This is a genomic window from Mycolicibacterium llatzerense, assembly GCF_025331195.1.
Taxonomy (GTDB): domain Bacteria; phylum Actinomycetota; class Actinomycetes; order Mycobacteriales; family Mycobacteriaceae; genus Mycobacterium; species Mycobacterium llatzerense.
The window spans coordinates 1541410-1598259 of record NZ_LXOV01000001.1; the positions used below are offsets into that span (position 1 = coordinate 1541410).

A 56850-nucleotide genomic window follows, 5' to 3' on the forward strand; every position below is an offset into this window, starting at 1 on the left:
CACCGAGGCGGTCAGGGTTTGGTCGGGCAGCTCGCCCTGCTCGTCCAGGTAGCGGCGCAGGGCCGCGCCACAAACGGCGAGCGTGACGTCGTTGACGGTCGTGTCGGTGGCTTTGGCGATCGCCTTCAGGCGGGAGAGTTCGAGAATCTCGACCGCCAGTCGACGCTGCGGGGTGAGCGTCGCGTTGAACGGCGCCCGCGGCGTGCCCAGGGTGGCGCCCACGTGGCTGTTGTCGCCGCCGATCATGCCGACCAGGCTCTTCACCAACTCGGCCGAGCCGGTGACACCGTCGGCCGTCCGGTTCCAGAGTTCGTACGCGACCGACGCGAGCCGATTGCGGTCTGGCACCTCGGCCTTCGGCCCAACCTCGGACAGCGGCACGTAGCGGTCGGGTTCGGTGCTCAACCACTTCTTGATGGTGTTGATCGCGCCCATGCCGTCCACCGCACAGTGGTGGGCCTTGAAGTACATGGCGAAGCGCCCGTCGGACAGGCCCTCGATGAAGTGCGCCTCCCAGAGGGGCCGGCGCATGTCCAGGGGGTGGGCGTGCAACCGCGCAACGAGCTTGCCCAAATCGGTTTCGCTCCCTGGGTACGGCAGCGCCGAGAGCCGGACGTGATAGTCCGGATCGGGCTGGACGGTGTGCCACTCGGGGAAGATGCCGTCGACGATCTGACTGTCGAACGGGAACGGCAGGAACGAGAGTGTGGAGAACGCCTCGTACAGCTTGCGGACGTAGTCGGGGCCGGCGCCGTCGGGCAGCCGGAACGTCAGCAGGGCACCGATGTGCATGGGCGTCCGGTCGGACTCCATCCGGTAGAACATCGTGTCGACAGCGCTCAACAACCGCATGGCAGCACTATGTCAGGCGCGCCAGCTGGAACGCGACGAAATCGACCACGAAATCCACGCCGGACGCGAATTCCGCGTCCCGGTCGAAGCGCGCGAGAAAGGGCGCGCACGCAACCACTTCCGGTAATGCGGATTCGTCGAGTTCGGCTTGCCTGGCTGTGATGTCGGCGGGATCGCCGCTACCGAACGTGGGGCCGGCGGACACCTCGCGAAGCAGCATCCCGACGACACTGGCCACCAGGACGCGGGTGAGGCGCACGGCCTGCTCGGGGTTCGCGCCGCCTTGACGCAGTATCGACAGCAGGGCATCGACGGGGGTGAGTCCGGCGAGCGTCGACATCTGCCGGGTGAGCACCAGCGTCGCGGCCTCGGGATGGGCGAGGGTCACCCGACGGAACTCGTAGGCCAGAGCGCGAAGGTCGGTCCGCAGGTCGCCCGTCGGCGTCGGCGGCCGGAGCTGTCCGAGCAGATGTTCGGCCACGGCGTCGAGCAGATCGTCCTTGTCGGCGACATGGTGGTACAGGCTTTTCGCGTCGACACCGAGCAGTCGGCTGACCGATCGCATGCTCACCGCGGCGATGCCCTCGTCGTCGATCACGGTCAGCGCGGCTTCGCGAATAGTCGATCGCGTCAACTGTGCCAGCGCCTTTGGTGGTCGCCCGCGGCGCGGAGCTGGGGTGACCGCGTTCATGGCGCCATTCTTGCGCAGACCCTTGCAAATTTCCACACCGTGGGATTATCCTCGATTAATCCCACGGTGTGGAAATACTTCACGGCCCGAACAGGAGGGCGCATGACGCTCCGCTTCGCCATTCCGTCCATCGAGGTGTTGCAGGCTCGCGAAAAGCTTGTCCTCGACCACTTTCACGACGAGGTGCGCCAGGACTGGGACGACGTGCTGGCCACCTTCCCGCATCCGCACTACGAGATCATCCCGACGCTCACTGTTCACGACGGCGACGCCGACGTGCGTGGCTACTACCACGACACCCGGGTCGCGTTTCCCGACCAGGACCACGAGATCATCGCGCTGCGGCACAGTGCCGACGCGGTGATCGTCGAATTCTGGCTGCTGGGAACGCATCTGGGGCCGCTGGGCGGAATCCCGGCCACGGGCTCACGGCACCGGACGCGGATGACGGCGTACTTCGTCTTCGACGAGAACGAGAACCTGATCGCCGAACGCATCTACTTCGACACGCTGACAATGCTGAAACAGCTTGTGGGAGGCCTCAACCTGCGCGACCCACGAAACTGGCCCGTGGTCATCCGCGGGCTGCGCGGGCTGCTGGCCATGTCCAGCCAGCCTGACGCCCGACTCATCGATACCCCGCCCGCTGATCTGACCGCGTCGCCATGAAGGTCCACCACTTGAACTGCGGCACCATGCACCCGCGTTTCGTCCCCGACGGGTTGGTGTGCCACGTGCTGCTGGTGGAAACGCCGGGCGGTCTCGTGCTCGTCGACTCCGGACTGGGGCTGCGTGACGCCGAGTCGCCGGCCAGCCGCTTCGGCCCGGCGCGCTTCTACGTCCGGCCGGTCTTCGACCCGGCCGAAGCCGCCGTCAACCAAATCCGCAGGCTCGGATTTCAGCCCACCGATGTCCGGCACATCGTCCTGACCCATTTCGATGCGGACCACGTGGGCGGTCTTGCCGACTTCTCTTGGGCCCAGGTGCATCTCACCAACGCCGAAGCATTTGCGGCACTGCACCCGAAGACCCTCGTGGAGAAGCAACGGTACTTGCCCGCCGGACACGCCCACGGGCCACTGCTCGTCGAGCACTCACCCGCGGACACCGAGTCTTGGCGCGGTTTTGCCGGCGCCAAAGACCTGACCGCGATCGCCGACGGCATCGTCTTGATCAACCTGCCAGGGCACACGCGTGGGCACGCCGCGGTGGCGGTCGACGCCGGAAACCGCTGGATTCTGCACGTGGGCGACAGCTTCTACCATCACGGCCAGCTCGACGGCAGCGGTAGCGCACCACGAGCGCTGACAATGATGGAACGCTCAGTCGCCTTCGACTGGAGTAAGGTGCAGGCCAATCACCAACGGCTGAGCGAACTTTGGGCTGCGGGCCAACCGGATCTACTGCTGGTCAACGCTCATGACCCGCAGCTGCTTCGGCGCGCGGCCACCTAGCCTGGTACGGCTGTAGCGGCCGTTGCCGCACGAACGTCGGCCACCAGAACCACGGACCCAGTAGCCGCACCAGACACGGCACGATGAACGACCGCACCACCAGGGTGTCGAGCAGCAGGCCGATGCAGACGGTCGACCCCATCTGCCCGATGGTCCGCAGATCACTGGAGAGCATCGCCAGCATGGTGAACGCGAACACCAGACCGGCGGACGTCACGACGCCACCGGTGCTGCCCAGCGCACGGATGAGGCCGGTGTTCAGGCCGGCGTGGATTTCTTCTTTCAGCCGGGCAACTAGCAGCAGGTTGTAGTCCGAGCCGACGGCCACCAGCACGATGAACGTCAGCGGCAGGATCAGCCAGTGCAGATGCAGGCCGATCAGGTGCTGCCAGATGAACACCGACAACCCGAACGCTCCCGCGTAGGAGAAGGCCACGGTGCCGGGAATGACCAAGGCAGCCACCAGGGATCGGGTGATGATCATCATGATCAGGAAGATCAGCACGAAGGCCGCGATGGCCGCGATCATCAGGTCGTTCTTCGAGTACAGCTGGATGTCCTTGTTGTTGGACCCGGAACCACCGATGTAGATCTTCGACCCGGCCAGCGACGTTTCCTTCAGCGCGATCTTGATGGCGTCGGGGAACTGCTCGACGTGCTCGATGCCCTCGGGGCCCATCGCATTGCCCTCGTGGGTGACGATGAAGCGCGCGGCATGCCCGTCGGGCGACATCATCAGTGCCATACCGGTTTTGATGTCGTCGTTGTCGAACGCTTCGCGCGGGATGTAGAAGAAGTCGTCACTGCGCGACGCGTCGAAGTCGTTGCCGACGTTGATCATGTCGTCGAACGTCTGGTCGGTGTTCTTGTTCTGAATATCGGTGGGGCCGTAGTTGTTGACGATCAACGCCAGTAGCGCCTGATTGTCGGACACCGTCTGCCGGAGCAGTGAGACCATCTGCGGCATCAGGCTGTCGATAACCTGAAATGAGCCGACCGCCTTGCCGATGTCGGCGGCCAGGTTGTCGACCTTGTCGATCACGTCGAACAGCGACCGGAACGACCAGCACACCGGAATGTCGAAACAGTGTGGCTCCCAATAGAAATACGCACGCAGCGGGCGCATGAAGTCGTCGAGGTTGGATACCGCGTCACGCATGTCGTTGGTGACCTGCTCCATGTCCTCCAGGGTCAACACCGTGTTGTGCAGTTCGTCGGCGAGTCGCTGGGTCAGGTCCGCCGTCTTCTGCAGCACTTCGATGCTGTGCGCGGTGATCTTGGCCTGCTTCGCGGTGTTCTCGTTGTTGTGCTGGGTGAACGGCAACTGCTGGCCGTTGCCGCTGCCCTGCGTGGTGAAAAGGTAAGGGATGGAGGCGTGTTCGAGCGCCCGGCCCATGGGTCGGGTGATGCTCTGCACCATCGCCACGCCGGGCAGCCGGATCAGGGCCTTGGCCACCCGGTCCAGCGAGATGAAGTCCGCCGAGTTGCGCATGTCATGGTCGGCCTGGACCATCAGCATCTCGCTGAACAGCTTGCTCTTCGGGAAATGCCGGTCAGCGGCCTGAAATCCCTGATTAGCCGGGGCATCTGACGGCTGGTAGGTGCGATCGTCGAAACTGACCCGGTACGTCGGGACGAACACCGCACCCGCCGAGACGACGGCGACACTGGCCACGAGAATCGGCTTGGGCCAGCGCACCACGGCGGTGCCGATGCGGCGGTACAACTTGGCCTTGACCGCTTGCTTCGGGTCGAAGAGCCCGAAGAGGCTGCCGACGCTGAGCAGTGCGGGCCCGATGGTCAGGGCACCGGCGATGGTGATCAACATGCTGACCGCCACAGCGGGACCCATGGTGTGGAAGTAATTCAGCCGGGCGAACGTCAGGCAGGCGCAGGCGCCCGCGATGGTCAGGCCGGAGCCGACGATGACGTGCGAAACACCCTTGTAGGCGGTGTAATACGCGTCTTCACGACTCTCGCCGGCCAGGCGGGCCTCGTGATATCGGCCGATCAGGAAGATGCCGTAGTCGGTACCCGCACCGAGGGTCAGTGAGATGACCATGTTGGTGGCAAAAGACGACAACGGGATGAAGCCGTAGTGCCCGAACGCGGAGATCACGCCCTTGACCGACAGCATCAGCAGGATCACCCCGAAGAATGGCACCAGCATCGTGACGACGGAGCGGTAGACCAGCAACAGCATGAAGATGATCAGGAACATCGTCGCGATGGTGATGTTGTTCAGGCTCGAGTTCGCGATGAGGACGGTGTCGGCGGCCAGTGGCGCCGCGCCACTGACGTAAACCTTCAGTCCGGCAGGCGGATTGGAGCTGTCGACGATTTTCCTGACAGCGTTGACCGAGTTGTTGGCCTCCATCTGCCCGATGTCGCCGGCCAGGCGGAGCAGGACGTAAGCGGCTTTGCCGTCGAGGCTCTGCGCGCCGGCGGCGGTGATCGGCTTGCCCCAGGTGTCCATGACGTACTGCACGTGCGTGCTGTCCGCCTTGAGCGTGTTGACCAGGCCGGCGTAGTAGTCGCGATCCTGCTCGGTCAGGCCGCGGTCGGCCTCCAGCACCAGCATGGTCAAGCTGGTCGAGGTGGACTCGTGGAATTCCTTGCCGATGGTCAGCATCGCGACCTGGGATGGCGCGTAGGTCGGCACCATCGGCCCGGCGAGCTCCTCGGCGACGCGTTCGATCTGCGGCACAAAGGTATTCGTGATCACCGCGAGCAGCGCCCAGAAGACGATGATCGGGATGGCCAGGAACCGCACGGTTCTGGCGACGAAGGGGCGCTTCGCCGCGCTGTGTGCGGGGCGGGCGATCGGGGCGGTGTCGGTGTCGGTCACGCGGACTTCACCCGGCAGGCGACGTCGGCGTTGCCGTGGTCGTCGGATTGTTCATCGCGGACAACGTCATTCACCTTCATCCGGCAGCCGACGGTGCCGCCGTGCACCTGGATCGAGATGCTGCCGGAGACCACGGTGAGGGTGGTGGTCTCGGTGTGTGACCACGGCAGTTCGGTGAGGTCGACCTTGTGGGGGTGGCCGCTGATGTCGACGTACGACAGCAGGCCGCCGGAGCCGAGGGTGCCGAAGACCTCATAAGTGAGGGTCTTGGGGGTGAACTCCGGAGGAGCCTGCGGCGGGTTGACCGCCAGCACCGGTCCCGGCTCGGAGAATTCGTGGACCTTGACCATGCACAGCACGCCGACGGCGATCGCGATGAGGGCGACCAACGGCATCCAGGCGCGTGCGAGGAATCGTCTGCCGGTAGAGCGCTGGCTCACTCGATCACCTTTCGACATCAGAGTTCTATATCAACTAGATTGAGATGAGTCGGCGTAAAGACTATCAGTCAATCGACGCCGGAGAAGTCCCACATATTCCGCGCCATAGAAAGGCGAGGTGAGAGCGTCCAGCTAATTCCCAGAATTCACCAAGGTGACGGTCGCGAGGCGCTTTTTCAGTTTGATCACCCGGAAGATCTGCGTCGTCACATTGATGGACGAGATCATGGCGATGATCCCGAGAAAGGTGCGCTCCGAAGGGGTTGCGCCGTGTAGTTGTTCCAGGCTGCCGAGCACGTAGAAACAGCCCAGCGAAAAGATGGCGAGGGGAATTGCGAACGTCATCAGGGTCCGCTGATTGTTGACCACCTGGGTCGCATATTCCAGTTCTTCAGGGGTCATCGGCTGGCGCTTTCGGACCTTGGTGAGCACCGTCTGCTTGGCCCGCACGCCCTCGGCCATCGGCAACTGGGGTTGTTTTCGGAGGCGCTGAATGTAGAAGAACATCACCGTGGCGGCGAACAGCAGCGTCAAGAGGGCGACGTCGGCCAGCTTGCCGAACAGGTGCCAGTCGGTGCCGAGGAAGTTCCAATCCATGCGGACACTCCTTTGCGGTTCTGGATGTGTGGGACGTTACCTCAGCTAACTGGGAACATGTGGGCGGTGTCAACTCGATTGACATGGGGTCTTGATGCCCGAGGATCGATGGCACAGACTGGCGGTGATGACGAACGTGCAGACCGTCAGGGGCCCGGTGCCTGTCGACCGACTCGGGGCGACGCTCATGCATGAGCACGTGTTCATCCTGGGCGACGAGATTCGGCAGAACTTCCCCGACTATCCGTCGCCGTGGGATGAGGAGACCCGCGTCGCCGATGCGATAGAGCAACTGCGCCAATGCAAATCACGCGGCATCGATACGATCGTCGACCCCACGGTGATCGGTCTGGGCCGCTACCTGCCCCGCATCCAGCGGGTCAACGAGCAGGTCGACATCAACATCGTGGTGGCGACAGGCATCTACACCTACAACGACGTGCCGTTCCAGTTTCTGCACACCGGCCCTGGCCGGCTGTTCGACACTCCGGAGCCGATGGTCGAACTGTTCGTCCGAGATATCCGCGAGGGCATCGCCGGCACCGGGGTCAAGGCGGCGTTCCTGAAATGCGCCATCGAGCACCAGGGGCTGACGCCGGGCGTCGAGCGGGTGATGCGCGCCGTCGGCCAGGCCCAGGTGCAGACCGGCGCCCCCATCACCGTGCACACCGACGCGCACAGCCGCTCCGGCCTCGTCGCGCAGCAGGTGTTCGCCGAGGAAGGTGTCGACCTGACCAAGGTCGTCATCGGGCACTCCGGCGACAGCACTGACCTCGACTACCTGTGCGCACTCGCCGACGCCGGGTCGTACCTCGGTATGGACCGCTTCGGGCTCGACATCCTGCTGCCGTTCGAGCAGCGGGTCGACACCGTGGCGGCGCTGGCCAAACGCGGCTATGCCGAGAAGATGGTGCTGGCGCATGACACCTCGTGCTTCATCGACTGGTTCTCGCATGAGGGCAAACTCGCCGCGGTGCCCAACTGGAAGCTGACCCACATCAGCGACGACGTGCTGCCCGCACTGCGGGAGCGTGGCGTCACCGACGAACAGCTCACCACCATGCTGGTGGACAACCCGCGCCGGTATTTCAGCGGCGAGATCGCCTGAGCGGCAGCGGGATGCGTCTACTGCTGATCTCCGACACCCACGTGCCCAAGCGGGCCCGGGACATGCCCGCGCAGGTCTGGGACGAAGTGGCGCGCGCCGACGTGGTGCTGCATGCCGGCGACTGGGTGGACGTGGCATTGCTCGACGAACTCGAGCAGCGGGCAGCGCGTCTGGTCGCCTGCTGGGGCAACAACGACAGCGACGATCTGCGCGCGCGGCTGCCCGAGCGGGCCGACGTCACGCTCGACGGCGTGCGGTTCACCATCACACATGAGACCGGCGCGTCCGCCGGACGCGATGCCCGCATGGCCCGGCTGTACCCCGACACCGACGTGTTGGTGTTCGGGCACAGTCACATTCCCTGGGACAGCACCGCGGCCACCGGACTGCGGTTGCTCAACCCCGGCTCACCCACCGACCGCCGGCGCCAGCCGCACTGCACGTACATGACAGCGACGATCGACCAGGGTGTTCTCGCGGAAGTGGTGTTGCACGAGCTGTGAGATGGAAAGGTGGTCGGTATGGAGCAGAAGCCGCCAACCGATGCCATCGCCGCCGCCAACCGCGCACACACCGCGTCGCTCCCGTTCGCGGACACCCGGGACTTCGACGACGCCGACCGCGGGTTCATCGCCGCGCTGGAACCGTGTGTCGTCACCGCCGCTGACGGAAGAGTGGTGTGGGACAACGACTCCTACAACTTTCTGAACGGCGACGCGCCGGACAGTGTGCACCCGAGCCTGTGGCGGCAGTCCCAGCTGTGCACCAAACAGGGCCTGTACGAAGTGGTGCCGGGCATCTATCAGGTCCGCGGTCTGGACCTGTCGAACATCAGCTTCATCGAGGGCGACACCGGTGTCATCGTCATCGACCCGCTGATCTCCACCGAGACCGCCGCCGCGGCGCTCGCGCTGTATCGCGCCCAGCGCGGTGATCGTGAAGTCCGGGCGGTCATCTACACGCACAGCCACGTCGACCATTTCGGTGGCGTGCTCGGCGTGACCTCACAGGCCGAGGTCGACGCCGGTGCCGTCGCGATCATCGCTCCCGAGGGCTTCACCGAACATGCTGTGCAGGAAAACGTCTACGCCGGAACGGCGATGGCCCGCCGCGCGGGCTACATGTACGGCGCGGCACTCGATCGCGGTCCGCAGGGGCAGGTCGGCTGCGGTCTGGGGCAGGTCGGGTCGACGGGTGAGGTGGCACTGATCGTGCCGACCCTCGACATCAAGGCGACGGGCGAGACGCACACCATCGACGGCGTCGAGATCGAGTTCCAGATGGCGCCCGGCACCGAGGCCCCCGCCGAAATGCATTTCTATTTCCCGAAATTCCGGGCGTTGTGTATGGCCGAGAACGCCACCCACAACCTGCACAACCTACTGACGCTGCGTGGCGCACTGGTGCGCGACCCCCACGGCTGGGCCGGTTACCTGACCGAGGCCATCGACACCTTCGCCGGCCGGGCCGACGTCGTCTTCGCATCCCATCACTGGCCGACCTGGGGCCAGGACAACATCGTCGAATACCTTTCGGTGCAACGGGATCTGTACGCCTACCTGCACGACCAGACGCTGCGGCAGCTCAATCAGGGCTACACCGGCATCGAGATCGCCGAAACCTTCCAGATGCCACCGGCTTTGGAGCAGGCCTGGCACACCCACGGCTACTACGGGTCGGTCAGCCACAACGTGAAAGCGGTCTACCAGCGCTACATGGGCTGGTTCGACGGCAACCCGGGCCGGCTCTGGCAGCATCCGCCGGCCGCGGCAGCGCCCCGCTACGTGGCGGCCATGGGCGGCATCGACCGGGTCGTCGAGCTGGCGCAGGCCGCGTTCGACGAGGGTGACTTCCGTTGGGCGGTAACCCTGTTGGATCACGCAATCTTCACCGACGAGCACCACGCCGCCGCCCGGGAGCTGTACGCGGACACCCTGGAGCAGCTGGCCTACGGCGCCGAGAACGCGGTGTGGCGCAACTTCTTCCTGTCCGGCGCCACCGAACTGCGCGTCGGCAACTTCGGCACCCCGACGCAGTCGGCATCACCGACGATGCTGGCGCAGTTGACGCCTGAGCAGATGTTCGACACTTTCGCGATCAACGTCAACGGCCCGCGCGCGTGGGACCTGAACCTCGCGATCGACGTGACGTTCCAGGACGTCGCCACCAACTACCGGCTGGCGCTGCGCAATGGAGTTCTGGTGCACCGCAAGGTCACGGCTGACCCGGGCACCGCGCAGGCCACCGTCACCCTGGCGAACAAGTTGCGGCTCTTGGCATTTGCCGCCGGAGACACCAGCTCGCCAGGCGTGGAGGTGGCCGGTGACACCACCGCGCTCCCGACACTGCTGAGCGTCGTCGACCGGCCCGACCCGGCGTTCAACATCATCACCCCCTGACGCCGAGTGGCCAGTTGCAGCACGCGATTTCGTGAAAAGCGTGCTGCAACTGGCCTTTCGGCGATCAGGCGGTCGGTACCCAGTTGCCGTGGAATCCAGCCGGTACCCGGTGCGGAATCTTGATGCTCGCGACGTCCTCCAACGTCTGTGCGTCGAGGATCGCCAGCTCGCTGCGGTCGGTCGCCTCGTCGTAGACGTAGCCCATCAGCACCCCGTCGTCTTCGGCCGCGGTCGGCGATGACGGGTGGAAGACGAACTCGCCCAGCATCTTCCCGGCGCCGAAGAAGCGCGTCGCGGTGCTGCCGGCGATCAGGTCGTGCTTGAGCAGGGTGTCGCTGCCGCCCGCGCCTTCGCTGACGGTGGGTGCGTAGCCGTAGCGGTGGCGCTTGCCGACCAGGCGCTCGTCGAGGCGGGGGAACTCCTGCGGATGATCGTCGAAGCGTTCCTCGCGGACCTTGCCGTCGCCCAGGTCGACGGTCCAGCGCTCGAGGGTGGGCGACCCCTCGTTCGGCCCCAGCTGGTCGGTGTCGAACATCTTCGGGTGCCGTACGACATCCAGGATGATCGTGTTGTCGTCGGGGGAGTCGTACGCGTTCAGCGGGTGGAAGACGTAGCACGGCTCGACGTCGAACCAGCGGACGTCGGCGTTGCCGCCATCGCGCGGCATGACGCCGACACGTGCCGGATATTTCGGGTTCCACGAGTACGGCATCCGGCGGTCCCGCTGGTTGAGGTTCGGCTGCCGGGCGGTGACGGGGTCGGGGATCTTGACCCGACCGATCAACGAGGACAACAGAAGTCGCGCGGGCACCCGCAGTGCCTTGGGCACTGCCATCTCCGCGACGATCCGGGCGTCGAACGTCACGGGCAGGTCGTAGAAGATCACGTGCCGCTCGGTCAGCGAGAAGTCGTGCATCATCGGGCTGCCGTGCACTTCGATGTCGACGGTGCGCTTGGCGCGGCCGTCGGTGCCGATCACCGAGTACTGCACGGTGTTACCCCGCGCGAAGCTGTACGAAACAGCATGCAGCTCACCGGTTTCCGGGTCGCGTTTCGGGTGTGCGGTGTAGCCGCCGCTGAGGGTGCCGTCGAAATCGCAGACGCCGACGGTGTCCAGCTCCTCGCTCAGTTCGTAGTTGGCCAGGCCGCCTTCGACCAGCGCCAGCGTCTTGCCGGCGTGGCCGAGCACGTTGGTGTTGGCGCCGATGCCGGACGGGCCGAAATGTCCTTCGGGGGCCGGCTCGCCCAACGTGTGGGCGGTCATCGGGCCGCGGACCCACCGGTTGCGGTACCACTCGGCCTTGCCGTCGCGGATGCGGACGCCATGGACCATGCCGTCGCCGATGAACCAGTGGTAGAGCTCCGGATCGATCTCGCCGATCGGGTTCGGGCCGTTGCGCAGATAGCGACCGTCCAGATAGTCCGGGATCGTGCCGGTGACGGTCAGGTCGGTCAGGGTGAATTCGTCGTGCAGTGGCGCGAACGCGCCTTCCAGGTAGCGGTTGGTCATCCCAGAACCTCCATAACAGTGTTATTGGCTGTGGTTACTGGTATAACACTGTTATGAGAGGTGCGCAAGAGTGAGCGATGAAATTCGTCGGCAATTGATCGAAGCCGGTATCGCGATTCTGGAGCGCGACGGTATCCAGGCGCTGAGCGTACGCAAGCTCGCCGCCGAGGTCGGCACGTCAACCATGGTGGTGTACACACACTTCGGTTCGATGACGGGCGTGGTCGACGCCATCGCGAGCGAGGCGTTCGACCGGTTCGCCCAGGTGCTGGCCGGGGTGCCGGAGACCGACGATCCGGTGGCCGACTTCATCTCGATGGGGTCCGTGTATCACCGCTTCGCGATGGACAAACCCCAGCGTTACCAGCTGATGTTCGGCACTGTCGCGCCGGCGGCACTGCTGACTCAGCGCAATGATCTGACCGTCACCGGCCACGCCGGAAGCTCGGACGCGTCGTTCCAGACGCTGCGTCGTTCGGTTCGCCGGATGATCGAGGCCGGACGTGTTCGCGACGGCGATGACGCGGCGATCGCGGGCCGTATCTGGAGCGTCATCCACGGCGGCGTAATGCTGGAGATGGCAGGGTTTTTCGGCCATGAAGGGCACGGCTTGATGGAAATCCTGACGCCGCTCATCGTGGACGTTCTGGTCGGGATGGGTGACGAGCGCACGCGGGTGGAGGCATCGCTGGCCGCCGCCATCAGTGCCTTGGTGGCGGCCAGATCCAGCTAGGCGAAACCGCCGTCGGCCCTCAAGATCGAACCGGTGGTGAAGCTCGATGCGTCGGACATCAAAAACAGTGCGGCGCCGACGATTTCGCGCGGGTTGCCGGCGCGCTGCAGGGGCAGTGAGCGGAAGGCGTTCGACGTATCCTCGCCCCAGGCCTTGCTGATGTCGGTGAGGAACGGCCCGGCCATCAGGGTGTTGACCCGCACCGTCGGGCCGAATGCCTTCGCGAAACCCTCTGTGAGCGTGTTCAATCCGGCCTTGGCGGCGGCGTACGGCAGCATGTAGGCGTCCGGACGCAGCGAGCCCGACGAACTGATGTTGATGATCGACCCGCCGCCGTCGGCCACCATGCGCTCGCCGACCAATGCCGACAATCGGAACGGCCCCTTGAAGTTCAGGTTCACCACCGCGTCGAAGAGCTTCTCCGGCACCGAGCCCAACGACTCGTACAGTGGTGACATCCCGGCGTTGTTGACCAGCACGTCGACCTTGCCGAACCGGGCATACGCGGCATCGACCAGCCCGTCGAGTTCGTCCCAGCGTCCGACGTGCACCTGGTGGGCAAGCGCGGCGCGTCCCGTCGTCTCGACGATCTCGTCGGCGGTGGTCTGACACGACTCGAAGTTCCGGCTGGCGATGATGACGTCGGCGCCGCAGTGCGCCGCCGCGAACGCCATCTCGCGGCCGAGTCCGCGACTGCCCCCGGTGATCAGGACCACCCGGTCAGTGAGGTCGAAGAGTTCGTCGGCATACCCCATGGCTTTATGGTGACACGGTGCAATTGCTTCTGATCCGTCATGCCCTGCCGCTGCGCAATGAGCCCGGCGAAGGTGCCGACCCCGACCTGTCCGAGGAAGGCATCGCCCAGGCCGGCCGGCTGCCCGACGCGCTCAAGCGGTACCCGATCACCCGGCTGATCAGCAGCCCACAGAAGCGCGCCATCCAGACGGGCCAGCCGGTGGCGGACGCGCTCGGGCTGCCCATCGAGATCGACGACCGGCTCGCCGAGTACGACCGCGATATGGAGCAGTACATCCCGATCGAGCAGATCGCGGCCGAGCACCCCGAGGAGATGGCCCGGCTGATGTCCGGCCACCTGCCCAGCAGCGTCGACGAAGACGCGTTCCTGGCCCGCATCGCCGAGGCCATCGCAGATATCGCGAGCGAAGCCGAGGCCGACGACACCGTCGCGATCTTCAGCCACGGCGGCGTCATCAACGGGCTGCTGCACGACATCCTGCCGACCGAGCGCATCCTGTCGTTCCAGGTCGACTACACCGGCATCACCCGGCTGCTGTCCTCGCGCAGTGGCCGGCTCGCGGTCGCCGGAGTCAACAGCGTCGAACACGTGTGGGACCTGCTGCCGAGAAATCAGCGGTGGTAGACAGATCGGGTGACCAGTCTCGACGGTTTGGATCTGACTGCCCTCGACGCGCACCTGCGTGAGATCGGGGTGGCCCGCAGTGGTGAGTTGCGTGCTGAGCTGATTGCCGGGGGCCGGTCGAATCTGACGTTCCTGGTGTTCGACGATGCTGCCAAGTGGGTGTTGCGCCGGCCGCCGCTGCACGGTCTGACGCCGTCGGCGCATGACATGGCTCGCGAGTACAAAGTTGTTGCGGCGCTTGAGGGTACGACGGTGCCGGTGGCGCATCCGGTGACGATGCGCAATGACGATTCGGTGCTGGGTGCGCCGTTTCAGATGGTTGATTTCGTGCCTGGCCGGGTGGTGCGGTATTCGGCGGAGCTCGACGCGCTGGGGGACCAGCAGGCCATCGACGCTTGCGTGGACGCTTTGATCACGGTGCTGGCCGATCTGCATGCCCTGGATCCGGAAGCTGTCGGGCTGGGGGACTTCGGTAAGGCCAACGGGTATCTGGAGCGGCAGGTGCGGCGTTGGGGTTCGCAGTGGGATCTGGTGCGGCTGCCCGACGATCCGCGCGATGCCGATGTGCGTCGGCTGCATGGCTTGCTGGCTGAGAAGCTGCCGCCGCAGAGCCGGGCGGCGATCGTGCACGGGGACTACCGGATCGACAACACGATGCTCGACGCGGTCGATGCCACCAAGGTGCGGGCGGTGCTGGACTGGGAGATGTCGACCTTGGGGGATCCGCTGTCGGATGCGGCGTTGATGTGCGTCTACCGGCACCCGATGTTCTCCATGGTGCATTCCGACGCGGCCTGGTCCTCGGACAAGATCCCGCCGATGGACCAGCTGGCCCAGAAGTACTCGGTTGCGGCTGGGCAGCCTTTGGATCATTGGGAGTTCTATCTGGCGCTGGCGTACTTCAAGCTGGCGATCATCGCGGCCGGTATCGACTTCCGGGCCCGGATGGCCGCCGGCGGGGCGGGCCACGACGATCCCGTCGGTGAGGCCGTCGCGCCGCTGATCGCCGCCGGCCTCGCTGTCCTCTAGAGCCCGGCCTTCAGGTTCTTCTTCGCGGCCAGCCGCAGTTGCAGGATCCGGGTGGTGGCGACCGCGAAGGTCAGCAGGCCGCCGGCGATCGCCGCGAGCAGGATGGTCACGCCCAGTTGCACCTGGTGCAGCTTCCAGCCGAGCAGGACGATGTCGACCGGGGTGTCGTTCTGGATGACGAACACCAGCAGCAGGATCAGGATCAGGAAACCGAGAACCAGCGCTGACCACAGGGCCGCCGTGCGGGTGAACTTCACCGCCGACTCGGGAGTCTTGGGCGACTTCGACGATTTGGGCGACTTTGGCGCCGCAGGTTCGGCGTGGGTGGGCGCGGCCTCGGGCGTCGGCTCGGTCGGCTCGGGGGTCGACGCGTGATCGCTACTCATAGGCACCATCTTGACTGTTCTGCGGGCAGGATGCCGGGAACTGCGGCACCAATTTTCGAATAACGCTAGGGTCGGCCTGAGTGCACGACGCCGAAAGGACGTTCGGATGGACTTTGGGGGAGCCGGGGCGCGCACTGCCGCACCTCGCAGACTTCTCGCCGCTCTGGTCCTGCTGCTCGCTGTCCTGCTGACCGGATGCGGCAGCGCCAATCCCCTCGGCGGGGGCAGTATCTCGGGTGATCTCAAGTCGATCGTGGTGGGGTCCGCCGACTTCCCCGAGTCGAAGATCATCGCCGAGATCTATGCGCAGGCATTGGCCGCCAACGGCTTTACCGTCGGTCGGCAATTCGGCATCGGCAGCCGCGAGACGTACGTCCCTGCAGTGAAGGATCATTCGATCGACCTCATCCCCGAATACACCGGCAATCTGCTGCAATACTTCGATCCGAAGACCACGGCCACGGCCGCCGATGACGTCGAATTGGCACTGGCGCGAGCGCTTCCCGGTGATCTGTCGATCCTGACCCCCTCCCCGGCCGCCGACACCGACACCGTGGCCGTTTCGTCGGAGACCGCCAAGAAGTGGAACCTGAAAACCATCGGTGACCTGGCGCAGCATTCGGCGCAGGTGAAATTCGGTGCGCCGTCGGAATTTCTGCAGCGGACCGAGGGGCTGCCAGGGCTGAAGGCCAAGTACGGCCTCGACATCGCGCCGGTCAACTTCATCGCCATCAGCGACGGCGGGGGACCGGCCACGGTCCGGGCGCTGGTCGACGGAACCGTCACCGCGGCAGATATTTTCAGTACCTCACCCGCCATCGTCCAGAACAACCTGGTGGTGCTCGACGATCCGAAGCACAACTTCCTGGCCGCCAACGTGGTGCCACTGGTGGCATCGCAGAAGAAGTCCGATCTGCTCAAGACGGTGCTGGACGCCGTCAGCGCGAAACTCACCACGAAGGCGCTCATCGAGATGAACACCTCGGTGTCCGGTAACAGCGGTGTCGACGCGGACCAGGCCGCGAGAAAATGGGTGCAGGACAACGGGTTCGACAAGCCGGTGAGCCGATGATCACATTCGACAAGGTCACCAAGAGCTACGGCAGCGCCGTCGCTGTCGACGAGCTGAGCCTCGAGATCGCCGAGGGCACACTGTCGGTGTTCGTCGGGCCGTCCGGCTGCGGCAAGACCACCTCCATGCGGATGATCAACCGGATGATCGACCCGACATCCGGCACCTTGACCGTCGACGGTGCCAACGTCGCCACCGTCGACCCGGTGCGGCTGCGCCTCGGCATCGGGTACGTGCTGCAGAGCGCCGGGCTCATGCCGCACCTGAAAGTGGTGGACAACGTCGCCACCGTGCCGGTGCTGAAAGGCGAATCACGCCGCAGCGCAAGGAAAAAGGCGCTGGGCGTGTTGGAGCGCGTCGGACTCGACGTCAAGCTCGCCGACCGCTACCCGGCCCAGTTGTCGGGCGGGCAGCAGCAGCGGGTCGGGGTGGCCCGGGCGCTGGCCGCCGACCCGCCCATCCTGCTGATGGACGAGCCGTTCAGTGCGGTGGACCCCGTGGTCCGCGAAGACCTGCAGGCCGAAATCCTGCGGCTGCAAAGCGATCTATGCAAGACCATCGTGTTCGTCACGCACGACATCGATGAGGCCGTCAAACTCGGCGACCGTGTCGCGGTGTTCGGACCTGGCGGCACGCTGCAGCAGTACGACGCACCGCAGCGGCTGTTGTCCAACCCGGCCAACGCATTCGTCGCCGGATTCGTCGGTGCCGACCGCGGCTACCGGGGCCTGCAGTTCCGCGACACGACCGGACTTCAGCTGCGCGACATTCGTACCGTCGCCGAACCGGCCGTCGACGCACTGGAACTCGGCGACGGCCAATGGGCGCTGGTGGTCAACGCCGACGGCACCCCGTACGCGTGGATCAACGCCGACGGAGTGCGCCTGCATCGCCTCGGAAAGTCCTTGTACGACAGCACCATCGCCGGTGGCTCACTGTTCCGACCCGACGGCACCCTGCGACTGGCGCTGGACTCGGCGTTGTCGTCCCCGTCCGGGCTGGGGGTGGCGGTCGATGAGCAGGGCCACGTGATCGGTGGCGTGGGCCTCGATGATGTGATGGCTCTCATCAAGAGCCGTAAAGGCCCCCAATGCGATACCTGCTGACCCACCTCGAGACCGCTTGGGTGCTCACGCAGATTCACCTGCGGCTGGCACTGCTGCCGTTGCTGATCGGGGTGCTCATCGCGGTACCGCTGGGTGCCTATGTCCGGCAGCGGCCACGGCTGCGGCGAGTCAGCACCATCACCGCCAGCATCATCTTCACCATCCCGTCGCTGGCACTGTTCGTGGTGCTGCCGTTGATCATCCCGACGCGAATTCTCGACGAAGCCAACGTCCTGGTCGCCCTGACGCTGTACACCGTGGCGCTGCTGATGCGGACGGTGCCCGAAGCGCTCGATGCCGTCCCGGCGGAGACACGGGAGGCGGCCACCGCCATCGGCTACCGGCCACGCACCCGCTTCTTGAGAATCGAACTGCCCCTGGCGATTCCGGTCCTCACGGCCGGGATGCGCGTGGTCGCCGTCACCAACATCTCGATGGTGTCGGTCGGTTCGGTGATCGGCATCGGCGGGCTCGGCACCTGGTTCACCGAGGGCTATCAGGCCGACAAGAGCGACCAGATCATCGCCGGCATCATCGCGATCTTCGTGCTGGCAGTGGTCGTCGACCTGCTCATCCTGGCCGCCGGCCGCCTGGCCACACCATGGACCCGGGCGAAGGCACCGGCATGAACTTCCTGCACCAGGCCCTCGCCTACATCTTCACCGCGGCCAACTGGACCGGCCCGGCGGGCCTCGGCATGCGGATGCTGGAACACCTGGAATACACCGGCATCGCGGTGCTCTGCAGTGCCCTCGTGGCCATTCCCGTGGGCATGTACGTCGGGCACACCGGCCGCGGCACGGCCCTGGTGGTCGGCGGCGTCAACGCCCTGCGCGCCCTGCCGACCCTCGGTGTCCTGCTGCTCGGCGTCCTGCTGTGGGGACTGGGCCTGCTGCCGCCGACCGTGGCCCTGATGCTGCTGGGCATTCCGCCCCTGCTGGCCGGGACGTACGCCGGGATCGCCAACGTCGATCCGGTGGTGGTCGACGCCGCCCGCGCCATGGGCATGACCGAGCGCCAGGTACTGCTGCGCACCGAGGTGCCGAACGCCATGCCGCTGATCGTCGGCGGGCTGCGGACCGCGACGCTGCAGGTGGTGGCCACCGCGACTGTCGCGGCCTACGCCAGTCTGGGTGGGCTCGGGCGGTTCCTGATCGACGGCATCAAGGTTCGGCAGTTCTATCTCGCGCTGGTCGGCGCCCTGCTGGTGGCAGTGCTCGCCCTGACTCTCGACGCCGCCTTGGCGTTGGCGGTGCGGGCATCGCGGCCGGGACCGTCCGGACTTGCCATCGCGGCTGCAAAGCCGGGCCTTCGTCGCCTACGGTAGACGGGTGAGCGCAGCCCAGTCCGATGCCAGCCCCGAAGCTGCAGAACCCGCCTGGCCGGCGATTCTGACCTGGCGCGCGCAGGATGTGTCGCGCATGGAGTCGGTCCGGGTCCAGTTGTCCGGCAACCGGATCAAGGCCTATGGCCGGATCGTCGCCGCTGCCACCGACATACATCCCGCGTTCAGCGCGTCCTATGACCTGGTGACCGACGAAAGCGGCGCGACCAAACGGCTGTCACTCACCGTCACCCTCGCGCAGCGCGAGCGGCAGCTGTCCATCGCCCGCGACGAAGAGAACATGTGGCTGGTGCAGGACCATCAGAACCAGACCCGCCGCGCCGCCTACAACGGAGCGCTGGACGTCGACGTCGTGTTCAGCCCGTTCTTCAATGCGCTGCCCATCCGGCGTACCGGGCTGCACAACCGCACGGCGTCGGTGTCCCTGCCCGTCGTCTACGTCCGGGTGCCGGATCTGACGGTCGAATCCGTGACCATCGGCTACACCAGCGCAGGTCCCGGCAACCCGATCAAGCTGGACTCGCCCGTCGCCGACACCTCCATCACCGTCGACGACGACGGCTTCATCCTCGGCTACCCCGGACTGGCAGAGCGGATCTGATCACCCCGCCGGCCCGGCCCTGCGCGGCGAGCTCTTCGCGCCAGCCGTCGGCCCCGATGGTCGTCGTCATGATCTGCGGCCGAGGGAAGTTGTCGTAGCGGACCCGGGCGGCATGGCCACCGTCGACCAGCTCAGCCACCGATTGGGCCTCGACGAGCGACGAGCGGGCCTGGCTCAGCAGCTCCATGGCCCGGTCCAGCATGACCGTCAGCTCGGCGGCGTTGGCCTCGCACATGGCCCGGACCAGGTCGGGTGCGGTGGCCGCGACGCGGGTGCCGTCCCGGAACGAGCCCGCGGCCAGCGCGAACGCCAGTGGCACCTCGCCGGCCGTCGTGGCCAGTGCCTCGGCGAGCAGATGCGGCAGGTGGGAGATCGCGGCGGCCGCCGCGTCGTGTTCGTCGGAGCGCGCCGGCACGATCACCGCGCGGCAGTCCAGCGCCAGATGCATCACCTGGGCCCAGACCTGTGGGTCGACGTGATCGTCCACGCTGATCACCCACGGCGCCCCGGCGAACAGATCGGCGGTGCCGGCCGTCCAGCCGGAATGCGCGGTGCCGGCCATCGGGTGCCCGCCGACGAATTTGTCGAGCAGGCCGTACTCCTGAACCTGTTGCAGCACATTGCCTTTGACGCTCACCACATCGGTGAGCGGGCAGTCCGCCGCGGTGTCGCGGATGTGCTCGAGCATGATCGGCAGCGCGGGCACCGGCACCGCCAGGACGATCAGCGCCTCGCTCAGCGCGGCACGTTTCAGGGCGGCAGTGAGATCCTCGGTCGCGTCGAAGCCGTCTGCCGTCGCAGACTTCACCGCATCGATCGAGCGGTTGTATCCGAAGACCTCGCGGCCCGCGGCCTGCCCGGCCCGCATCAGCGAACCGCCGATGAGGCCCAAACCCAGCACACACACCGGAGTTGTCACCTTCCAAGGTTTGCATACGGCCCAGGCCGGGTACATATGGGACCGCTGGTCAAGTTGCAGAGCGCGGACTAGCGTTGTCTGCATGGGAGTACAGCGCGCGCAGGCTCAGCAGCAGGTGGCCGATCTCCCCGACGGCTTCGGTGTCGCGGTCGTCCGGGAGGACGGCGCATGGCGTTGCGCGCCGCTGAAGCGCACGGCGCTGGTGGATCTGACTGCCGCCGAGACCGAACTTCGTGAACTCCGTTCTGCCGGTGCGGTTTTCGGCCTGCTGAACGTCGACGACGAGTTCTTCGTGATCGTCCGCCCGGCTCCCTCCGGCGCCCGGCTGCTGCTGTCGGATGCCACTGCGGCGCTGGACTACGACATCGCGGCCGACGTGCTGGAGAAACTCGACGCCGACCTGAGCCTGGAAGAGCTCGAAGAGGACGACCCGTTCGAGGAAGGCGACCTCGGGCTGTTGGCCGACCTGGGCCTGCCCGAGGCGGTGCTCGGTGTGATCCTCGCCGACGACGAATACGCCGACGAACAACTGAGCCGCATCGCCCAGGAGATGGGCTTCAACGATGAACTCGTGGCGGTATTGGACAAGCTGGGGCGGTGAGCGCAGCCGACTGCAATCCGATTGTCAGTTCCGCTGATGAACGGCTGATCCGGCTGGCGCTGGAAGCCGCCGAACTGGCCGGGGCCGACGACGTGCCGATCGGTGCGGTGGTCTTCTCGGCAGACGGGGTAGAGCTGGCCCGGGCGGCCAATGCCCGTGAATCGCTGGGGGACCCGACCGCACACGCGGAAATCCTGGCGCTGCGGGCGGCTGCCGCGGTGCACGGCGACGGCTGGCGGCTGGAAGGCGCGACCCTGGCGGTCACCGTCGAGCCGTGCACCATGTGCGCCGGCGCGCTGGTGATGTCCCGCGTGGCGCGGGTGGTGTTCGGGGCCTGGGAGCCCAAGACCGGCGCCGTCGGCTCGCTGTGGGATGTCGTCCGGGACCGCCGGCTGACGCACCGGCCGGAGGTCCGCGGCGGGGTCCTCGAGACCGAGTGCGCGGCGCTGATGGAGCAGTTCTTCGCCCGCCAGCGGTAGGACCGCTGGTCAGAGCCCGATTAGGGCAAGGCAGCCTGCGGCCGGTAAGCTGCCACACGGTGGCGTGTCCGAGCGGCCTAAGGAGCACGCCTCGAAAGCGTGTGTGGGGTAACCCCCCACCGAGGGTTCAAATCCCTCCGCCACCGCCATGAGCCCCTCACCTGTCACCGCAGGTGAGGGGCTTTTTTGCGACTGTGGTCGGCCTCGGGTTTCGCGGCCGCCGGCCGAGCTCCCGGAATCCTGTTGGGAAAGTACGTGAGTGCAATCGTGGATGCGATTTGCCGATGGTTATTGCGCCCAGGGACCTCTGACGCCCGGAAAAGGTACCTGAGTTCAGTCACGGTAACTTCGCGCGCTTGGTGATTGACGCGACGGATTTCCGCCATTGCGGCCGGCGGGGGTGGCATCCACTGCACCACGCAGCAGGAACCCGCCCGCTGATCGCCGAAACACAAAGGCCAGACACCCCAGCGGGGTGCCTGGCCGTTGTGATCACGGATTAGCGGCCGAAGGTGAAGGCCGATCCGCTGTTGAAGTTGGAGCCGCCGACCGGGGTCGCAACGCCGGCACCGGAGTTGGTGCTGGTGCTCGCGCCGTCGGGGCCGATCTCGCTCGAGCCACCGGTGTTGAAGCCGCTGCCGCCGACCGGGGTGTTGACGGCTGCGCCGCCACCGGCACCGCCACCGACGGTGGGGATGAAGTTGGCCGGGGTGGGCATCGCGAACTCGTTCGAGGCGCCGGCGTTGAAGCCGCTGCCGCCGACCGGGGTGTTCACGCCCGCGCCGCCACCGGCGTTGACGCCGCCGTCGAAGGTCGGGAAGAAGTCAACCGGGTTGGGCAGGTTGAAGTCGGTGGCCGCACCGGTGTTGAAGCTGCTGCCGCCGATCGGGGTATTGACCGCGGCTCCGGTGTTCGTGTCGAAGCCCGCGCCGCCGAAACCGGCTTCGGTGCCCGTGGCGGTGTTGAACTCGCCGCCGCCGAGCGGGGTGTTCATGCCTGCGCCACCGCCGGCATTGCTGGAGGCGTCGAAGGGGTGCCAGAACGGGTTCTCCACGTTGAAGCCTGCTCCGCCATCTGCGTTGCCACTGCCGACCGGGGTCGCGACCGCGGCGCCGGTCTCGCCGGAAACCTCGTCGTCGGCCCATGCCGGGGCGGCGACGGCAAGCGGGATCAGCGCGAGGGCCGATGCCGCAGCAAATCCGACCAAACGTCCTGTGTTGCGCATTAGTGAAACTCCAATCGTGGTTCTCTCGCGTATGGCCGGTGGACCCTACTAGGTCGTACTCGGTTCATCCGACCACTACCCTGATATCGCCGGCCTCGGCGTATCCGTTACAGCAGTGAACCAGCTGGTTAACACATAGCTATTTGCTAATGGTCTCGATACGGTCACTGAACCTGTGAATATGCTGGACATCATCGGTTGGGTTCGTATTCGCTGCCAGGAGTTCCGCTACTCATCCTTCAGGACTGCCGCTTCGTACCAGTGGCACAGCAGCAGCGCCATCTCGACGTCCAGCCGGTCGTCGCCGAGCGGCCGCCCGCGGCGTTCGAGTGCCCGCCCGACGCGGTACTTGACGGTGTTGAAATGCACCACCAGCTCGTCGGCTGCAGCAGTGTAGCTACCGCCGTGGCCTAGAAACACGCGGAGGGTCTCCCGTAAGCGGGCGTCGTTGGTGCCGGACCCGGCCAGCGGCCCGAGGACCGCGTGGACGAACTCGCGGGCGTTGTCCTGGTTCTCGCCCATCAACGCCGCGGCGGCGAAGCCTGTCGCGTCGGCCGCGGTGACGCCCGTCAGGTTGGCGGTCACCGCGACGCCGTGTGCGCGAAGGGCCTGCCGGTGCGACTGCCGGAAGCCCTCGACGCTGGGTAGCGGAGTGCCCACGGCGACGGCGGGGGCGCCCGGATGGGTTTCCGTGAACTGCTTCAGTTGTGCGGACGCGCCGGGCACGGTGGCGCCGGACAGTGGCAGCCAGCCCCAGCCGGTCCGTTGGTCAGCGGCCAGGAACAGCGGACTGCCTTGCGTACCAACATGATCGGCGGCTGCCCGGAGGAACTGTTCGAGCTTGGCCAGCGCATCGTCGTGGGCGATAGCACGGCCCGCTGACTGCCTGTCTTCTCCGGGCCACCACAGCACCACGGCCAGATGCTGACGGCGCATCGGATAGCGGATCGCGGCGGTCACGGCTTCGGGGTCGGAGTCGTTGCCGGACAACACTTCCCGCACCCGGAGTGCTTGGGTGCTGTTGCGGTTGGCGAGCCAGCGGTCGCGCTCGTCCTCGTAAACCCCGACGACCTCCTGCGAGATCCAGTCGATGTAGCGGAACGTCACCGACGTTATCCGCTCGAAGATGGCCAGCCTGGTCTGCGGCGCGAAGTCTGCATTGTTGATCTCCTCGGCGCAGACGTCGAGCGCCATCGCGTGGCCGATCCGGTAGGCCCGAACCAATGCGTTCATCGGTACCCCGCGCTGCGCGAGCCGGCGGGCGTACTCCAGGGCGGCCGTCGGCGCTTCGATGTTGTCCAGAGATATGTCGTGGCGGAGGGCATGGAAGATGGTGTTGATATTGCCCGCAACGCTGGCGCCGAGCAGCTCGATGATCTCGGGATCGCCACGGAGTTCGGTGATATCGCTGGCCAGGCGGTTCCCGACGGCGCGGGAAACCTCATCCTGGCGGGCGATCAGACGCGTCATGACGGTGGTGTTGGCCTCGCTGACCGCCGGATCCATGCGCCGACTGTAGAGCGAAAATTTGTGTCGAGCGTACAAATCATCCGAGAAAGTTGATCGGCGCACGACGGAGTGGTGCACACCACAAACTCCTACCTTTATGACATGAACCTCGCCACCCTGCCCGACCGTCGCGCTGCTGCGGCACCCAACGCCCCGGCCGTCGCCGACGACCACACCGACTTCGACAACGCCGCATTCCTCGACGCCGTCCAGCGCGCCGCCGGGGCGCTGCACCAGCGCGGTGTCCGCGCCGGTGACGTCGTCGGCATCATGCTCCCGAACCGCGTGGCCTTCGTGGTGGCGCTGTTCGCCACCTGGCGGCTCGGCGCCGTCGCGACTCCCATCAGTCCGACCCTGGTGCCCGCCGAGGTCGCCTACCAGGTGGCTGACGCCGGGGCCGTCGTGCTCGTCGTCGACCGTGACGTCGATTCCGACATCACCGTGCTGCATGTCGATGATCTGGGTGGCGAGCCCCGGACCGACGCGCCGGTGGTCGGCAACGACGACGACCTGGCCCTGCTGATCTACACCAGCGGCACGACCGGCCGGCCCAAGGGCGTCATGCTCGACAACTCGAACCTGAACGCCATGTGCGCCATGGTGATCGAAGGTTTCGAGTTGACCGACGCCGATCACAGCCTGCTCATCCTGCCGCTGTTCCACGTGAACGGCATCGTGGTCAGCGTGCTGTCGCCGCTGCTCGCCGGCGGCCGGACCACCATTGCCGGCCGGTTCAATCCCGCGACCTTCTTCGAGCGCCTGGAATCCAGCCGCGCCACCTACTTCTCCGCGGTGCCAACCATTTACACCATGCTGCTGGGCCTGCCGGCGGAGGTGCGGCCCGATACGTCCGCGGTGCGGTTCGCCGTGTGCGGGGCGGCGCCGGCCAGCGTCGAGCTGCTCGACGGATTCGAAAAGCGTTACGGCATAGGCCTGGTCGAGGGCTACGGACTGTCCGAGGGATCGTGCGCCAGTACGGGCAACCCGCTGGGCGGGCCGCGCAAGGTCGGCACCGTCGGAATCCCGTTGCCAGGTCAGGAGATTCGTATCGTCGACGTCGCCGGTGCCGAAGTCCCGCAGGGCGAACTCGGCGAGGTGGTCATCAAGGGCCCCAACGTGATGCGCGGGTACCTGAATCGCCCCGAGGAGACCGAGAAGACCTTGAAGGACGGCTGGCTGCACACCGGCGACGTCGGCCGGTTCGACGAGGACGGCTACCTGGTGCTGGTCGACCGGGCCAAGGACATGATCATCCGCGGCGGCGAGAACATCTACCCCAAGGAGATCGAGACCGTCGTGCACCAGCTGGCAGGGGTCGCCGAGGCCGCGGTGGTCGGACGGGCCAGCGGACTCTACGGCGAAGAGCCGGTGCTGTTCGTCTCCGCACATCCTGGCGTCGAACTCGACGTCGACAACATCGCCGCGCACCTGACGGCGTCGCTGTCGAAATACAAACTGCCCGTGGACATCACCGTTCTGTCGGCACTGCCGAAGAACCCCGTCGGCAAGATCGACAAGCCGTCGCTGCGCAAAACCCTCACCACCACCGATCCGCGAATCTAGCCTGATACCAGCAAAGGAGCTCACCTCATGGGATTCATCGAACCGACCTTGCCGAAGGTCGACCTGGAAGAGTTTCTCCGGATGCCGCTGCGGGAACGGCTGCGGATCATGTGTCTGAAATGGGTGGACGACGGATACGGTGCGCCGCGCATGATCCACGTCCTGTACATCGTCAAACTCGTGTTCTTCTACGCCCTGGGCGGCGTCGTGATCGCCACCGCGACGTCGCACCTGCCGGCCTTCTGGCACGTGTCGGAATGGTGGAACCAGCCCATCGTCTACCAGAAGGTGATCCTGTGGACCGTCCTGCTGGAACTCGTCGGGTTCGCGGGCTCCTGGGGTCCGCTGGCCGGCAAGACCAAGCCGATGACGGGCGGGTTCCGATTCTGGGCCAAGCCCAACACCATTCGGCTGCGGCCGTGGAAGGCAGTGCCGTTCACGAACGGCGACCGGCGCACTTGGTTCGACATCATCGTGTACCTGGCGCTGATGGCCACCGTGCTCGTCGCGATGATGCTGCCCGGCGTGCCCAGCGAGTCACTGTCGAAAGCGTTGCCGGACAACACCTCCGGACTGGTCGACCCGGCCCTGTTCGTCGCGCCGATCATCCTGTTCATTCTCATCGGACTGCGGGACAAGACGATCTTCCTGGCCGGCCGCGGTGAGCAGTACCTGCCCGCGCTGATCTTCTTTTCCGCGCTGCCGTTCGTCAACATGATCATCGCCGGCAAGCTGCTGATCGGCACGGTGTGGTTCTGGGCCGGTGTCTCGAAGTTCGGCCTGCACTTCACCAACGTCATTCCGCCGATGGTGAGCAACAGCCCCGCGATCCCGTTCAAGTGGCTCAAGCGGGCGCACTACCGCAACTTCCCCGAGGACCTGCGTCCGTCGCATCTGGCGACCTTCATGGCGCACGGCCCGGGCAGCATCGTGGAGATCGCCGCGCCGCTGGCCCTGCTGTTCTCGCCGTGGCCATGGCTGTCGATCGTTGCCGCCGCCATCATGGTCAGCTTCCACCTGTTCATCATCTCGACGTTCCCGCTGGCGGTGCCGGTGGAATGGAACGTGCTGTTCGCCTACGCCACGATCTTCCTGTTCCTGGGCTTCCCGAACAGGGACGGCTACGCGGTGTGGGACATGAACCCGGGGTGGCTCGCCATCGTGCTGGCCGCGGCCTTGTCGTTCTTCCCGATCCTGGGCAACCTGCGACCCGACCTGGTGTCGTTCCTGCCGGCGATGCGCCAGTACGCCGGCAACTGGGCCTCAGCGGTGTGGACCTTCACGCCCGGCGCCGAACAGAAGCTGAACCGGGTCACCCGGTCATCGCCCAACTCTGCTGATCAGTACGTCGACTTCGGGTGGGACCCGATCACCGCCGAGGTGTTCACCCAGCAGGTGACGGCATGGCGGGCCATGCACAGCCAAGGCCGCGGCCTGTATTCGGTGCTGCTGAAGTGCCTGCCCGACATCGACACTCGCGTGGTCCGGGAAGGCGAGATGTCGTGCAACACCATCATCGGCTTCAACTTCGGCGACGGGCACCTGCACAATGAAGACCTGATTCGGGCTATCCAGTCCGAGGCGCAGTTCGAGCCGGGCGAGTTCGTCATCGCCTGGGTGGAATCGCAGCCGATCCACAAGATGACTCAGGAGTACAAGGTGATCGACGCGGCCCTCGGTGTGATCGAGCGCGGTACCTGGAACGTGAAGGACCTGGTCGACGAGCAGCCGTGGCTGCCCAACGGGCCGATCCCGCTCAACGTCACCTGGCAGCGTGCCGGAGTCCTCCAGCAATGAGTACCGCGGTTGTGGTCGGCGCCGGGCCCAACGGGCTCGCCGCCGCCATCACCTTGGCTGCCAAGGGGATCGACGTCACGGTGCTGGAGGCCACCGACCGGATCGGCGGCGGCGTCCGCTCCAGCGAGTACGTCCTGCCGGGCCTGGTGTTCGACGATTGTGCCGCCATCCACGTGATGCCTGCCGGTTCCCGGTTCATCAAGGACCTCGGGCTGGACCGCTATGGCCTGCAGTGGAAGTGGACCGAGATCGATTGCGTCCACCCGCTCGACGACGGCACCGCCGGGGCGCTCTACCGATCGGTCGAGACCACGGCCGACGGGCTCGGGGTCGACGGGTCGCGGTGGCAGCTGCTGTTCGGTGGACCGTCGCGCCGGTTCGACGAGCTGTCCGAGGACATCATGGGCCCGCTGCTCCGGGTGCCGCGGCACCCGTTGGGGCTGGCCAGGTTCGGGGCGCCGACGGTGCTGCCCGCGGCAGCACTGGCCCGGGTCTTCCGCACGCCACAGGCCCGTGCGCTCTTCGGAGGCGTTGCCGCCCATACCTTTCAGCCGCTGCACCACCCGCTCACCTCGGCGATCGGTCTGGGCATCATCACCGCCGGGCACGCCAACGGCTGGCCGGTGGCGGCCGGGGGATCGCAGGCGATCACCAACGCGTTCGAAGCCGTGCTGACCGAACTCGGCGGCAAGATCGAGACGGGCGTGCGGGTCACCTCCGCGTCGCAGTTGCCGCCCGCCGACATCACTGTCTTCGATCTGTCGCCCACCGCCATCGCCGGGATCCTCGGCGACCGGTTGCCCACGCGGGTGCGCCGCGCCTTCGACCGATTCCGATACGGCCCAGGCGCTTTCAAGGTCGACTTCGCCGTCGAGGGTGATGTGCCGTGGACCAACGCGGCAGCCCGTCAAGCCGGCACCGTCCACCTGGGTGGTGATTTCGCCGAGATCGCCGCGACGGAACGGGACATCCACGCGGGCCGGATGCCGCAGCGTCCGTTTGTGCTGGCGTTCCAGCAGTATCTGGCCGATCCGGGGCGTTCCGTCGGTACGGTCAACCCCGTCTCCGCGTACGCGCATGTGCCGAACGGCTACAGCGGCGACGCCGCCGAGGCGATCATCACGCAGATCGAGCGCTTCGCTCCCGGATTCCGTGAGCGCATCGTCGGGCAGGCCGTGCGGTCCACCACCGAGATGTCGGTCTACAACACCAATTACGTCGGCGGCGACATCAACACCGGTGCCAAGGACATCCGTCAGCTGACCTTCGGTCCGCGAACCACGTTGTCGCCGTACACCATCGGTGTCCCGGGAATGTACATCTGCTCGGCGGCCACCCCGCCGGGACCGGGTGGGCACGGCATGTGCGGCGCCAACGCCGCCGCCGTCGCACTGGCCCGGTTGGGGCGGTAGCTACACGTTCACCGCAATGGTGTGCATCTCCCAGACCAGCAGCTCGGCACCCGCGTCGGCCGCGGTGATGCGTTGTCCACCAGTTGCGGTGAGCCGCACGGCATCACCGGTATGGAGCGGACCGGAGCCTTCGAATTCGGCCTGCCCGCGGGTGACGAAGACGTGGCCGTACGGCGCGTCGGGTACCTCGATCCCGCTGCCGGCATCCAGCCGGGCGACATGCAGGGTGGCGTAGCTGTTGCCGAACGTGATCGCCGCATCGTCGCGGTATTTGCGCATACCCGAGGCCATCGGGATGAGGGCGTTGCCGGCGAGCTCGGTGCCGATATCGGATTCCTGATAACTCGGTGCGCCACCGAGTTCATCGGGCGGAATCCACATCTGGACAACCCGCAACGGCTGACGTTCCTGGCGCCCCGCGCCGTTGCGCTCAGAATGCCGGATACCGGTGCCGGCGCTCATCCGCTGAGCCAGTCCCGGGTAGATGACGCTCTCGTTGCCCAGCGAATCCTTGTGCACCAGTGAGCCTTCCAGCACCCAGGTGATGATCTCCATATCCCGGTGGTCGTGCGTGTCGAAGCCTTCACCGCCGTTGACGGTGTCCTCGTTGTTGATCATCAGCAGGCCGTGGGCATTGGCCGCCAGATCGAAGTTGCCGGTCGCCGGAAACGACTGCCACGATTCCAGCCACTCGTTCCGCCAGTGCCAGCGCTCAGCAGCGCGGATGACGCGGACGGGCGTGGCTGTCGCTTGGTTCACCGCTCAATTCTGGCAGGGGTGCACCATGGGAGCATGATCCGTTCGTCACTGCGGGTATCGATGGCTGTGCTGGTGGCCGCTGCGCTGCCGGCGCTGGCAGGTTGCGGCGGGCATCGGGCGGCCGGTGCGCCGACGAACGGCATCCCGGTGGGACGGTCCGACCAGTCGGTGCAGGCCGGCGGACTGAACCGCACTTTCCATCTCTACCGGCCCGACGGGCTCAGTGGCCCAGCGCCGATGGTGATCATGCTGCACGGCGGCTACGGCGACGGTGCGCAGGCCGAACGGGCCTACAACTGGGACGGCCAGGCCGACGGTGGTCGCTTCGTCGTCGCCTATCCCGACGGCCTGGATCGCGCCTGGAACGCCGGAACCTGTTGTGGTATGCCGAAGAATCGTGATGTCGACGACGTCGGTTTCATCACCGCGATGGTCGCCGCGATCGAAGCGCAGATGTCTGTCGACCCGGCCCGCGTCTATGTCACCGGGATGTCCAACGGCGCCATGATGGCGCTGCGCCTCGGCTGCCAGACGGACCTGTTCGCCGCCGTCGCCCCGGTCGCCGGGACGCTGTTGACCGATTGTTCGCACGCCGCGCCGACATCGGTGCTGCAGATCCACGGCACCGCGGACGATCGCGTCCCCTTCGACGGCGGACCGGGCAAGGCCAAGACACTGTCCGGCGCACCGAATGTCGACGGACCGTCGGTACCTGTGGTGAATGCGACGTGGCGCGGTATCGATGGGTGCGGGACGCCGACGGCATCCACTGTCGGCGCGGTGACCACCCAGACGGCAGACTGCCCCGGCGGGCGCACCGTCGAACTCGTCAGCGTCGCCGGTGCCGGCCATCAGTGGCCAGGTGGGGTCCCGAGCCCGCTGGCGCAACGGTTGGGTGACCTACCGCCGCCGTCGACCGCACTGAACGCGACCGACACCATCTGGCAGTTCTTCGCGGCGCACCATCGCTGAAACCTGACCGGCACAGTTGCCGCCGAAGATGTACAGAATGTCGACAAGCTCCACTGAAAATCCCCGGATTGTCCGATGCTGGCGCGTGTGTCCTGGCGCACACTGGGGCCTCCAGAGACTTGCTGAGGGGTGAGATGAGTCGACAGTGGCGGGTTGCCCTGGTCCAGGCCAGCCCATTGCGGGGTGACGATCCGGTGGCCGAGATGGCAGCCGAGCTCGGTGCGATCCTCGCCGAGCACCCCGAAACGCAGATGGTGGTGTTCCCCGAGATTCACCTGCTGGGTGCGAGCGACGACGAGGACGACCTCCGCACCTATTTCGACACCGTCGCCGAGCCACTCACCGGACCGCTCGTGCAGGCGCTCGGCGCCATGGCCGCAGACTCCGGCGTCTGGCTGGTGCCCGGCTCGATCGCCGAGCGCGGCGAGGACGGCCGGGTGTACAACACCGCTGTCGTCTTCGATCCCGACGGTCGTCTGGTCTCGTCGTACCGCAAGGTGTTCCCGTGGCGCCCGTACGAGCCGTGGGCGTCAGGCGCCGGTTTCACGGCCTTCGACGTGCCCGGTGTCGGCCGGATGGGCGTCAACATCTGTTACGACAGCTGGTTTCCCGAGGCGACCCGGCAGATCGCGTGGCTCGGCGCCGAGGTCGTGTTCAACATCGTCAAGACGACCTCCGACGACCGCGAGCAGGAGCTCGTCCTGGCCCGCGCCAACGCGATCACGAACCAGGTCTACTACCTCAGCGTCAACGCTGCCGGGCCCCTCGGGCGGGGGCAGAGCATCTACGTCGGGCCGGAGGGCGAGGTGCTCGCTCAGGTGGCACACGCCGAGCCGGAGGTCACGCACCTGGCGATCGACCTCGACCGGGTGACCGCGGTACGGACCCACGGCACCGCCGGGGTCAATCGGGTGTGGGAGCAGTTGTACGCGGACGACGACCCGATCGAGCTGCCCGCCTACGGGGGCCAACTGAGCCACCAGCGGTGGCAGCCCCAGCACGTCAACCTCGAAGGACGCTCATGACCGAAAACGCCCGGCAGTCCGGCGAGGCCGGCCACCTCAACGCCACCCTCGGCTTGGGCGGAGTGACGCTGTTCGGCCTCGCCTATATGGCGCCGATCATCGTGCTGGGCATCTTCGGCGTCATCGCCGAGGCGTCCGCGGGCGCCAGCGCCGGCTCGTATCTCCTGGCCACCGTGGCCATGCTGTTCACGGCCGCGAGCTACGCGAAGATGTCGGTCCACTATCCGGTCGCGGGATCGTCGTACACCTATGTCCGTAAAGCTTTGGATTCGCGACTCGGATTCCTCGTCGGCTGGACGATTCTGCTCGACTACTTGTTCCTGCCGTTGGTGATCTGGTTGATCGGCGCCGCGTACCTCACAGGTGAGTTTCCGTCGGTACCCGCGTGGGTCTGGATCGTGCTGTTCATCGTCGTGACGACCGCCCTGAACATCCTCGGGCTGAAGGTGGCCGACAAAGCCAACCTGATCCTGATGGTCTTGCAGTTCCTGGTGATCGCCCTGTTTGTCGGGTTCGCGGTGGCGTACATGGTGTCTCACCACGGCAGTGGCTCGCTGTTGTCCGTCACGCCGATCACCGGCAGCGGCGGCTTCTCGGCGATCGCCGCGGGTGCGGCCATCGCGGCGTACTCCTTTCTCGGGTTCGACGCGGTCAGCACGCTCACGGAGGACACCAAGAATCCGCAGCGCAACATCCCGCGCGCGATCATGCTCGTCGCGCTCATCGGTGGGGTGGTCTTCGTGGCGGTGGCCTACACCCTGACGCTGGTACAGCCAGGCGGCACGTTCGCGAACGCCGACTCGCTGGCCGCGGACACGGCCAGGACCATCGGCGGGGCGTTGTTCGCGGCGTTCTTCGTGGCCGGCCTGATCATCGGTCAGTTCACCTCGGGCCTGGCAGCGCAGGCCAGCGTGTCCCGGTTGCTCTACGCCATGGGCCGGGACTCGGTGTTGCCCAAGAAGTTCTTCGGCCGGGTGTCGCCCCGGTTCTTCACGCCCGTCTTCAACATCGTGCTGTGCGGGTTGATCGGGTTGGGTGCGGTGTTCCTCAGCGTCGCCACGTCGACGTCGTTCATCAACTTCGGCGCGTTCACTGCCTTCACCCTGGTGAATCTGTCGGTGATCGGCTACTACGTCCGGCATCGCCACGAACAACGGCTGAATCCGTTGACGTACCTGGTGATCCCGCTGATCGGCGCGGTCGTGGACGTCTACCTGCTCACCAAACTCGGCAGTGCCGCACTGACCCTCGGGGTCATCTGGATGTTGATCGGCGTGGGGTATCTCCTGGCCCTCACCCGTGGTCTGCGCGTTCCGCCACCGGAGTTGTCACTGGCCGAGTAGACATGCCCGGCTGGCGCAGGGGAGCGCAGTGGACGTCGAAGCGTTGCGCGATGGTGTCCAGGGTGCGTTGCAGGTGGGGGCGCCGGCGCCGGTGGGTGGCCAGGAACTGGGCCATCCCGACGGCTTGGCGGGGCAGCGGATACCAGCGCGCGATGTCCACGCCGCAGTCGCGAAAAATGCTGAGGGGCAGGGTATCTGAGATGAGACCGAGGTTGTGTACGGCCAGCGTCATCACGGTGTGGGGGAAAACCTTGTTGCACTTGCGGCGCAACTCGATCATGTCGAGCTCATACAGCGGCACCTCGGTGAGCTGATCGGTGAACATCAGATGCGGCAGGAAGTAGCCCATGAACGTCGTCAGGTGCAGGGTCGCCGCTCGGCTGTTCAGCGACAGCACCCGGCCGCTCGGCGAGGTGTAGGGCTCATACGGTTGTGGGTGCTTGAGCAGATACCCGGTGCAGTTGACGATCCAGCTCTCCGGGTCGATCTCCCGGACCCCGCCACTGCGCAGCTGAATCTCGGTGTGCCCATCGCGATCGACGGCATCCACGAAATGGTCCATCACGACATCGTTCAAGCCGGCCGCGATGGCGTCTCTCTCGGCCGTCGACAGGAGGCCGAGCAGGAAGTTGTCGGTGCCGGGCGTCAGCCAGATGGCGTACCGCTCGAGCCAGCGGCGGCTCACCTCGTCCTCGTTGGTGCCGTCGAACAGCTGGGTCACGTCGTTGGCGACGGCGTTGAATGTCGTTCCACTCCACCATCTTTGGGCGCCGGTGGGGAACAGCCGGTCGCGGTGCGCGAAGTAGGTTCCCGAGCCGGCCAGCAGATTCACCTCGCGTCCAGGGTGGCGAGAGATCAACGCGTACACGGTGTCCATCGCGGTCTTGCCGCTGCCGATCACCCATACCGGAGCGTCGCTGTCGTCGATGGAACCACTGCGCATGTCGCAGTAGTTCGGCGACACCGAACGGGCGGTGGTGCTGGACACCGGCAGCGGATCGTTCGGTTCGACGTCGGAGGCGATGGCCTTGATCAGACGCTTGGCCTCGACGACCAGGCTGCGCCCGTCGTCCGACACGCACTGCACCCGGACGACGCCATCGACCTCGGTGTCGGATTGCAGTGTCCAGCCGTAGAATTCGTCGACCGTGATGCGCTGCCGCAGCACGTCGAGGCAATGGTCGAAATGCGCCAGCACCTCGTGCTTGGTGGCCAGATGGGAGGGCTCGGCGTCCAGCGTCCAGCCGATGTTCCCGGCGGTGAAGAACGGGTGCGGCTGATGCAGCCGCACGTAGTCGTAGGTGTCGACCCACATGCCGCCCACTCGGTGCCGCCGGTCCAGCAGGATGACCCGCTGGCCCGGCGACAAGTACTGGGACGTCGTGAAGAGGGCATTCAGCCCGGCGATACCCGCACCGACGATGCAGACCTCGCAGCGTTCGACCGTGGCGCTCACCGGTTCACTCCCGTGGTGGTGATGAACATGGGGACCTCCTTGTCCTTGCCATGACGATCCGGCATCGGGCTCGGGAGTACATCAGCTGATCGGCGTATTTGGCTGGGGCACTACAGCGATATGGCCAGCAGGGTGCGGACCAGCTCGGCCTGCCGGTGGGTGCCCGTCTTGTCGAAGATGTGCTGGACGTGCGTTCTGACGGTGCCGGCGGACAGACACATGCTCTCGGCGATCGGCTTGATCCCGTCGCCCTGTATCAGCCTGATGGCCACCGCCGCCTCGGCCGTCGTCAGCCCGTACAGGCGGCGCAGCATCTCGACATCCGGTTGCGGGTGCTGCTCGGGATCGAGGATGAGCACCAAGGCCCGGGATTCGGCCAGTGGAGCCGTCACGTGCTGGAACGGCAGGACGTGAATCACGTAGGGCCGCAGTCCGGATGGCCGTGGGCACAGCAGTGAGGTGGTGCCGCGCACGACCGCCCCGGTCTGTCCGAGCGCGGCGTTGATGCCGAGCCGCAGAGCGGCGTCAGCGGGCGGATGCGCGAATTCGAACGATCCGTCACGAATGGTCAAGCCGTCGTGGCGGCGGACGATGTTCTCCGCTGCCGTGTTCAGGTAGCGCACCGACAGCAAGCAGTCCACCACGGCCATCCCGATGCGGGTGACGTTGTCCATCGCCGACGAGATATTGCGGATCTGGTGGGTGGCCTCACTGAGGTCGTGCTGGATGCGCATCGCGCGCTGGAAATGCGGGACCAGCGCCTCGGCCAGTTGAACGCGTTCGGTGTTGTCGAACGGTTTGGCACGCTTCTCGGTGGCCACCAGCCAGGTCGCGGGCTCGGGCCCGTCCGTCAGCCGGACGAACAGCCCGTCTTCGAGGCGGTGCGGGCGCATCCAGTCCATGTGGAACTCGGCGTTCGGCTGCAGAGCGGTGAGCTCTTGGCAGCCGTACACCCGCCCCACAGGCCCGTTCTCGACCGCTTCTAGGAGGAAATCGACGTGGCGGTAGTACTCCGCGTACTCGGTCAGGGCGTCGGTCGGGATGGTGACGCTCTGGGGCGCCCGGCTCACGCTGTCGGCCAACACCAGAGCCGCCCCGCCGGTCGCGCCGAACATGGTGTGCAGTTCGGCCATCGTCGCGGTCCACTGCTCGGGCTGGACTGCGGAATCGTAGATCGACGAGACTACGCGCGAAAAGGCCTCGACCGTGACCACGGTCGGTACTCCCTGACCAATGTAGGGCTCACGCCTTGCGCCTCTCGCGACGTGATCTACCTGCGGCTGCACCGCAAGCACTGCGGAAATCGTAATTCAAGACCAATGGTATGTAAAGTGTTTCCTTGGCGCTTGCTGAGAGTCCGATCAGCGCCGCCGAACGTGCGGGCAGATCGCGGTTAGCGGGGGATCGCGATCTGTTCGCACCGTCGATTTCGGGGACTGCGTCAGGCCGCCGCCGACGTCTCCGCGTGCGCGGCAGCCTTGGATCCGCCGCCCTTCGGACTCGTCTTCGGTGTGTCCTTGGCGTCGTTGTCGGATGCCGTCGCCGGCTTCGGGTCGGCGGCGTCCGTTTTCGGCGTGTTCTTCGTTTTCTTCGGCTTGGTCGGCTTCACCGGCGGTGCGTCGGGATCGGTCTTCGGCTTGGTGGACTTGACCGGCGGAGTCTCCGAATCTGCCTGCGGCTTGGACGATTTCACCTGCGGCTCATCCGAGGTGGCGGGCTTCTGGTCGGTGTCGGTGTTCGGTGTCGAGACGGGGGACTGTGGCTGCTCCGTCTTGACGTCGGTCTTCGTGTCCGCCTTGGTGTCTGTTTTCTCGTCGGCCTTCGTGTTCGCCGTCGGTTTGTCCTCGGCCGTCGCTGCCACCGGTGCCAGGGCCGCCGGCTTCTTGACGGAGACGGCCAGCGGCGTGACCGGCGGAGAGCTCGCCGGTGTGGCGGCCAGGCCCGGCAGGTGTAGTTGGGACTGGATATCGGTGACGAAGTTGTTGGCGCCTTCCTGCAGTGCGCCGGGAATCGCGTTGAGCGTCTCGATGATCTTCGACAGGGGAGTGAACAACGAGAACGGCGTCTTCTTCGCCGGATTCAGGTTCTCGCGGTCGGTGTATCCCATGTCGACCAATACCCGCAGCAGCGGCTCGACGGCGTCCAGCAGCGGTTTGACCAACGGCGTCAACCCGATGGCGCCGGCGCCGATGCGCAGGGGCACCAACAGCGGCAGGTCGGGATTGTTGATGAAGACGTAGGTGTCGTGCCCGCCCGCGCTGTTGGTCACCGTGGTGATGATGGCGGGCGTCGTGCCGGGGATGTACGAGTCGTAGTACGCGTCCGGGTGCGCGTACATGACACCGAGCAGGCTGTTGGCCAACGAGAGCGGATTGAAGTACGCCGGGAAATCGCCGTAGGGGTCGTACTCGCGGGTGACGAATGTGGTGTCGTAGATCGACGGTGCTGACGGACCCTGGTTGTTGACGATGAACGGCACGTTTATGCCCGGGAAGCGTTCGAAGATGCCGCCGTTGCCGGCGAAGGGTGAGCCCATCATCAAGAACGACAGCTGCGACGCAGCCGGCCCGGTGCCGTTGGCCAGTAGCGTGCGCTTGGCCCATTCGGCGCCCAGGCTGCCTTCCGAATAGCCCGCGACGATCAACTGCTCACCGGGTCGAGAGGTGATGGCGTTGTACACCTTCGGCCCGGAGACGGTGGTGCTCGCCGACAACTGGATGGACGCCGGGTAGTTGATCGGCAGGTAGGTGTAGCCCGGCGGCACCACGGTGTGATTGAGCTTGGCCGGGATGTTGGCCGACGTGGGGTCGCCGCGTCCGCCGATGCCGATCACGGTGTTCATCAGGCCGACGACGAAGCTCGACGTGATGTTGGTGGCCGGACTCAGCAGCAGCGCGCAGCACAGCGCGACCAACAGGAATGCGCGCGGCACCCGGCGAACGGCAGGACTGGTGGTCGGCCATATCTGAACTGACATCGACGCTCCCCCGACTAGGCGTGAACCGGACGCTACTCCCGGGACCAGGGCTTTAGACGGGAATTTGCAACTTCCCCCGAACGCAGAACGGGTGGTGTTCCGGCGAACCGGAACACCACCCGTGCTGTGCGGGTGCCTGCTAGGGGCAGGTCACCTCGATCTCGAAGGGCTTCTTGGCGGGCTCCATCGGGTTGGCCATGTCGACACCGGTCGCGGTGCCGCTGATCTTGTAGGTCTTGCCGTCCTTGGTGGCCTTGGCTTCGCCGCCGGGCACACCGTCGGTGTAGCCCAGGGTGATGCCGCCGACGCTGCCCAGGCCGACGGTCTTGACGACCGGCGGGTCGGCGTCGGTCAGGGTGACGCCCAGGCCGCCCGAGGCGTTGCCGATGGCGATGACCACGTTGCCGGCTGCGGTGGTGCAGCCGATCTGGCCCTGGACGTCCTGGGCCTTGCCGTCGATGCTGACCTTCGCGGTGCCGGAGCCTGCACTGGAGTTACCAGCGGCCGATGATGCCGAAGCCGAAGCGGTGGCCGAGGAACCGGTGGACTTCTTGTCATCCTTGGAACAGCCGGTCAGGCCGGCGGCCAGAACCGCGGCACCTGCGACCGCGACAACCAAACCACGTTTCATAACTTGTGCTCCTTTGTAATGCGAACCGTCCCGAACGGCGGGTCATCCAGTGCATTATGGGGTTCGCCAAGCGACTGTTCATGGTATTCACAGAAAATCCCTATAACCGTCCTGACCTGTTTGTTTCCGCGTCGTCAGCCGGCATTCGGGTGTCGGGCCGGGGAATTGATTGAATACAGCGGTGAATCAGCAGTTCTTCGAGGTCACCGCACAGCTGCCGGGCCGGCGTGGCCGTGCCGGGGTGATCCACACCCCGCACGGTGATATCCAGACCCCGGCGTTCATTGCCGTCGGCACCGCGGCCACGGTCAAGGGCGTCCTGCCGGAGACCATGAAAGAACTTGGGGCGCAGGCGCTTCTGGCCAATGCGTACCATCTGTACCTGCAGCCCGGTCCCGATGTGGTGGACGAGGCGGGTGGTCTCGGCGCCTTCATGAACTGGCCCGGTCCGACGTTCACCGACAGCGGCGGCTTCCAGGTGATGTCACTCGGCGTGGGTTTCAAGAAAGTGCTGGCCATGGACACGGCCCGCTTGCAGGCCGACGACATCATCGCCGAAGGCAAGGAACGACTGGCGCACGTCGACGAGGACGGGGTGACGTTCCGCTCGCACCTCAACGGCGACAAGCATCGCTTCACGCCTGAGGTGTCGATCGGCATTCAGCACCAACTGGGCGCGGACATCATCTTCGCCTTCGACGAGCTGACCACCCTGGTGAATACCCGTGCCTACCAAGAACGTTCGGTGGAACGCACCCACCGGTGGGCGGTGCGTTGCCTGGCCGAACACCGTCGCTTGAGCATCGAACGCGCGGGCAAGCCGGCTCAGGCGCTGTTCGGCGTGGTGCAGGGAGCGCAGTACGAGGACCTGCGCCGGCAGGCCACCAAGGGGCTCGTCGGGATCGTCGACGAGGACGGGCATGGCTTCGACGGCTACGGCATCGGTGGCGCCCTGGAGAAGCAGAACCTGGCGACGATCGTCGGCTGGGTCACCGACGAACTGCCCGACGACAAGCCCCGGCATCTGCTCGGCATCAGTGAGCCCGATGATCTGTTCGCCGCCATCGAGGCCGGAGCCGACACCTTCGACTGCGTGTCGCCGTCGCGGGTTGCCCGCAACGCCGCGATGTACTCGGCGACCGGCCGCTTCAACGTCACCAATGCCCGGTTCAAGCGCGACTTCAATCCCATTGATGCCGAATGCGATTGCTATACCTGCGCCAACTACACCCGGGCGTATCTGCACCATCTGTTCAAGGCCAAAGAGATTCTGGCGTCCACGCTGGGCACGATCCACAATGAGCGGTTCATCATCCGGCTCATCGACCAGATTCGCGCCGCGATCGGTGCGGGGGAATTCGACGAGCTGCGGGACCACGTACTGGGCCGCTATTACGGCACCAAATAGCGAGCCACCTGCACCGACGCGGACGCGTGGACAATGGCGGGATGACTGGTGCACCCGGAGTGATCGACCCGCAAACGCTGCTTCTCGGGTTGATGGATCCGGGCAATCGGGCGGATCCGTACCCCTTGTACGAACGATTCCTGGACAGCGGCCCGCTGGCCCTGCCCGACGCGAATCTGGTGGTGTTTCCGGGCTTCGCCGACTGCGACGAGGTGCTGCGACACCCGGCTTCGGCCAACGACCGGTTGAAGTCGACGGTGTCGCAGAAGCAGATCGCCGCCGGCCAGCGGCAGGCCCGGCCGTTCGGCGAACCGGGCTTCCTGTTCCTCGATCCGCCGGATCACACCCGGCTGCGGGGGCTCGCGCAGAAGGCGTTCGCGCCGAAGGTGATCAAGGCACTCGAGGCCGACATCGTGACGATGGTGGACGGGCTGCTCGAGGGCGCGACGGGCACGATCGATGTGGTGGCCGACCTGGCTTATCCGCTGCCGGTGGCGGTGATCTGCCGGCTGCTCGGGGTACCGATGGCAGACGAGCCGCTGTTCAGCCGGGCGTCGGCACTACTGGCGGGCGGGCTCGACCCCTTCGTTGCGGTGAACGACGAGACGGCCGACGACACCGCCGACCTGATGGAGGCCGGTCTCTGGCTGCGCGGGTATCTGCGCGACCTCATCGAGGAACGGCGTAGCTCGCCCGGGGAGGACCTGATCTCGGCGCTGATCGCCGCCGAAGAGGACGGCGACCAGCTGACCTCCGAAGAGATCGTGGCGACCTGCAATCTGCTGCTGATCGCCGGGCACGAGACGACGGTGAACCTGATCGCCAACGCGGCGCTGGCCATGCTGCGGCACCCGCAGCACTGGGCGGCGTTGGCGGCGGATTCCTCGCGGGCGTCGGCGATCGTCGAGGAGACGCTGCGTTTCGATCCGCCGGTGCAGCTGACCAGCCGCGTCGCCGTCGAGGACATTCAGATCGGCGACGTCGCGGTGCCGAAGGGCGACATCATGATGCTGCTGCTGGCTGCCGCGCAACGCGATCCGCGCATGTACGACCGGCCCGGCGAATTCGACCCGGACCGCGGGGCCATCAAGCATCTCGCCTTCGGTAAAGGTCCGCACTTCTGTCTCGGTGCGCCGCTGGCCCGGCTGGAGGCGACTGTCGCGCTGTCGGCGCTGGCGGCCCGATTCCCGCACGCGCAGTTGGCGGGTGAGCCCGTCTACAAGCCCAACCTGACCCTGCGTGGCCTGGCCACGCTGCCGGTCTCCGTCTGATCCCGGCTACCCTCGCGCGTATGCCTTCAGTTCTCGTCACCGGTGCCGGACGTGGCATCGGGCTGGCCATCACCCAGCATCTCGCCGCGACCGGATGGGACGTCATCGCCGGGGTGCGCTCCAAGGCGGACGCCGCCGCGGTCATGGCGCTGGCCCCGCAGCGGATCTCGGCGGTGATCCTCGATGTCACTTCCGACGATGACATCGAAGCACTGGCGGCGGCTCTGCCGGACCGACTGGACGCGGTGGTGAACAACGCGGGCATCGTGGTCGCCGGTCCCGTGGAGACGTTGACGCCCGCGGACTGGCGGAAGCAGTTGGACGTCAACGTGGTTGGTCAGTTCGCGGTGACCGCGGCGGTGCTGCCCAAATTGCGGGAGTCCCGCGGCCGGGTGGTGTTCATCTCCAGTGTCAACGGCCAGCTGTCGGCGCCGATGCTGGGTGCCTATGCGGCGTCGAAGTTCGCGCTGGAAGCCGGTGCCGAAGCACTGCGAATCGAACTGCGGCCCTGGGGTGTTCCGGTGGTGGTCGTAGAACCCGCGCAGACCGATACGGACATGTGGCGCAAGGCCGACGACATGGTCGTCGAGTTGGAGGCCGCGACCTCGCCCGCGCACCGCGCCCTGTACAGCGGGCATATCGCCGGCATGAAGAAGATGGTGCCGCTGTCGCAGAAGATGGCGGTCGACCCGGCGAAAGTCGTTGCGGTGGTGGAGGAAGCGCTCACCGCACGGCGGCCCAAGGCACGGTACATCGTCGGATTGGGGCCCAAACTCCAGGCGGCGCTGATGACGAACATCCCCGCATCAGTGCGGGGGTTCTTGCTGGCCAAGGTCTTTGGAGTGCCGCGGCGGGTGTAGGCCCCTGGCTGTGCCGAGCGTGGGACTTTACGCGGTTTTGGCGGCGTTTCGTCTCGGAAAGCCACACTCTCGGCGTGGCTATGGCTGGAAAATCCACGCGTCGCGCGGTAGTTGGCTTGGATCGAACTCGGCCAGCATGCCGTCGAGAGTCGTCGCGGTGTAGCCCAGCGACGCCGCGATCTGTGCCAACGCGAATTCCGCGCCGATCTCCGAAACTGTCACGGCGCCATCGCGTTTGGCCAGCCGCTTACCGTCGGCGTTGAGCACCAACGGGACGTGGGCATAGACCGGCTGTGAATAGCCGAGCAGCGCAGCCAGATACGCCTGCCGCGGGGATGACGGCAGCAGATCGTCGCCGCGTACCACCTGGTCGATGCCCTGGGCGGCGTCGTCGACCACGACGGCCAGGTTGTACGCCGGCACGTTGTCGCCGCGGCGCAGGACGAAATCGTCGACCACGCCGGTGTAAGTGCCGTGCAGCAGATCAGTGACGGTGTATTCGGCTGTGTCCGAACGCAATCGGATGGCCGGTGGTCGGCCAGCTGCGCGGCGCCGGGCGCGTTCGTCGTCGCTGAGATCGCGGCAGGTGCCCGGATACGCACCTTCGGGGGCATGCGGTGCCCGCGGCGCCTGCAGGATGTCCTTTCTGCTGCAGAAACATTCGAAGGTCAGGCCGCGTTCCGTCAGCTCGTCGACGACGGCGAGGTAGCGGTCCTCATGCGAGGCCTGGTACTCGGGGGGCTCGTCCCACGTCAGTCCGACGGCCGCCAGATCGTCCAGTTGCCGCTGTGCCACCTCGGGGAACGTGCGGTCATCCAGGTCCTCCACCCGGACCAGGAACCGCCGACCCGTCGATCGCGCGAACAACCACGCCAACACCGCGGTGCGCACGTTGCCGATGTGCAGATCGGCGGACGGGCTCGGCGCGAACCGGCCGGCGGGGGAATGGGACACGACCGCAATGTAACGTCTGCGCCGATTTGTGCGCGATTTTCCGCGGTCGCCGCGGAAAATCGTGCACAAATCACAACAGACGCGCGATGAGATTGCCCACCCGCGCCGGTCTACGTGAGTATGGAAACCGTGGACTTACCCGTGCAGCCACCGATAGACCCCATGCTGGCCAAGGCCGCTGTGAAAGTGCCGGACGAGGCGGGGCTGTGGTCCTACGAGCCCAAATGGGACGGGTTCCGCGCCCTGGTGTTCCGGGACGGCGACGAGGTGGTGCTGCAATCGCGCAACGGCAAGGAGTTGGGCAGGTACTTCCCTGAACTGCTCGCGGCGTTGCGGGACGAGATCGCGCCGCGCTGCGTGCTCGACGGCGAGGTGGTGGTGCCACGGGAGATCAACGGCCGCATCCGGTTGGACTGGGAGTCGCTGAGCCAGCGCATCCATCCCGCGGCCAGCCGCGTCCAGATGCTGGCCGAACAGACGCCGGCGCACTTCATCGGATTCGACGCACTGGCTGACGGCGACCGCAGTCTGCTCGCCGAGCCGTTCCGCGTCCGCCGGGCCGCGCTGCAGGACCTGGTGAGTGAGAAGCAGTGGTGCCATGTCACGCGGACCACCGAGGATCCCGAGCAGGGCGCACATTGGCTGACGACATTCGAGGGGGCCGGGCTCGACGGTGTGATCGCCAAACGCCTCGACGGCGCCTACTTGCCGGGCAAGCGGGAGATGGTCAAGGTCAAGCACGCCCGCGATGCGGATTGTGTGGCCATCGGTTACCGCATTCACAAGAGCGGTGAGGGCATCGGGTCGATCCTGCTGGGCCTCTACAGCGACGGTAATCTCCACATGGTCGGTGGCGCAGCGTCTTTCAGCGTCACGGACCGCATTGCGCTGCTGGCCGAACTGGAGCCGCTGGCCACCGGTGACGCGCAGGACGGCGAGCCGAGCCGTTGGAATTCGGCGGCCGACAAGACCTGGATTCCGATCCGCCCGGACAAGGTGTGCGAGGTGGCGTATGACCAGATGGAGGGAAACACCGTGCATGGCAGACGATTCCGGCACACGGTGAAGTTCCGGCGCTGGCGCCCGGACCGGGATCCCGAGAGTTGTACCTTCGATCAGCTCGACGTGCCGCTGAACTACGACCTGTACGACGTCCTGGAGAAGAGCTGATGGCAAGTGCCGCAGAAGAACTCGACGTCGACGGCGTCGCGGTCCGGTTCACCAACCCCGACAAGGTGTACTTCCCGCAGCTGGGCAGCAAGGGCACCAAGCGCACGATGGTCGACTACTACCTGGCCGTCGCCGACCGGATGGTGACGCTGCTGCGGGACCGGCCCACCCATCTGCAGCGCTTCCCGGATGGCATCGAGGGTGAAGAGATCTACCAAAAGCGGGTTCCGGTAAAGCATCCCGAGTATCTCGAGACCTGCACGGTGACCTTCCCGTCAGGCCGCACCGCTGACGCACTCAAGGTGACACATCCGTCGGCCATCATCTGGGCCGCGCAGATGGGCACCATCACGCTGCATCCGTGGCAGGTGCGCTGCCCGGACGTCGAGCATCCCGACGAGCTGCGGATCGACCTCGATCCGCAGCCGGGCACCGGCTTCAAAGAGGCCAGGGAGATCGCGACCGGTGTGCTCAAGCCGATCCTCGACGAGCTCGGCCTGACCGGTTATCCCAAGACTTCCGGCGGTCGAGGCGTCCACGTCTTCGTCCGGATCAAACCGGACTGGGACTTCATCGCCGTGCGCCGGGCCGGTATCGCGCTGGCCCGCGAAGTGGAGCGGCGCGCGCCCGAGGCGGTGACGACGTCATGGTGGAAGGAAGAGCGCGGCGAGCGGCTTTTCATCGACTACAACCAGAACGCCCGGGATCGGACCTTCGCCTCGGCGTACTCGGTGCGCAAGACTCCGATCGCCACGGTGTCGACGCCACTTTCCTGGGTCGAGCTCGCCGATGCCGATCCCGACGACTACACCATGGCCACCGTGCCGAGTCTGCTTGCACAGCGCGATGATCCGTGGGCCGGCATCGACGACGTCGCGCATTCCCTGGAGCCGCTGCTGGAGATGGTGCAGGCCGACGAGGACCGGGGGCTGGCGGATCTGCCGTACCCGACGTCGTTCTCTAGGAAATGGACATGTGCGGGCGTGTCGGAGCGGGCCGGGGCACGTTCCGGTCTACGTTCCAGGAGTGCTGAGCGCTGCCGCTCCGGCAAAGAAGTGGACAGTACTGACAACGACCGGCCGCGAGACCTGGCCGACCGGATACTCGGACGTTCTGGACGGGTGTAGCCACCAAGCCCGTTCGGATGCTCGGCCGCGGGTCCCGGAGGGGACGCCGATCCTACTTTCGTGCAACGGCGAGCTGGACGAATGGTTGGTGTTGTACTTCAGCTCCTCCCCGCAGTTCACGTCGTTAGATGTGTCGTCCCGCAAGGCGTACGCGCGGGAGATTGGCACGTGGTGCGGCTTCCTCGGCGGTCTAGACGATCCGATGACATGGCTGGAAGCGACAGAAGACGATTTTGTCGACTTCAAGATTAGCCGTACTGACCACCATCAGTCTTCCAAGACGGTGGTGGGGTCGACGTGGAATAAGGCGGTCTTTGCTCTCAGGGGTCTGTACGACTGGGCTGTAAGCCACAAGATTCCAATCACGCCGCACGGCCTCGCTATTGACGTCAGTCCGGTGCCGGGCGGCCAGGGCACATTGCGGGTGCCAGGGGCTAGACCTAACGCGACAATGGTGCGCAAAGAGCGGGATCGATGGATCGTTCCGGGAACGTACCGGCTGTGGCGTGATATTGGCTTGCGCGGTCGTGGGATAGAACGGATCGGTCCGGTCCACTGGCGTGCGGCAGGCGACGACGCTTCCTGCCGTGCTCGTAATTCGTTGCGCAACAATGCATTCACGGACTTCGTCTACTCAACTGGTCTTCGCGTGCAGGAAGCGGGCGCGCTCCTGCTGGTTGAGCTCCCATCAGAGGGCGTCATTGAGGCCAAACTGCCCGCAGCAATCGCTAAGTACAGCAAGTCGCGAGTGTGGTACACAGCACCCACCGCGAATCGCACATTGCACAGCTACATCAATGTCGGTCGGGCCGCTGCCGTTCGCCGGGCGATACGCCAGGGCCGCTACGACGTGATTCAGGACATCGTGTGGGTAACCGAGGTTCGGCGAACTCGAAGAGGGACGCTTGAAGTCGTCCGCGATGACGGCACCGCTATGTCACTGAACACGATGAAGCCGCCAATGAGACGGCGCTTGTTCTGGATTCGCGATGGTCGTCCAGAGCCGATGGCTTTGTGGCTCAACGAAAGCGGAACCCCGTTTCATCACGAATCATGGATCGGAGTGTTCGAGGGCGCCAACGACCGACTGTGGGCGGCCATAGAAGCCACCGGAGGAGCGGTCAATGACGAGCTCACCGTCACACCGCACTCCCTGCGCTTTAGCTTCGCGTTGGCGTTGGCTGTCCGGTTGCACCAGCGTCTCGACGAAAGACACGGGTGGGGTAAGGATGTCGCCTACGGAGACGGATCGCGGTATGACGAGGTATTCCGAACCATCAAGGACGTGTTGGGGCACCAATCAATAGAAACGACGCGCAGCACATATATGCCCCGCGTGCAACGATTGCGATTCGACCCATTGTTCGGCTCCTCACCTGGCGGTGCGACGACAGCTGATTTGGTGTCGTCGCTCGCGCAGGACCTCGTGGAGGTTCGTGACTTGACGGGCAATGGCGCGTGACCCCGGGCAAGCGACAGATTGGGGTTCCCCTGAAAAAGTGGACACGGTTAGCTTGATTGCTGATTGATCCGTGCGGTGATCTCGAAGTCGATAGGTGAGATCATTCCCAGTGAACTATGCCGCCTGTCATGGTTGTAGTAGCGAAGGTAATTGTCAAGTCCCGCAGCAAGATTCGCATACGTTGTGAAGGCATGCCGCTTGTAGTACTCGTGCTTGACCGTCGACCACAGTGATTCGGACCCGGCGTTGTCCCAACATATGCCGGTGGCCCCCATAGAGCGGCGCAGGCCGTGATCGGAGCAGACTGTGGCCAAGTCGTGACTGGTGTATTGACTGCCCCGGTCCGAGTGCAAGATGGTGCCGGCCACCGACCCGCCGCGGGTGAACACCGCCGCGTCCACCGCCTGCTCGACGAGCTCAGTGCGCATGTGGTCAGCCACCGACCAGCCCAGCACCCGTCGCGAGTGCTCGTCGCGGATCGCGCACAGGTAGGCATCGCCTTCACCGCAGGTCAGATAGGTGATGTCGGAGGTCCATACCGCATCGAGGCGGCCTTGATCGAAGACCCGGCCCACCCGGTCGGGTGGGAAAGACGCCGCCGGGTCGACGACTGTGGTTTTGACCTTGAAGGTGCGCGGGCTGATGCCTTCGATGCCCATCTCGGCCATGATCGCCGCGACGGTGTTGACCGACACCGAGACCCCAGCGGCGTGCAGGTCGGCGGTGATCCGTGGTGAACCGTAAGTGCGTCGGGATTCTTGCCAGTGGGCCAGGATCTTGACCTCGAGATCGCGGCGCCACTGCTGCCGCGGCGTGGGTTCGGTGCGTCGCTGCCGTGCTTCCCAGGCGTAATAGCCCGAGCGTGAGACGTCGAGGAGCTCGGTCAGTGTGGCGATGTCGTGGTCGGCGCACTCCGCGGCGATGAGCTCAAACCGACTCACCGATGTTGCTGTGCCGCAAAGTACGCCGATACTTTTTTCAAGAAGGCGATATCTCGGTCCTTCTCGGCCAGTTCCGCACGCAGCCGCACCAATTCGGCGCGTTCACGGGCCGTCAGATCGCCTTCTGGCGGCCCATGGCGGGCATCGCTGGCCACCCCGTCGCGGACCCTCTCCTGACGCACCCACTTGCCCAGCAGACTCTCGTGCAGGTTCAGTTCGCGGGCCACCTCCGAGACCGGCCGGCCCCTGTCAATCACCCGACGAGCAGCCTCCACCTTGAACTCCGGTGTGAACGACCGACGCGTCCGCGACATATCGACATCCTTCCAGCAGGACACCGTCCCGCTATCTCAGGTGTCCACTGAAACTGGGGAACCTCCGATCTCAGCGGATGGAGTTGTCACTCGGCGTGAGAACCCCGAAGTCGTCGTCGCTTCGCTTAAAGGCTCGTATTCGCCTGTTGTGCTCGATTTTCGGGGCTGGCCTGGTGATGTAAGGCTAAGGGTGCAGCTTGCCGACGCAATCGAATCTCTCACGGGAGTGAACGGAACATGGAAGAGCGCTTCTACAGCAAGGAGTCGCTTAACCATCATCAAGTCATTCGCTCGATGGTGCGGTGATAACGGCATTCGCCAGCTAAGCGAGCTAAGCCCAAATCGCTGGAATGCGTATCTGCTTTGTGTTACAGGAGGTGGTGCGAAGGGCAACACCCAGCACCTGCACCTAGGCGTGGTGCGACAAGTACTTCGACGGTATCCGCATCGTCTTCATCCCGAGCTGCCACGAATTCTAAACCGAAGACTCCCGTTGAGGGATCCCAGTGCCTATCAGCCCTATGACAGGGATGTTTTTGATGGGATTCTCGGAGCAGCGAAGGCAGTCGTGAATGCCGAGTATCGGCGCATCCACCCGAACCTGCTCCTTCTGAAGGAGTCACACTCCAAGGATCTTGCACCTCACGAACAGACGCGGGCTGCCGCCCTATGCGAGCTGGCGGCCACGGGAGCACCTCAAACTGCTGCGGGGCGCCTCGCATTGGGGATCAGCGTCAGTGACCCGAGATCCTTAGGCGTTCATCAAGCGCGATCGAAGCTGTTCGTGAGCCACGAGGGCGCGGTGGCTATGGTCGTTCTCATCGCATGCCTAGAGGGTGCCAACTTCGCGCAGATCAACGAGCGGAAAGTGCCAGCGAGTGCTCCCGGACTTGGTGTCGCAGAGGACATTTTGACCGTGGAGGACGAAAAGCGACGCAGGCCCAGCAACCCGTACGACGCCCACGCGATCCCTAAAAACGCGCGCCGCGTGATGACGAAAATCATCGAGATGACGCAGCCGGCACGGGACTACCTAGCAGCGCACGATCTTCCGGGAGCCGACCGTCTCATCGTCCATTGGCCGGCAATCGGCGGCAGCACTGCGCCTCACGTCGGCATTTACATGAAACGAACTAGCAACCGGAAGCCCAAATGGTGGCCAGACGACGATATTCCAATGTCGTTCAGCCGTATCCGCAAGACGGTGCGCGTTCTCACTGACCGAACCCCCCAAGGACATTCGCGTGCAACGTGGTCCACTCACTACTTGATGGCATCAGAGGTCGAACGTGAGCGACTGTTGACCGAAGCTGTCGAAACGGGGCTATGGGCGGTCATCGAGAACGCTGAAGCTCATCTGAAAATGAGATTCGAACGCGCTAGCACGCCAACCGACACCGACACAACGATTGGCGGCTGCATCGACTTCGACCATCACCCCCTAACTGGAGAGCCTTGTGGCGATGATTTTCTGTTGTGCCTGCAATGCACTCATGCCTTCGCGACGCCTCGCCATCTCCCCAGACTCATCGAATTGCGCCACCAGTTGGAGGCCATTGCCTCAACTGATGGACCCGACTGGACTGACTTCCGCGCCATGGCCTATGCATGCCTCATTGCCCTCCTCGAAGACCGCACTCTGATCACCGCCGACGAATACCGAGCTGCAATCGGCGCCATCGCAGATGAGGACCGGGAGGAGATCAACCTACTCCTGAACGGGAAGTACACATGAGCAATCCCGTAGCTGACACGAACGACTTAGCTGCCCCAAATGGCCACGACGCGGTCGATTGGGATGTGGTGGAATCCGGGCCAGTGATCGTGCACAAACTACGACTCAAACGCCCGGACCTTCCAATGAACATGTTCCCTGAAACCATCTGGTCTCTGCGGCCGATGGGTGTACCTGAAGGGAGCGTGCAGAACCTCCGATGGACACCTGGTAGTCGTGCACAGCGGTTTCGGATTCCCGCACACCTTGTAATGCCCTTGAAGCGTGTGATGTGGCTGATAATCAACAGGCCCACGCCCGAGTCGTATCTCGCGGCTAACTGTTCTCGGCAATGGCCGGCAGCGTCGTCAATCACCTCCCGTTTCAATACTTTGCGCCGCTTCGGCCACTACCTCGGCGAGCAGGGCATCACGCAACTCCGGGAGGTCACGATCGATCTGCTCGATTCTTACGCCGTGGACCTGCTTGGTGATCAAAGCGGATCCAGCCGATTATCAATCGCATTGGACCTTGGCTACATCGGTGCCATAGCACACCTAGTGGAGTATCTGCCAGAAGCTGACCGTATGGTCGAGCCGACATGGTCATCGAAGGAACTTGTTCATCGAGCCGGCGAGCGTACCGCAGACAATAGCAAGGCCATCATCGATCCCGACACGTTCGCCCCGCTGCTCTGGTGGGCCCAGCAGATTGTCCGGTGCGCACCTGACGTCATTGCTGCTGTCGAATGGGTTAACGCCTCAACAACTTGTAATCCGGCACCCGGCAAATCCACGGCGGGGTTCAACGCCGTCACGGAGGTAGTGGCCTCTTTTGGCGGGGTGCTGCCTCAAGGTCGGAGAGATGGGCAGGTCGCGGCAGAGTACTTGATCGCGGTGCGAGGCGGAGGGATCCACGTAAGCGACTTTTCGAAGTGGCGCCATAGGCGCGGCGGTGAGTATGTGATTGATCCTGCTTTGCCGCAACCGATTCCAGTCCCAGTCGAGGGCGTCATCGAAGGACGTGGCTGGTTGCCGTTCTTGGACTACCGAGATATACGCGACGGCAAAATGCTGAGGATCCTCCGAGCAGCTGCGGCGGTACTTATCTGTAGTTGTACGGGAATGAGGGGAGAAGAATGTAGGAAGCTTCCGCTTGGTGCGCTGCGGAAGATTCTGCGTCCTGATGGCGCCCAATCGTTTCGGATCGACGGGCGGATCTATAAGGGCATCGGGGATGAGAATGGCCAGCAAGATACGGAAGGAAAGCCGTGGATATGGGCAACAATCAAGCCCGGCGCGGACGCGATCGAGGTACTCGAAGGCCTTGCTGTGGTCACGAAATCGGACCGTCTGTTTAGTTTCCCCGATACCCGCCAAACGTCAGCCGATCGATTCACGCGGGTTCGAATCGTCGGCAGTGGGCAACTGATTAGATGGATCGAGGAGCTTATCGAATTCGCGAATGAGATGGTGATCGAACTTGAACTCGATCCTAGCCGATGGCGACCGTCGTTGCAGCCCCACGTGCGCAATCTCGCTGTCCTCGGCTTCTGCGTGCTCACCCTGGTTTTCGGTTACCACCTTCCCTTCAACTGGCTGGGCCTGATCGGCACCTCACACGCCGACCTCCCCAGTTACCTGCTACCCGGTCAGTGACCCACGGCCGACTGAAGAGGAGAAACGCACTGTGAGCATGGCGCCCGTCGTCACCAACGGTCTCGACACTGCGGTATCACCAACAGGGCAGTGGATCGCCACGCTGCTGACGTTCGGTCTCGCTGTAAGCGTGCTGGCATGGACCATCGTTGTATGCCGCCGCGATCGGCAATGGTGGCCGATGTTCGTCCTCGCCAGCGGGACTGCAACGTGTCTCATGGAGCCGCTGTTCGACCACTTGTACGGCCTATGGTTCCGCGAGCAGGGCCAGTGGAACTTGTATACCACCTTCGGCAGTCACCAACCGGTGTGGGTGCCGGCGGCATACCTGTCTTTCTATGGTGGGCAACGGTATTCATCGCGCGGATGGTCGCGCGGACCCCAACCAGACGAACAGTGTGGAAGATGTACGCGGCGATCGTCGTGATGGCCATCGTGGCGGAACTGACCTACATCAGTGTGTTGGGGGTCTACGACTACCAGGACCGTCAACCGTTCGTCGTCTTCGGTTACCCGATCTCCCTGGCCTTCACCAACGCCATGAGCGCACTCGTCAGCGGCATACTCGTCTACCGATTGGTCCCGGCGCTCGGGGGACGGCGCAACCTGTACTTGATCCCGGTGGTGCCAATGGCCTTCGCCAGTGGCCTGTTCGGTTCCGGCATCCTCTACCTGTCGGTGCGCCATTCGATTGATGGGCCGTCCATGCTGGTGGTGCACTTGGCGGCCTTGACGGTGGTTGGCGCGATCGCCAGCACTGTGAGTTTGCTTGCGCGAACACTTTTGCCCTCACCGCAAACGGAATTGGCTGTAGCCACGCCCATCTAGCGAGACCACTTTCGCAGTGTTGTGCTCGATGGGTCTGTTTCGTTGAAACAGCATGTGCAACAAGGAATCGCGGTTAGACGGCCTCGTCGTCAGGCCAAGGCGCCAGTGGTTCTGTTGGGATCCATCGACCCGCCGAATCGCCACGCCATGCCTGGCGGTCGGAGCCTGCAGAGCGTCGCAGCGTCGAAGGTTGAACCGACCCGTATCCGCGGACACTGAGCGGTGGCATCCGCGACAGTTCGTAGTTCGTGCTGGTCTCGAGTTGCTTGGCCAACGCGGGTCCGATCAGGATGCTGTTGGGTTCGGTGATCGCGGTCAGCCTGCTGGCGAGGTTGACGGTGTCACCGAAGATGTCTCCGGCATGACTGATCACCGGCCCCATCTCCAGTCCGATTCGCACGCCCGGTACTCGCGGCCGTCGGCGCACGATCTCGATCAGTTCGACGGCAATGTCTGCGCCGACGGCCGGATCGTCAGCGGCGAAAAGCACTTCGTCGCCAAGGGATTTGATTACTCGGCCGCCGTATGAGGTGACCAGATCAGCGACGCGGTTTTCGAACCGCTCGACCAGCGCGGCGAGGTCGGGATCTGACAGTTGCCGGCTGAGCCGAGTAAAGCTGACCAGGTCCGCGAATCCGACAGTGGCGCTGGTGGGTCCGTCGGAACTCACGTGGGGGTGCAGCCGCTGGACGGCGATGGCGAGGTGCCGTCGCCAGCTGTAGAGCAGAAGTTTGTCCATGTCAGGCAATACTCGATCGACCACTTGCCTTGCAGCGGAGTGGCGTTCAGGACCATTTGTGCCGCGGGCATCGAGGATCTTGACCAACTCCTCGGCGAGGGTGACTGACAGGCGAGCCGTCGCGCGTCCCAACGCCCTGGCCATTTCTACGGTTTGAGATTCATCGAGACCACCGTCTTCCACCAGATCGATCAGTGTCGAGAGGGCATCAATGTCGGCGCCGGTGAATCCCGCGTCACTGTCGGAGACATTGGCGAAACCAAGCGCGCGCCAGTATCTCCGGGCTCGGTACATCGGTATGCCCACCGCATCGCTGACTTCTCGGCTGGTGAATGCGCGGCTGCTTCCCAACAGCTTGTCGAGGTCGGCATCACGGTCGAGGACCGGTCGTTGTCCATGTTCGATCGTCAGGCTCTGGTCCGGCCGATTCATGCATGCGTGACCGGCGACCGGGACCCGCTCTGCTCGTGCGGTCCGGTAGCGGCGCATGAATTCTTGGTTGTCGCCGTTGGCTTCTGGTGATGCTGCCATCGAGTTGGGCTTATCTGGTGCGTGCCGGTCGAATGCGACGGGCGTATCCGGCGGGGGGCGAAGGAGTTCGTCTGCGGTGCCTGTCCGGCTGGTGCGCGGATGGTCGCAGTCAGTGCGAGGTGGGTGCCGGATCGGGTGCTGAGGGAGCCCTGGGGCACGCGGTCGTTGTGGGCAGGTGCATCTAGCTACAACGTATCCGTGTGCCCCAGGGCGGTGACGGCGGTAGGGCGGCAGTGCCTACGTTCGTCGGGTGAATCAGTCTTCGGTCACCGTGATGGCTTCGACCGGGCACCGCTTGGCTGCGGTGGCCACCTGTTCTTGGTCTACCGGGTCAGGACTGTCGTTGACGATGCGGACCTGTTCGTCGTCGTCGCCGAGCTCGAAGACGTTGGGCACCATCGCCACACAGATGGCGTGACCTTCACAGCGTTTGTAGTTGACTGCCACTTTCATCGGCGGGAATCCTTCAGGGCTTCGGGGTGAAAGTAGCCGGCAGTGTCGGAATTGCGGCGGTTTCAGTTCCGCGGAATTCGTAGGTGACGTTGTCCGGATTGTCGAGGGTGATGTCGGGCAGCCGCTTCAGCAGCTCCTCGAGGGCGACGCGGAGTTCCATCCGCGCAGTCGGGGCGCCCGGGCAGGCGTGAACGCCGAAACCGAATGTCAGGTGCCGGTTCTTCCGGCCGAACTTGCGGTCCACGTCGAACTGGTCGGGGTTGTCGTAGACCTTGGGATCGCGGTTGGCGGCTGCCCAGCATGCCTGGATGTAGCTGTCCTGGGGGATGGTCACGCCGCCCAACTCCACATCCCGGGTTGCGCGCTTGTACAAGCCGAAGAACGGCGTGCGCAGTCGCAGCGTCTCTTCGACGGCGCTCGGAATGAGCTCCGGGTGGTCTTTCAAGCGCTGAACAAGGTCGGGGCGTGAGAGCACTTCGTGGAGCAGGCTGGCCATCGCGGCCACGCTGGTGCCGTGTCCGGCGATCAGGAATGAGTTCATGATCTGCCCAATTTCCAGCGGGCCCAGCGGCTTACCGTTGAGCTCGGCACGCGAGAGTTCAGTCAGGAAGTCGTCCTTAGGATTTTCGGCCCGGGCCATCACTTCGCCGGCACCGAACATGGCGAAGTCCATGAACGCCTTGGGGCCCTTTTCCGGGTCCTCGAAGTCGGCGACGACGCGCAGCGTCATCTCACGCACCGTGGCACGCTTGTCGCGGTCGAACCCGATGACCCGGCACAGGGCGAAAAGCGGCACCTCTTCGCAGAAGTCGTGCACGAGGTCGCAGGAGCCTTTGCCGGCGAACTCATCGATGAGTCGGCTGATGTCCTCGCGGACACCGTCTTCCACGAGCGGCGGGGTGTCGGCGTTGAATGCCTGGGACACGATCTCGCGCCACGCCGTGTGCTGCGGCGGGTCGTACTCCAGCGGGGGGAAGCCCGGGCGGTCAACGACCGGCAGAACGACAGTCGGTGTGTAGGAGTACGTTTCCCAGTCGCTGTGGAGCTTCTTCACGTCGTCGTAGTCGAGCGCCAGGTAGAAGCCGCCCATCTCTTCGCTTCGCGCCATGGGGCAGCCTGATTCGCGGGCACGCTCAAAGAGCGTGAGTGCCTTCTCCGGCGTGGAGGTGTAGCTGCTGTACCCGGCCAGCTCTTCGCCGAGGTCTGCATCGAGGTTCTGAGTCATGCTGAGCCTTCCTGTTGCTTGTGGCAGCACGTTCGACGCGCAGTCAGCGCCCAGGTCGTGGATCTGGTTGGTGGTGTCGAAGGCCACCGCGGATCCCGTTGGGCCATACCAACTGCGGACCGAGGGGGCTTGATCGCATCAGCGCTCTTGGTCGTGCCGTGCATCACACTCTAACTGTTTGTTGACAATGAATCAATGACTAAGAGTCGATTTCTGGGTGTTTATTGACACGGAGGCAAGTGTGCGCGCCGTGTCCGCGCAAAGGGCTCTGTCCTTGATGCGCGGTGGCCAGTACGGGGTGTGGTCAGCTGTGGGGCCGGTCGCCGTCGGCGGCGCAGCTGTTCCCGACGCCGGCCGAGTGGCGCCATCGGCTCTCGTGAACCAAGCCGAGATGCCGCCTATCAAACCTTTTGTGGCGCAGGTCTTCCGGGCCGCACTGCCCCATGCTGCCGATGCTCGTGAGTGGACGCGACCACTGGCGCTGCGATGTGCCAGCGACGGCGTGCGAGCCTTTTCGCGGGCGGCGCGCAGAGAGCGGGCTATCCCATCAGGCGAAGTCGAGAATGCCTGATGGATGTCGGGCGGGTTGTACGGGTAGGTGTTTTGCCGATTGTTGATCGTGATCAGCGTGAGCACGGTCAGGATGCTGCTGCAGCGGAGCAGTGGTTCAGCGGACGCGCCTGGGCCGAGGCGCCGGGACGTGAATGGCCGGGAGGCTGGGAGGGATGCCCGCTTGCGATCGCCGAAAACACAAGTCGATCAGGCGTTTCCGCTGGGATTCGGTCAGCGTGGATGATGGTCGTGATTTGAGTAAGTCCAGCAGCCGGCAGTAGAACACGTTGGGCTGCATGCCGAACTCCTGCATGATGAACTCATCGCCGGTCGTGAAATCCGCCCACCGAAGCGCAAACTCGACCCAACTGTGTTCTTCGGGCGAAAGGGTCACGTTCGGGGAGTCGTGTCGTGAAATGTATTGGGAAATAGGAGAAGCCTCGGTAGTGCTGCGTTGCGCGCCGTCGTAGTAGGGCGCGGACTCTCGCTGGAAGATGGTGTGTTTGGGTGGTTTGGTGAACCACCGCGGACCGCTTGGGATGACTGCGGCGCGCTGGCCGCGTTGAGTTTGCTCGGCCAACGCCGCCCCGGGAACCTGGAGAGAGAGCGGGGCGGCGTTGACGTTGCGTTCGGCCGTGCGGGGGGACGGCGGCCGAAGATTTCTTAGGACTGAACGAGGGTCCAGGGCTGGGGCCGCATTGGCATCTCGCGGTCCACAGTCCACGTGTCCGGGTGCTTTTCGCGCGGGTCGGCGGCGAACGACAGGTGGGTGTGCAGGATCTTCCAGACGCCGTCGATCTTCTCAACGACATCGGTCTGGCGCATCATCCAGAAGAAGTGCTTGCCGTCGTCGAGCGTGCCTTCGTAGGTCTGGTTCATGTAGACGAAACCCACGTCGTTCTTGGCGAACACACGCATGTTGACCAGTCCAAGTTCACCGACGAACTGCGGGCCGATGAAGTTGAACCAGTGTCGAACGTCCTCGCCGTAGTACTGGCCGGGGGACAGGATGTCGATGAAGCTCACGTCGGTCTGGTCGGTGTAGTGCTCCAACGGCGCATCGGGGTCGGTGAGGAACTGGTGATTGAAGTTGGCTTCAACCGCCTTTTCCATGGCGACGATTTCCTTGACCGCCTCCGGGTCACTGCCGAACAGTGCCACGGGCTCGAGGTCAACAGGCCTGCGATTCATTCCAATCTCCTTTGATGGGTGTGCGGTTGGTTATCGGTGAAACACGGCGCCGACCGCTGCGATCAGCGAGTCAGCGGCGTCGGTAGGTTGCGCCGGGCTGCGCCAGGCGACGTGGTTGTCGGGACGAACGAGAATGGCTCCGTCGGAAGCGATTTCCTTGAGTGCCTCCCACTGCCCTTCGTTGTCGTGGTGGGTCGCGCCGACCGCCGCGACGGTGATGGTGACACCGAAC

The 56850-nt window shown here is 65.1% G+C and carries 55 protein-coding genes and 1 tRNA gene (2 of these 56 cut by a window edge); 31 read left to right on the plus strand and 25 right to left on the minus strand.

Annotated elements, in window-relative coordinates:
- Together A7G45_RS07730 and A7G45_RS07735 are read right to left on the minus strand one after the other, a co-directional pair.
- Positions 1-852 carry the 5' portion of a WS/DGAT/MGAT family O-acyltransferase gene (locus A7G45_RS07730; RefSeq protein ID WP_260935452.1) on the minus strand. 486 nt of this gene lie to the left of the window's left edge, so only the first 852 of its 1338 coding nucleotides appear in the window; the start codon lies at positions 850-852; its stop codon lies beyond the left edge, outside the window.
- A gap of 7 nt (positions 853-859) precedes the next feature.
- A complete protein-coding gene (locus A7G45_RS07735; protein ID WP_260935454.1) occupies positions 860-1543 on the minus strand; it encodes a TetR/AcrR family transcriptional regulator in 684 nt (227 codons plus the stop codon).
- A 102-nt stretch (positions 1544-1645) separates the two neighbouring features.
- On the opposite strand from A7G45_RS07735, the gene A7G45_RS07740 reads away from it, so the two are divergent.
- Positions 1646-2212: an ester cyclase gene (locus A7G45_RS07740; RefSeq protein WP_260935456.1), complete on the plus strand. Its 567-nt coding sequence runs from the start codon at positions 1646-1648 to the stop codon at positions 2210-2212.
- Positions 2209-2997 (plus strand): MBL fold metallo-hydrolase, encoded by a 789-nt coding sequence (locus A7G45_RS07745; protein ID WP_260935458.1) that lies wholly within the window; start codon positions 2209-2211, stop codon positions 2995-2997. Before A7G45_RS07740 ends, A7G45_RS07745 begins: the two co-directional genes overlap by 4 nt.
- Here A7G45_RS07745 and A7G45_RS07750 read toward each other — a convergent pair.
- The 3 genes from A7G45_RS07750 to A7G45_RS07760 form a co-directional block, all read right to left on the minus strand.
- Positions 2954-5821: an MMPL/RND family transporter gene (locus tag A7G45_RS07750; protein WP_260938050.1), complete on the minus strand. Its 2868-nt coding sequence runs from the start codon at positions 5819-5821 to the stop codon at positions 2954-2956. The genes A7G45_RS07745 and A7G45_RS07750 overlap by 44 nt on opposite strands.
- Before the next feature lie 20 nt (positions 5822-5841).
- The gene (locus tag A7G45_RS07755) at positions 5842-6240 is read right to left on the minus strand and encodes an MmpS family transport accessory protein (protein WP_043402709.1); all 399 of its coding nucleotides are present in this window, start codon (positions 6238-6240) and stop codon (positions 5842-5844) included.
- Positions 6241-6417: 177 nt separating this feature from the next.
- Positions 6418-6882, minus strand: coding sequence for a hypothetical protein (locus A7G45_RS07760; RefSeq protein ID WP_260935460.1), 465 nt, complete (start codon positions 6880-6882; stop codon positions 6418-6420).
- Between the two features lie 127 nt (positions 6883-7009).
- Here A7G45_RS07760 and A7G45_RS07765 point away from each other — a divergent pair, with 127 nt between their 5' ends.
- Genes A7G45_RS07765 through A7G45_RS07775 form a run of 3 tightly spaced genes read left to right on the plus strand, consistent with a single transcriptional unit; the run spans position 7010 to position 10389 of the window.
- Positions 7010-7990, plus strand: a complete 981-nt coding sequence (locus tag A7G45_RS07765) for a phosphotriesterase family protein (RefSeq protein ID WP_260935462.1) — start codon at positions 7010-7012, stop codon at positions 7988-7990.
- 11 nt (positions 7991-8001) lie between these two features.
- Positions 8002-8493: a metallophosphoesterase family protein gene (locus A7G45_RS07770; RefSeq protein ID WP_260935464.1), complete on the plus strand. Its 492-nt coding sequence runs from the start codon at positions 8002-8004 to the stop codon at positions 8491-8493.
- Between the two features lie 18 nt (positions 8494-8511).
- Positions 8512-10389 (plus strand): alkyl/aryl-sulfatase, encoded by a 1878-nt coding sequence (locus A7G45_RS07775; RefSeq protein WP_260935467.1) that lies wholly within the window; start codon positions 8512-8514, stop codon positions 10387-10389.
- A 64-nt stretch (positions 10390-10453) separates the two neighbouring features.
- On the opposite strand, the gene A7G45_RS07780 is transcribed toward A7G45_RS07775, so the two are convergent.
- Positions 10454-11899, minus strand: coding sequence for a carotenoid oxygenase family protein (locus A7G45_RS07780; protein WP_260935469.1), 1446 nt, complete (start codon positions 11897-11899; stop codon positions 10454-10456).
- A gap of 70 nt (positions 11900-11969) precedes the next feature.
- Between A7G45_RS07780 and A7G45_RS07785 the strand changes: the two genes are divergently transcribed.
- The gene (locus tag A7G45_RS07785) at positions 11970-12632 is read left to right on the plus strand and encodes a TetR/AcrR family transcriptional regulator (protein WP_260935471.1); all 663 of its coding nucleotides are present in this window, start codon (positions 11970-11972) and stop codon (positions 12630-12632) included.
- Here the strand turns inward: A7G45_RS07785 and A7G45_RS07790 are convergent.
- Positions 12629-13387 (minus strand): SDR family NAD(P)-dependent oxidoreductase, encoded by a 759-nt coding sequence (locus A7G45_RS07790; RefSeq protein ID WP_260935473.1) that lies wholly within the window; start codon positions 13385-13387, stop codon positions 12629-12631. The two genes, A7G45_RS07785 and A7G45_RS07790, sit on opposite strands and share 4 nt — an antisense overlap.
- A gap of 17 nt (positions 13388-13404) precedes the next feature.
- On the opposite strand from A7G45_RS07790, the gene A7G45_RS07795 reads away from it, so the two are divergent.
- Positions 13405-14013, plus strand: coding sequence for a histidine phosphatase family protein (locus A7G45_RS07795; protein ID WP_260935475.1), 609 nt, complete (start codon positions 13405-13407; stop codon positions 14011-14013).
- A 9-nt stretch (positions 14014-14022) separates the two neighbouring features.
- Positions 14023-15042: a phosphotransferase family protein gene (locus tag A7G45_RS07800; RefSeq protein WP_260935477.1), complete on the plus strand. Its 1020-nt coding sequence runs from the start codon at positions 14023-14025 to the stop codon at positions 15040-15042.
- Here the strand turns inward: A7G45_RS07800 and A7G45_RS07805 are convergent.
- Positions 15039-15428 (minus strand): lipopolysaccharide assembly protein LapA domain-containing protein, encoded by a 390-nt coding sequence (locus A7G45_RS07805; RefSeq protein ID WP_260935479.1) that lies wholly within the window; start codon positions 15426-15428, stop codon positions 15039-15041. The genes A7G45_RS07800 and A7G45_RS07805 overlap by 4 nt on opposite strands.
- A gap of 106 nt (positions 15429-15534) precedes the next feature.
- Between A7G45_RS07805 and A7G45_RS07810 the strand changes: the two genes are divergently transcribed.
- The 5 genes from A7G45_RS07810 to A7G45_RS07830 are packed head-to-tail and all read left to right on the plus strand — an operon-like array spanning position 15535 to position 19552.
- Positions 15535-16500 (plus strand): ABC transporter substrate-binding protein, encoded by a 966-nt coding sequence (locus A7G45_RS07810; protein ID WP_043402736.1) that lies wholly within the window; start codon positions 15535-15537, stop codon positions 16498-16500.
- On the plus strand, positions 16497-17606 hold the full coding sequence (locus A7G45_RS07815) for an ABC transporter ATP-binding protein (protein WP_260935482.1): 1110 nt from the start codon (positions 16497-16499) through the stop codon (positions 17604-17606). The genes A7G45_RS07810 and A7G45_RS07815 overlap by 4 nt, the downstream gene beginning before the upstream one ends.
- A complete protein-coding gene (locus A7G45_RS07820) occupies positions 17591-18235 on the plus strand; it encodes an ABC transporter permease (RefSeq protein ID WP_043402741.1) in 645 nt (214 codons plus the stop codon). The genes A7G45_RS07815 and A7G45_RS07820 overlap by 16 nt, the downstream gene beginning before the upstream one ends.
- Positions 18232-18933, plus strand: coding sequence for an ABC transporter permease (locus A7G45_RS07825; RefSeq protein WP_276555023.1), 702 nt, complete (start codon positions 18232-18234; stop codon positions 18931-18933). Before A7G45_RS07820 ends, A7G45_RS07825 begins: the two co-directional genes overlap by 4 nt.
- 4 nt (positions 18934-18937) lie before the next feature.
- Positions 18938-19552, plus strand: a complete 615-nt coding sequence (locus tag A7G45_RS07830; protein WP_260935486.1) for a putative glycolipid-binding domain-containing protein — start codon at positions 18938-18940, stop codon at positions 19550-19552.
- Here A7G45_RS07830 and A7G45_RS07835 read toward each other — a convergent pair.
- Entirely contained in the window at positions 19515-20459 is a 945-nt protein-coding gene (locus tag A7G45_RS07835) for a prephenate dehydrogenase (protein WP_260938052.1), read from the minus strand. The two genes, A7G45_RS07830 and A7G45_RS07835, sit on opposite strands and share 38 nt — an antisense overlap.
- Before the next feature lie 94 nt (positions 20460-20553).
- Here A7G45_RS07835 and A7G45_RS07840 point away from each other — a divergent pair, with 94 nt between their 5' ends.
- The 3 genes from A7G45_RS07840 to A7G45_RS07850 all read left to right on the plus strand — a co-directional run bounded on the left by A7G45_RS07840 (position 20554) and on the right by A7G45_RS07850 (position 21700).
- Positions 20554-21072, plus strand: coding sequence for a tRNA adenosine deaminase-associated protein (locus tag A7G45_RS07840; protein ID WP_260935488.1), 519 nt, complete (start codon positions 20554-20556; stop codon positions 21070-21072).
- 20 nt (positions 21073-21092) lie between these two features.
- A complete protein-coding gene (locus tag A7G45_RS07845; protein ID WP_043402988.1) occupies positions 21093-21551 on the plus strand; it encodes a nucleoside deaminase in 459 nt (152 codons plus the stop codon).
- A gap of 58 nt (positions 21552-21609) precedes the next feature.
- Positions 21610-21700: transfer RNA gene (locus A7G45_RS07850), tRNA-Ser, on the plus strand.
- A gap of 350 nt (positions 21701-22050) precedes the next feature.
- On the opposite strand, the gene A7G45_RS07855 is transcribed toward A7G45_RS07850, so the two are convergent.
- Together A7G45_RS07855 and A7G45_RS07860 are read right to left on the minus strand one after the other, a co-directional pair.
- Positions 22051-22776 carry a hypothetical protein gene (locus A7G45_RS07855; RefSeq protein ID WP_071287528.1) on the minus strand — a complete coding sequence of 242 codons (726 nt, stop codon included), beginning with the start codon at positions 22774-22776 and terminating at the stop codon, positions 22051-22053.
- A 228-nt stretch (positions 22777-23004) separates the two neighbouring features.
- Positions 23005-24282 carry a PucR family transcriptional regulator gene (locus A7G45_RS07860; protein WP_260935490.1) on the minus strand — a complete coding sequence of 426 codons (1278 nt, stop codon included), beginning with the start codon at positions 24280-24282 and terminating at the stop codon, positions 23005-23007.
- Between the two features lie 105 nt (positions 24283-24387).
- Here A7G45_RS07860 and A7G45_RS07865 point away from each other — a divergent pair, with 105 nt between their 5' ends.
- Genes A7G45_RS07865 through A7G45_RS07875 form a run of 3 tightly spaced genes read left to right on the plus strand, consistent with a single transcriptional unit; the run spans position 24388 to position 29057 of the window.
- Positions 24388-25848: a class I adenylate-forming enzyme family protein gene (locus A7G45_RS07865; RefSeq protein ID WP_260935491.1), complete on the plus strand. Its 1461-nt coding sequence runs from the start codon at positions 24388-24390 to the stop codon at positions 25846-25848.
- Positions 25849-25875: 27 nt separating this feature from the next.
- Positions 25876-27645, plus strand: coding sequence for a DUF3556 domain-containing protein (locus A7G45_RS07870; RefSeq protein ID WP_260935492.1), 1770 nt, complete (start codon positions 25876-25878; stop codon positions 27643-27645).
- Complete coding sequence (locus A7G45_RS07875) at positions 27642-29057, plus strand: phytoene desaturase family protein (RefSeq protein ID WP_260935493.1); 1416 nt, start codon at positions 27642-27644, stop codon at positions 29055-29057. The genes A7G45_RS07870 and A7G45_RS07875 overlap by 4 nt, the downstream gene beginning before the upstream one ends.
- Here the strand turns inward: A7G45_RS07875 and A7G45_RS07880 are convergent, their stop codons facing one another.
- Positions 29058-29816, minus strand: coding sequence for a pirin family protein (locus A7G45_RS07880; RefSeq protein WP_082067964.1), 759 nt, complete (start codon positions 29814-29816; stop codon positions 29058-29060).
- 33 nt (positions 29817-29849) lie between these two features.
- Between A7G45_RS07880 and A7G45_RS07885 the strand changes: the two genes are divergently transcribed.
- The 3 genes from A7G45_RS07885 to A7G45_RS07895 all read left to right on the plus strand — a co-directional run bounded on the left by A7G45_RS07885 (position 29850) and on the right by A7G45_RS07895 (position 33156).
- Complete coding sequence (locus A7G45_RS07885) at positions 29850-30788, plus strand: extracellular catalytic domain type 1 short-chain-length polyhydroxyalkanoate depolymerase (protein ID WP_260935494.1); 939 nt, start codon at positions 29850-29852, stop codon at positions 30786-30788.
- A gap of 134 nt (positions 30789-30922) precedes the next feature.
- Positions 30923-31813, plus strand: a complete 891-nt coding sequence (locus tag A7G45_RS07890; RefSeq protein WP_043402840.1) for a carbon-nitrogen hydrolase family protein — start codon at positions 30923-30925, stop codon at positions 31811-31813.
- Positions 31810-33156 (plus strand): APC family permease, encoded by a 1347-nt coding sequence (locus A7G45_RS07895; RefSeq protein WP_260935495.1) that lies wholly within the window; start codon positions 31810-31812, stop codon positions 33154-33156. The genes A7G45_RS07890 and A7G45_RS07895 overlap by 4 nt, the downstream gene beginning before the upstream one ends.
- Here A7G45_RS07895 and A7G45_RS07900 read toward each other — a convergent pair.
- From A7G45_RS07900 to A7G45_RS07915, 4 genes are all read right to left on the minus strand, one after another.
- The gene (locus A7G45_RS07900; protein ID WP_260935496.1) at positions 33107-34612 is read right to left on the minus strand and encodes an NAD(P)-binding protein; all 1506 of its coding nucleotides are present in this window, start codon (positions 34610-34612) and stop codon (positions 33107-33109) included. The two genes, A7G45_RS07895 and A7G45_RS07900, sit on opposite strands and share 50 nt — an antisense overlap.
- Positions 34613-34722: 110 nt before the next feature.
- The gene (locus A7G45_RS32490) at positions 34723-35826 is read right to left on the minus strand and encodes a helix-turn-helix transcriptional regulator (protein WP_260935498.1); all 1104 of its coding nucleotides are present in this window, start codon (positions 35824-35826) and stop codon (positions 34723-34725) included.
- A 227-nt stretch (positions 35827-36053) separates the two neighbouring features.
- Positions 36054-37589 carry a PE-PPE domain-containing protein gene (locus A7G45_RS07910; protein WP_260935500.1) on the minus strand — a complete coding sequence of 512 codons (1536 nt, stop codon included), beginning with the start codon at positions 37587-37589 and terminating at the stop codon, positions 36054-36056.
- A 139-nt stretch (positions 37590-37728) separates the two neighbouring features.
- On the minus strand, positions 37729-38220 hold the full coding sequence (locus A7G45_RS07915; protein ID WP_043402849.1) for a lipoprotein LpqH: 492 nt from the start codon (positions 38218-38220) through the stop codon (positions 37729-37731).
- 181 nt (positions 38221-38401) lie between these two features.
- On the opposite strand from A7G45_RS07915, the gene tgt reads away from it, so the two are divergent.
- Genes tgt through A7G45_RS07930 form a run of 3 tightly spaced genes read left to right on the plus strand, consistent with a single transcriptional unit; the run spans position 38402 to position 41759 of the window.
- Positions 38402-39628: a tRNA guanosine(34) transglycosylase Tgt gene (gene tgt / locus A7G45_RS07920; RefSeq protein ID WP_043402852.1), complete on the plus strand. Its 1227-nt coding sequence runs from the start codon at positions 38402-38404 to the stop codon at positions 39626-39628.
- Positions 39629-39669: 41 nt separating this feature from the next.
- Entirely contained in the window at positions 39670-40899 is a 1230-nt protein-coding gene (locus A7G45_RS07925; RefSeq protein WP_260935505.1) for a cytochrome P450, read from the plus strand.
- Positions 40900-40919: 20 nt separating this feature from the next.
- The gene (locus tag A7G45_RS07930) at positions 40920-41759 is read left to right on the plus strand and encodes an SDR family NAD(P)-dependent oxidoreductase (RefSeq protein WP_260935508.1); all 840 of its coding nucleotides are present in this window, start codon (positions 40920-40922) and stop codon (positions 41757-41759) included.
- A gap of 78 nt (positions 41760-41837) precedes the next feature.
- Here the strand turns inward: A7G45_RS07930 and gluQRS are convergent, their stop codons facing one another.
- The gene (gene gluQRS, locus A7G45_RS07935) at positions 41838-42713 is read right to left on the minus strand and encodes a tRNA glutamyl-Q(34) synthetase GluQRS (RefSeq protein WP_260935509.1); all 876 of its coding nucleotides are present in this window, start codon (positions 42711-42713) and stop codon (positions 41838-41840) included.
- Positions 42714-42833: 120 nt separating this feature from the next.
- Here gluQRS and A7G45_RS07940 point away from each other — a divergent pair, with 120 nt between their 5' ends.
- The 3 genes from A7G45_RS07940 to A7G45_RS07950 all read left to right on the plus strand — a co-directional run bounded on the left by A7G45_RS07940 (position 42834) and on the right by A7G45_RS07950 (position 46472).
- Positions 42834-43883, plus strand: a complete 1050-nt coding sequence (locus A7G45_RS07940; protein ID WP_260938054.1) for an ATP-dependent DNA ligase — start codon at positions 42834-42836, stop codon at positions 43881-43883.
- Positions 43883-45010 carry a non-homologous end-joining DNA ligase gene (gene ligD, locus A7G45_RS07945; protein ID WP_260935511.1) on the plus strand — a complete coding sequence of 376 codons (1128 nt, stop codon included), beginning with the start codon at positions 43883-43885 and terminating at the stop codon, positions 45008-45010. The genes A7G45_RS07940 and ligD overlap by 1 nt, the downstream gene beginning before the upstream one ends.
- A gap of 88 nt (positions 45011-45098) precedes the next feature.
- The gene (locus tag A7G45_RS07950; RefSeq protein WP_260935513.1) at positions 45099-46472 is read left to right on the plus strand and encodes a site-specific integrase; all 1374 of its coding nucleotides are present in this window, start codon (positions 45099-45101) and stop codon (positions 46470-46472) included.
- Between the two features lie 47 nt (positions 46473-46519).
- Here A7G45_RS07950 and A7G45_RS07955 read toward each other — a convergent pair whose 3' ends face one another.
- Both A7G45_RS07955 and A7G45_RS07960 read right to left on the minus strand, forming a co-directional pair.
- Positions 46520-47413, minus strand: a complete 894-nt coding sequence (locus A7G45_RS07955; protein ID WP_260932168.1) for an IS3 family transposase — start codon at positions 47411-47413, stop codon at positions 46520-46522.
- Positions 47410-47727 (minus strand): transposase, encoded by a 318-nt coding sequence (locus A7G45_RS07960; RefSeq protein WP_260932170.1) that lies wholly within the window; start codon positions 47725-47727, stop codon positions 47410-47412. Before A7G45_RS07960 ends, A7G45_RS07955 begins: the two co-directional genes overlap by 4 nt.
- Before the next feature lie 190 nt (positions 47728-47917).
- On the opposite strand from A7G45_RS07960, the gene A7G45_RS07965 reads away from it, so the two are divergent.
- The 3 genes from A7G45_RS07965 to A7G45_RS07975 all read left to right on the plus strand — a co-directional run bounded on the left by A7G45_RS07965 (position 47918) and on the right by A7G45_RS07975 (position 51927).
- Positions 47918-49462, plus strand: coding sequence for a site-specific integrase (locus tag A7G45_RS07965; protein ID WP_260935515.1), 1545 nt, complete (start codon positions 47918-47920; stop codon positions 49460-49462).
- Positions 49459-51099 (plus strand): hypothetical protein, encoded by a 1641-nt coding sequence (locus tag A7G45_RS07970; RefSeq protein WP_260935517.1) that lies wholly within the window; start codon positions 49459-49461, stop codon positions 51097-51099. The genes A7G45_RS07965 and A7G45_RS07970 overlap by 4 nt, the downstream gene beginning before the upstream one ends.
- 405 nt (positions 51100-51504) lie before the next feature.
- Positions 51505-51927, plus strand: coding sequence for a hypothetical protein (locus A7G45_RS07975; RefSeq protein ID WP_260935518.1), 423 nt, complete (start codon positions 51505-51507; stop codon positions 51925-51927).
- A 73-nt stretch (positions 51928-52000) separates the two neighbouring features.
- On the opposite strand, the gene A7G45_RS07980 is transcribed toward A7G45_RS07975, so the two are convergent.
- The 6 genes from A7G45_RS07980 to A7G45_RS08005 form a co-directional block, all read right to left on the minus strand.
- On the minus strand, positions 52001-53197 hold the full coding sequence (locus A7G45_RS07980) for an adenylate/guanylate cyclase domain-containing protein (protein WP_260935520.1): 1197 nt from the start codon (positions 53195-53197) through the stop codon (positions 52001-52003).
- Positions 53198-53452: 255 nt separating this feature from the next.
- Positions 53453-53650 (minus strand): ferredoxin, encoded by a 198-nt coding sequence (locus A7G45_RS07985; protein WP_260935522.1) that lies wholly within the window; start codon positions 53648-53650, stop codon positions 53453-53455.
- A gap of 13 nt (positions 53651-53663) precedes the next feature.
- A complete protein-coding gene (locus tag A7G45_RS07990) occupies positions 53664-54962 on the minus strand; it encodes a cytochrome P450 (RefSeq protein WP_260935524.1) in 1299 nt (432 codons plus the stop codon).
- 580 nt (positions 54963-55542) lie between these two features.
- Positions 55543-56007, minus strand: coding sequence for a hypothetical protein (locus A7G45_RS07995; RefSeq protein ID WP_260935525.1), 465 nt, complete (start codon positions 56005-56007; stop codon positions 55543-55545).
- An 83-nt stretch (positions 56008-56090) separates the two neighbouring features.
- The gene (locus A7G45_RS08000) at positions 56091-56618 is read right to left on the minus strand and encodes a YybH family protein (protein WP_260935527.1); all 528 of its coding nucleotides are present in this window, start codon (positions 56616-56618) and stop codon (positions 56091-56093) included.
- Positions 56619-56648: 30 nt separating this feature from the next.
- Positions 56649-56850: the final stretch of an FAD-dependent monooxygenase gene (locus A7G45_RS08005; protein ID WP_260935529.1), read on the minus strand. It continues 1562 nt past the right edge of the window; only the last 202 of its 1764 coding nucleotides appear in the window; its start codon lies beyond the right edge, outside the window — the gene reads right to left on this strand; it ends in the stop codon at positions 56649-56651.

Coding starts and splice junctions, on each gene's coding strand:
- A7G45_RS07735 (WP_260935454.1), bottom strand. CDS start 1,543: ATGAACGCGGTCACCCCAGCTCCGCGCCGCGGGCGACCACCAAAGGCG.
- A7G45_RS07740 (WP_260935456.1), top strand. CDS start 1,646: ATGACGCTCCGCTTCGCCATTCCGTCCATCGAGGTGTTGCAGGCTCGC.
- A7G45_RS07745 (WP_260935458.1), top strand. CDS start 2,209: ATGAAGGTCCACCACTTGAACTGCGGCACCATGCACCCGCGTTTCGTC.
- A7G45_RS07755 (WP_043402709.1), bottom strand. CDS start 6,240: ATGCCGTTGGTCGCCCTCATCGCGATCGCCGTCGGCGTGCTGTGCATG.
- A7G45_RS07760 (WP_260935460.1), bottom strand. CDS start 6,882: ATGGATTGGAACTTCCTCGGCACCGACTGGCACCTGTTCGGCAAGCTG.
- A7G45_RS07765 (WP_260935462.1), top strand. CDS start 7,010: ATGACGAACGTGCAGACCGTCAGGGGCCCGGTGCCTGTCGACCGACTC.
- A7G45_RS07770 (WP_260935464.1), top strand. CDS start 8,002: ATGCGTCTACTGCTGATCTCCGACACCCACGTGCCCAAGCGGGCCCGG.
- A7G45_RS07775 (WP_260935467.1), top strand. CDS start 8,512: ATGGAGCAGAAGCCGCCAACCGATGCCATCGCCGCCGCCAACCGCGCA.
- A7G45_RS07780 (WP_260935469.1), bottom strand. CDS start 11,899: ATGACCAACCGCTACCTGGAAGGCGCGTTCGCGCCACTGCACGACGAA.
- A7G45_RS07790 (WP_260935473.1), bottom strand. CDS start 13,387: ATGGGGTATGCCGACGAACTCTTCGACCTCACTGACCGGGTGGTCCTG.
- A7G45_RS07805 (WP_260935479.1), bottom strand. CDS start 15,428: ATGAGTAGCGATCACGCGTCGACCCCCGAGCCGACCGAGCCGACGCCC.
- A7G45_RS07810 (WP_043402736.1), top strand. CDS start 15,535: ATGGACTTTGGGGGAGCCGGGGCGCGCACTGCCGCACCTCGCAGACTT.
- A7G45_RS07815 (WP_260935482.1), top strand. CDS start 16,497: ATGATCACATTCGACAAGGTCACCAAGAGCTACGGCAGCGCCGTCGCT.
- A7G45_RS07820 (WP_043402741.1), top strand. CDS start 17,591: ATGCGATACCTGCTGACCCACCTCGAGACCGCTTGGGTGCTCACGCAG.
- A7G45_RS07825 (WP_276555023.1), top strand. CDS start 18,232: ATGAACTTCCTGCACCAGGCCCTCGCCTACATCTTCACCGCGGCCAAC.
- A7G45_RS07840 (WP_260935488.1), top strand. CDS start 20,554: ATGGGAGTACAGCGCGCGCAGGCTCAGCAGCAGGTGGCCGATCTCCCC.
- A7G45_RS07855 (WP_071287528.1), bottom strand. CDS start 22,776: ATGCGCAACACAGGACGTTTGGTCGGATTTGCTGCGGCATCGGCCCTC.
- A7G45_RS07860 (WP_260935490.1), bottom strand. CDS start 24,282: ATGGATCCGGCGGTCAGCGAGGCCAACACCACCGTCATGACGCGTCTG.
- A7G45_RS07865 (WP_260935491.1), top strand. CDS start 24,388: ATGAACCTCGCCACCCTGCCCGACCGTCGCGCTGCTGCGGCACCCAAC.
- A7G45_RS07870 (WP_260935492.1), top strand. CDS start 25,876: ATGGGATTCATCGAACCGACCTTGCCGAAGGTCGACCTGGAAGAGTTT.
- A7G45_RS07875 (WP_260935493.1), top strand. CDS start 27,642: ATGAGTACCGCGGTTGTGGTCGGCGCCGGGCCCAACGGGCTCGCCGCC.
- A7G45_RS07885 (WP_260935494.1), top strand. CDS start 29,850: ATGATCCGTTCGTCACTGCGGGTATCGATGGCTGTGCTGGTGGCCGCT.
- A7G45_RS07890 (WP_043402840.1), top strand. CDS start 30,923: ATGAGTCGACAGTGGCGGGTTGCCCTGGTCCAGGCCAGCCCATTGCGG.
- A7G45_RS07895 (WP_260935495.1), top strand. CDS start 31,810: ATGACCGAAAACGCCCGGCAGTCCGGCGAGGCCGGCCACCTCAACGCC.
- A7G45_RS07910 (WP_260935500.1), bottom strand. CDS start 37,589: ATGTCAGTTCAGATATGGCCGACCACCAGTCCTGCCGTTCGCCGGGTG.
- A7G45_RS07915 (WP_043402849.1), bottom strand. CDS start 38,220: ATGAAACGTGGTTTGGTTGTCGCGGTCGCAGGTGCCGCGGTTCTGGCC.
- A7G45_RS07925 (WP_260935505.1), top strand. CDS start 39,670: ATGACTGGTGCACCCGGAGTGATCGACCCGCAAACGCTGCTTCTCGGG.
- A7G45_RS07930 (WP_260935508.1), top strand. CDS start 40,920: ATGCCTTCAGTTCTCGTCACCGGTGCCGGACGTGGCATCGGGCTGGCC.
- A7G45_RS07940 (WP_260938054.1), top strand. CDS start 42,834: ATGGAAACCGTGGACTTACCCGTGCAGCCACCGATAGACCCCATGCTG.
- ligD (WP_260935511.1), top strand. CDS start 43,883: ATGGCAAGTGCCGCAGAAGAACTCGACGTCGACGGCGTCGCGGTCCGG.
- A7G45_RS07960 (WP_260932170.1), bottom strand. CDS start 47,727: ATGTCGCGGACGCGTCGGTCGTTCACACCGGAGTTCAAGGTGGAGGCT.
- A7G45_RS07970 (WP_260935517.1), top strand. CDS start 49,459: ATGAGCAATCCCGTAGCTGACACGAACGACTTAGCTGCCCCAAATGGC.
- A7G45_RS07975 (WP_260935518.1), top strand. CDS start 51,505: ATGTACGCGGCGATCGTCGTGATGGCCATCGTGGCGGAACTGACCTAC.
- A7G45_RS07980 (WP_260935520.1), bottom strand. CDS start 53,197: ATGGCAGCATCACCAGAAGCCAACGGCGACAACCAAGAATTCATGCGC.
- A7G45_RS07985 (WP_260935522.1), bottom strand. CDS start 53,650: ATGAAAGTGGCAGTCAACTACAAACGCTGTGAAGGTCACGCCATCTGT.
- A7G45_RS08000 (WP_260935527.1), bottom strand. CDS start 56,618: ATGAATCGCAGGCCTGTTGACCTCGAGCCCGTGGCACTGTTCGGCAGT.